This window comes from Weizmannia acidilactici (assembly GCF_008974185.1).
GTDB classification, from domain to species: Bacteria; Bacillota; Bacilli; order Bacillales; family Bacillaceae_C; genus Weizmannia; species Weizmannia acidilactici.
The window spans coordinates 1-56,798 of record NZ_BKZP01000018.1 but is presented as its reverse complement, the minus strand read 5'-3'; the positions used below and the strand labels follow the sequence as shown (position 1 = coordinate 56,798).

Here is a 56,798-nt window from a genome sequence, read left to right as displayed (position 1 = left end):
TCCGCAAATTTTTGAAATAACGGCATTTCATCCGGCCGTGGTTCATAAACAACAACTTTTTTCATTTTCCAGCTTCCTTTCATGTAATGCTTTTATTATTTTCATTGTAACAAAGAAAAATTGAGAAATTAATTTTTTTTGTTTTGCTCAATATTTTGTTCTTAATTGAATACTCAAAATTTATTGTTTATAACTTCATTATGCGTTATGTTATAATGAAATCAATGTGAAAAAAACTTTTGATGTAAAGGCTATCATTTTATGGGATGAGAAATCGAATGCTGAAGAAAAAGATTTTGACCATTTTGCAGTGCTCACATTGGCAGTGGCGGTCCTATCCCCATCCGCGTTTGAGGCAGGGAAACACTGCAAGGGCAGCCATCACGGGCATGGCAAACACCCCAAACAGTCTCTCGTTGCGCTCAGGGATTCGATCACTTTCGGTTACAATTTGGGCTTAAATAACAACCAGCCGTCCCAACATGCATTACCATATTTTATCGGAAAAGAAATGCATCTTTCTGTAACCAATTCGGTTGTTTCGGGCTGAACAACTTCGCAACTGTTGTCCGCTTTGAAAAATGAAAAAATTTTTCAACCTCTTGTCTATGGGAACCCCTTTTTTAATGCAAGGCATGTTATTGGACATTGTTAATTATTGCGATATTCGCTTCGCGGGCCCCAGCTCGGGTATGTCTGCCTGAGTGGTCTGTAAATATCGAATTCGGGTTGGTTGCCAAGCCACAACTTTCTGAAGCAGGCGAAAAAGAACCGCCTGCTTCAGAAAGAAAGCCGGAAATGGAGAAAAACCGTCGGGAAAAATTATACCGGTGGGTTTTCTTGTTTAAAAAGGGCTTTTAAGACAGCCCCTCTTTTCAGTTAAACTGTCTTTCGAGTGAAAAATTACATTCCTGTAAAACGGGGCTCCCTTTTTTCAAGAAAGGCCTGTGTTCCTTCGTTTTTATCTTTAGAACCAAATATTACAGCCTGTGCCATTTTTTCAAACAAGAGTGCTGTTTCCATATCAGCGTCAAATCCATAGTGAATAACATGTTTTGCCAATCTGACAGCTAATGGCCCTTTGGATAATATCTTTTCTGCTTTAGCCTTGACGAACTGCCACAATGCATTCATAGGCACAGCTTTGGAAACTAAGCCGATCGCTTCTGCTTCCTTCGCGGTTAAAAATTCTCCCGTCAGAATCAAATCCATCGCTCTTCCTTTTCCTATAATCCGTGCTAATCGCTGGGTCCCCCCGGCTCCGGGAATAATTGATAAATTGAGTTCCGACAGCCCGAATTTTGCATGATCAGCTGCAATGCGGATATCACAGGCAAGCGCCAGTTCACACCCGCCCCCTAACGCATAACCATTAACAGCAGCAATTGTTGCTTTTCTGCAGTTTTCAATTCTGCGGAAGACACCTGACATTCCCGGTAAAAGGGCGTCTAAAGGCGTCTTATTTCTTAGCTGCCGAATATCGGCTCCGGCAGCAAATGATTTTTCTCCCTCCCCCGTAATCACAATAACCCCGGTTTCATCATCATTTTCCAAATGGTCAAAGGCAAGGCTAATTTCATTTAAAGTTTGTGCATCAAGGGCATTTCTAACTTCAGGACGATTGATCTTAATGACTGCAATTTTTTGTTCTTGCTCTATTAATATATTTTGATAATTCATTGTAAACCATCCTTTTTCAATCTCTAAGTATAGTGAACTGGATTAATATGACAATGATATAAATAATATTAGAAAAAATATATACGTAAATTATATATATTGTTTTTTCAATTGTGCGGCAATTATATTTTTTTGAATTTCGGACGTTCCTTCATATATTTTTGTTATTCTCGCATCCCGATAAAAACGCTCGATTGGATAATCGGAAATATAACCAATGCCACCATGGATTTGCAGTGCTTTGTCTGCCACGCGGTTATAAACTTCGGAGCCGAGCAATTTTACCATTGCTGCTTCCTTAATCACCTTCATTTTTTGATCAACCATCCATGCGACACGGTATGTCATGCTTCTTAATGCTTCAATATCGAGGGCCATTTCCGCTAAATAATGCTGGATAATCTGCTGCTCAAAAATCGGTTTGCCGAACTGGATTCTCGTATTTGCGTGTTGGATGGACATCTCTAAAAGCTTTTCACAGGAACCTAAATTGCGTGCCGCAAGCCCCGCCCGGCCATTCGCAAGTATTTTTAAAGCGTTTACATATCCTTCACCTTCCCGTCCAAGTACATTTTCTGCCGGCACTTCGCAATCTTCAAAGAAAATTTCCGCGGAATGGGATCCATGAAGCCCCATTTTCTTTTCTTTTTTACCTATCACGAAGCCCGGAAAATCTTTTTCTACAATAAATGAAGTAATGCCTTTTGCCCCTTTAGACGGGTCTGTCACTGCCATCACCGTGAAAACACTTGCGATTGGCGCATTGGTGATATAATGTTTGCTGCCATTTAAAATATATTTATCCCCTTTTTTTACGGCTGTTGTTTTCAGGTTTGAAGCATGCGAGCCTGCTTCAGGTTCTGTTAAGGCAAAGGCACCGATCATTTCACCTCTCGCCATCGGAGGCAAATATTTTTTCTTTTGTGCCTCATTCCCCATCTCTACAATTCCAACCGACCCAATCCCGGTGTGGGCACCGATCACAGTAGTATAACCATTATGGGTTCTTCCCAATTCCTCATAAATGGCACACTTGCCAACCATTCCGATCCCTGCTCCGCCGTATTCTTCAGGTATACTCAGACCAAATAAACCCATTTCTTTGGACATGTCCATGATTTTTTTAGGAATTTCATCTTGCTCTTCAATTTCTGCGGTAAGGGGTTCAACTTCACAATCAACAAATTCCCGAATACTCTGCCTCAATAGTTGGATATCCTCAGGTAATTGAAAATCCACATTATCCACTTTCCTTTCTCATTTAATGTATAAGCCCTGTTATCGGAAACAGCCGCTCATCACAAAATTCGCTTTCGCGGGCGTTCCACAAGCTTTTACCGACATGATTTCTGCAAATTTATGCGTATATAAAATTTCATCAGAATAAACAGTTAATTTTTACAGAGCAAAAGCTTAGCCAAAGCAGGTCATTGCGCCTCATTACTTCCTAATTTATTGACATCGCTGTAATCGTAAAAACCTCTGCCTGATTTTCTTCCTAAACGACCGGCTTTTACATATTTTACAAGAATAGGAGAAGGCCGGTACTTTTCACCTAAATGACGATACAAATATTCCATATTTCGCAAACGGGTGTCCAGACCTACAAGATCTGCTAATTCAAGGGGACCCATCGGATGATTTAGACCGTACTTTATAGCTTTGTCGATATCTTCAATTGAAGCTACACCTTCCATGAGCATATTCATGGCTTCATTTCCAATCAGACAGTTCATCCGGCTTGTAACAAAACCTGGAAATTCATTGACCTCAACCGGCACTTTCCCCATTTTTTCAGCGGCTTGTTTTACGATTTCAATCGTCTCCCCAGATGTATCCAATCCCCGAATGATTTCAATGAGTTTCATCTGATGAACCGGGTTAAAGAAATGCATCGCTATGCACTGATCAGGCCTGGTCGTGGAAGCGGCGATTTCTGTCGGGCTCATTGTAGATGTATTCGTAGCAAGTACGGCATGCGCCGGGGCGTACTTGTCTAATTGCTTAAATACTTCGATCTTCAGCTCTATAATTTCCGGTACGGCTTCGATGACTAGGTCTGCTTTGCTTACTGCTTTTTGCAATTCCGTAGTATAATACAGATTTTTCTTAGCCCAAATTTCCTGATGCTGTTGCACATATCCATTTTCCCTGCTCTTACCAAGAAGAGCTTCAATATATTCTCTTGCAATTTCAACAGCTTCTGTTGATATATCCTGCAAAGTTACTTCAAATCCTGATATGGCAGCGGTATAGGCAATCCCCCGCCCCATTGTGCCGCCGCCAATCACAGCAATACGATTGACCATTATTATATAATCCCTCTTTTTTTATAATTTTCAATATCTTCATTACTGTATCCAAGTTGAATTAGCACTTCTTCTGTGTTTTCACCTAACAAAGGAGGTGCTTTTCGGACTGACCCCGGTGTATCTGATAATTTGATTGGAATTCCAAGCATTTTCATCATGCCGATAGTAGGATGCTCTACTTCCTGGATCATCTCCCGATATTTTATCTGTGGATGGGCCAGTACTTGAGCAAGGTTATGAATGTGGCCGCTGGGCACACCTGCCTGGTTCAGACATTCGATAATTTCCAATGAACTTTTTGTTTTCGTATATGCCGTGAGTATCTCTACAAGTTCTTCGCGATTCGCCACTCGATTTTCATTCACTGCATATTTGGGATGATTCTTTAAATTTTGAAGACCAAGGGCGTCGCACATTTTTCTCCACAGCCAATCATTTGGTACTGCAATAATTACATAGCCGTCCTTTGCCTCAAATGCTTGATAAGGAACGAGATTGGGATGGGCAGAGCCTAATCTCCCCGGGATTTTTCCTGTAGCTAAAACACTTTGTCCTAAATAACTTGAAAGCGAAACAATTGTATCCAGCAAAGAGGCTTCTACATATTGACCTTTTCCAGTCTTTTCTCTAACCAACAATGCTAAAACAACTCCAAAAGATGCATAAAGCCCTGTAGCCAAATCAACAATTGAAAAACCAACTTTAACCGGAGCGCCATCAGCCTCTCCAGTTACGCTCATTAATCCTCCGAATCCCTGCATAAGCAAATCATACGCAGGCTCATCCTTCAATGGGCCCGTTCTTCCAAATCCACTGACTGCGCAATACACTAGCCGAGGGTTTATTTCTTTCAGTACGTCATACCCTAAGCCGAATTTTTCCATCGTACCATTTCTAAAATTTTCAATGAGTACATCTGCATTCTTCACGAGCTTCTTTACAATATGTTGACCTTCTTTCGTCTTTAAGTTTAATGTCATACCTTTTTTGTTTTTATTCAAACTCATAAAGTAACAAGATTCTCCTTTAATATCAGGAGGAACATAACTGCGAGTCTCATCTCCAATCTCCGGCTGTTCAATCTTTATAACATCTGCCCCCATATCAGCCAATTGCATACTGCAAAAAGGGCCTGCCAATGTTCTCGAAAGTTCCACAACTTTTATCCCTTCTAATGGTCCAGACATTCAAAAGCCCCCTCAATTTGCATTGTTTACATAGATAATTTCTTATAAATAGAATCATTATCCGTATTTGGTGATTATTTCTATTAAATTCCAGAATTTAGCTGACCTTGCTCTGAATCTTGGGGAGCCTTTTTTTCAAAAGGTTCGTACATTTTTTCACGAATAAAAAGTGCTGGAATTATACCGCACAATGCATAAGCAATACCAAGGGATGCCAGCCCTAAGCCAATAGATTGTTGCGTCGCAATCATGCCAATGACAACAGGAGCAAACGCAGCCCCCGCTCTACCTATATTATAAGCCCCACCCACTGCCGTACCTCGTACATGCGTTGGAAAACTTTCACTCATGTATGTGGCATTCACTGCATAAGGCATGCCGTAGAGAAACCCAAATACAGTAAGCAACACAACAATATTTCCCGGGCTTTGGAAATGGATAATTAACGGAAGTGCTATCGCAGTACTTAGTCCACCAATGACAAACATGGTCCGGCGCCCAAATATGTCTGCTAATCTGCCAGTCAAAATTTTTCCTAAAATCATAGCTGTATACGTTCCAACCAAGTATCCTGTCATGTTTTTAAAATCATATCCTACTTCATTTACCAAATAAGTTGGCAACCAACTGTTAACTCCGTAATAACCAAATTGCAAGAAAAGAGCTGTTACTGTCCATAATAAAAAGTTTAGTCTTAATTTTGGCTTACTTAACACTTGAATCCATTCATTCTTCTTAACTTCTGATCTCTCTCTTACAATTTCTTTCCAGCCCTCAGGTTCTGGAATCACAAATCTTGTATAAATAGCGATTAACACTGGAACTAATGCTATGAGAAAAAGAGGTCGCCAACCAAATTCAGGTAAAATCGCACCTGATAACAGTGTAGCGACAAGATATCCTACCGACCATCCAGCTTGTACCGTTCCCAACACCGTTGTCCTCTTATTTGATGGAATATATTCTGCCATAAGCATGTTTACAACTACATATTCTGCACCTAATCCAAGAGAGGAAATAAAGCGAATTACTATAAATTGTTCATAGCTGCCAGCAAGAACAAGCAGTGCGGTACCCACCGAAAATAATATAATCGTCCAGGATATCGTACGTACACGGCCAAAACGATCCGCCATCCACCCTCCGATCATGCCGCCAATCGCCATACCGGCTAACGACGAAGTTCCCAAAGTTCCCGCTTGCACCTCAGACATATTAAACTCTTTCATTAATTGCGGAAGGCTTAATGAAAGCATTTGTAAATCCATAGCGTCTACCATTAATCCAAGAAATGATGTGATAAACACTATTATCCATAATTTCGATTTTGAGCGTTTTTCCATAAGTCAGCCTCCTTTATATCTGCATATTTTCTACAATCGTTGCAATACCTTGCCCACCTGCAATACAGAGGGTAACCAATCCGTACTTTTCACCTCTTCTTTCCATTTCATATATTAGTTTCGTCATTAAAATAGCCCCTGTTGCGCCTAAAGGATGCCCTAGTGCAATGGCCCCTCCATTGACATTGACCCGTTCCATATCCAAATTGAGTTCTTTAATCACAGATAAAGCCTGGGCTGCGAACGCTTCATTTAATTCAATCAACCCTATTTCATCTAAAGAGAGCCCTGCGGAAAATAGCGCCTTCTTAACAGCCGGAACCGGTCCAATCCCCATGATTTCCGGTGAGACTCCTGAAACAGAATGTGCTACAATCCTCGCTTTAGGTTTGAATCCCTGCTGTCGCGCTGCATCCTCCGACATTAACAAAACGGCTGACGCTCCATCATTTCTCCCGCTGCTATTTCCTGCAGTAACTGTTCCGTTTTCTTTAAATATTGGTTTTAAATTGCCCAGTTTTTCCAAATTTGTTTCTCTCGGATGTTCATCTACTTGAAAGATCTTTACTTCCTTCCGATCTTTGATTTCATAGGGGACTATTTCCTTTTGAAATCGTCCGCTGCGTATTGCCTGTAGTGCTAGTTTTTGACTGCGCAACGCAAATTCATCCTGCTCTTTTCTTGTAATCCCGTACTTTTCAGCTAAAATCTCGGCAGTGTATCCCATCGTCAGGTTTCCATAGATGTCAATTGGTTGTGACCGTGGCTGGCTTTCTGTATTAGGATCAATGATCTCACTATTTCCTGATCCCAATCCGTATCGTACGTTTCGAATATAAAATGGTGCAGTACTCATAGACTCTGCACCGCCGGCAATAATTACATCAGATAACCCGCACATAATTTGCAAAGCCGCATTATTGATAGCCTGGAGTCCTGATCCGCATTGCCTATGTACTGTATATCCTGGAACCTCCACCGGAAATCCCGCGCGCAATAGAGACAATCTTGCAAGGTTGGGCGTATCTGCACTTTGTTTCGCCTGCCCGAATATCACCTCGTCCACTTTTTTCTTTTCTAAACCTGTTCGGGATGTGACTTCTCTGATGACTTCCGCTGCAAGAAAATCTGCTTCCTCATTTTTTAAACTGCCTCCCATTCTTCCTACTGCTGTTCTCACAGCATCCACAATAACAACACTTCTCAACTTTCACCCTCCTAAAAGAAAAGGCTTTCATTTTGTAAGGTAATAATATTTCCGTCAAATACAGATTGAGTAGAATTCAAGATATTCCATATATGGAACTATGTACCTTACACGGAACGATTATACAATGAACAAATTCTATTGTCAACGAAAATTTTGTAAATTCAGCATTATAAATATTAAGGCAATATAAACTCAATAATATGAGTTGACAAATCACAAAGTGAAATTCTAAAATGAACGAAAGCTAAAGTGCCTACTGATAAAGGAGAAACGCTTAATGGAAAATTATAAGTCTGAAGTTCCTGCTCTTGAAACAGCCATTAAAATTCTGGAATATTTAAGCCGCTACACAACAAAGGAACGTACTTTGTCCCAAATCTCTAAGAATTTAGATATAAATAAAAGTACTTGCCATAGAATTTTAAAGGTACTGCATCACTTTCGTTATGTTTCGTATGATGAAGAATCCAAACAATATCATCTCGGATCGAATCTAATTGTTCTGGGTGCCAGGGCTTCAGAATTTATTAATTACCTTAGGCTTGCCAGGCCTTATCTTAAGTGGGTGAATGAACAAACCCGGCTAACGAGTGTATTGCTTGAACCTGTATCTGATAACCGTTTAATGTACATAGCCAAAGAAGAGGCTGATCTCCCTGATAATCCATTTCAGGTGACTGTTAAATTAGGACAGCAATTCCCTTTAACCAGTGCTTCTTTTGGCAAATGCTACTTAGCTTTTACTCAAAAAGAAAAAATGAAAAAAATAGTCCAAAAAGTAAGCTTTAAACAATTTACTGATCAATCTATTACAGATGTGAAAACTTTTGTAGAATCTTTAAATGAGGTAAGGAAAAAGGGGTATGCAGTAAGCTATGGGGAACACACACGTGATGTTTTTGGTGTCGCTGCACCGATATTCGGCCCTCACGGCGACGTAACAATGGTAATTGCTTGTATCGGGTTTGCTTCAATGGTCAGTGAAGAACATATTTCTTTCTGCGGGGAGAAATTAAAAGAAGCGTCAGAAAAAATAACAGAAGCAATCGGCGGGAGAAAACCCTGCCTTTGATCAATTGTAAAGTTTCTTTTCATCATGTCTATTTGCAAACTGTCTTTCATTTGCTTGATGAAGGGTTGTTCCAATTGGAAAATCAAGCTTTTTAGTCCTTCATTCAGTTTAAAGACATTTTTTCGATTTAAACATAAGGGGTTGTCCTAAAAGTCAGTAAACTGACCTAGGGGCACCCCCTTTTTTAAATGCAAGGTTGTGTTATTGAACATTGTTGATAATCGCGAAATGCGTGTTGCTCAGCATACGTCGCGGACCTCCCTGCTCAGGTGCGTCTGCTTTCGGGGGCCGGGCCAAGGTAAGCATCGCATTCGGGCTGGTTACCAAGCCCATCACTTTCTGAAGCAAGCGGAAAAGAACCGCCTGCTTCAGAAAGAAAATCCGGAAATGGCGAAAACCCGTTGGGAAAAATATTTTATTTCGGCGGGTTTTCTTGTTTAAAAAAGGCTTTTACAACAGCCCCCACCCCTTTTTATACCAATTCCGGCATTTTTTCCAAATACGGGCAGAATGAAGGGCAAGTTTCACAATATTTAGAAGCAATATGTCATTCATACGCTTGCTATGAAAGGTAATTCAAAACAATTTATGAATTCATTACTTCATCCGTCAGTCGGATAAATTCTTCAGCGTCTTTTGCCATGATTTCAATCCCGGCTGCCCAAAAGTCCGGTTTTGTCAGGTCTACGCCAAGGTGCTTCATGGCTAAATCTTCTACTTTCATCCGTCCGGTATCGCGGAGCAAGGCGATGTATTTGTCTTCAAAGCCGTCCGGGTTCTTTAAGTATTCGGCGTAAATACCAAGGCTGAACAAATAACCGAACGTGTAAGGGAAGTTGTAGAACGGCACGTCGTCAATAAAGAAGTGGAGTTTGCTGCACCAGAAATGCGGATGGTAGCCGGACAAAGAGTCGCAGTACGCTTCTTTTTGCGCGTTCACCATCAGTTCATTCAGCCTTTGCTTAGATACAACGCCTTTCGTACGCTCTTCATAGAAGCTTTTTTCGAACAGGAAGCGCGCATGGATGTTTAAAAACATCGCGGTGGCATTTTCCAGTTTCGCATTTAATAGCGAAATTTTTTCTTCCTTCGATTTTGCGTTCGCGACCGTTGCATTGCCGATGATCGTTTCCGCAAAAGTGCTCGCCGTTTCAGCAACATTCATGGCATACTCGCGGTTTAATTGCGGCAAATCGCGCATCACATGGCTGTGGAAAGCATGGCCGAGCTCATGCGCCAAAGTGCTCGCATCGTTTATGGAGCCGGTGAAAGTCATAAAAATCCGCGATTCCTCAAACTCCGGCAAATTCGTGCAGTAGCCGCCCGGGCGCTTATTCGGCCGGTCTTCCGCCTCCACCCAGCGGTTTTCCAGCGCATGTTTGGCAAACGATGCTAATTTCGGGCCGAAAGAAGCGAAATTTTCAATGACAAAATCGCACGCTTCGTCATATGTAAAGCGGGTCGGTTTCATATCCCCGAGTGCAACCGGTGCATCAACATCCTGCCAGCCCAATTTTTCCATACCGAAAATTTTGGCTTTTTGGTTTAAAAAATTGATAAACGGCTGCTTGTTTTCGGCAACTGCTTTCCACATCGCATCAAGCGTTTCTTTCGACATGCGGTTATATTCCAACGGTTCATCCAGGAAGCTTTCCCGGTTGTGGGTTTTTTGCAGCGTAATCCGGTAGCCGTCCAAGTGGTTGATCGTATCAGCAAAAATCGGGGCATATTTTTCCCAGGCCGCTTCCCAGTTTTCAAACAGCTGTTTGCGCACTTTTGGATCCGGGTCGGAATACATCCGGTTCATCGCCTGGCCGACCGATAATTCCGTCGTTTTTCCTTCTTTATCCGTAAACGGGATCGTCATGGTGGAAACGGTTGTATCGTACAGTCGGCTCCACCCTGCCAAGCCGTCCTGGTTCAAATCTGCAATAAGTTTTTCCTCTTCTTCCGACAACAGGCGTTTCCCTTCGTCGCGTGTTTCATTGAGGGCAAAGGAAACTTCACTTAATTCCTTGTCCTGCAAAAACTTTTTCCAATCTTCATCCTGGATGGAAACAAGTTTTTTCTGAAATGTCGTGGACAGCTTTTGCATTTCGCTGAACAAATCCATGACCTGCCCCATAACAACATTCGCGTATGCATCATCCATGTAGGCATCGTGCCACATTTGCACGAACGTCGCGGACTGCCCGAGCCCCTTTCCGATCTCTTCCTTTTTTTTCAAGATTGCCTTAAACGGCTCCGGAGAAGGGTCTTTTGAAAAATCCCATGCATTCAGCAAGGTTTCGTATTCTCCAATTTCATCTTTAATTCCCTGCAATTTTTTCTGCAGTTCCGGGGATTTCGTGCCGCCGGGAATAACAGCATCCAAATCCCATGTATCGATATATTTCATCGGATGACAGCTCCTTTCTTGATTCCATTTTACAAGGTTATGAAAAAAATACCAATATGGATTCATCCAAAAAAGGTACGGCCTTTGGAAGACCGCACCTGTAGATTAATTTCTCATTTCATCCAAGCCAATGAACCCATCGGATCCCATGGTTTTAGGACAATCGGTTCCTGTTCCCAGGCTTTTTGCAATTCATCCGGAAGATATTTTTTATCGACGACAATTTGATACGTATATTCGTCCATCCATGCATCGCTCATGACAAAGTAGCCGTTTTTGCCGACTTTTTCGCCCCAGCTGTTTTCAACTTTCCAGCGGTTCGGCCTGCCGTCCACGAGATTCACGCCTGTTAACACCATCGCATGCGTCATGACGCTGTCTTTGTAGTCGAGGCGTTCCGCTTTTGACATCCCGAATGGAAATCCAAACGCTATTTCAACATCATAAAGGGCTGTGTCCATGATCCCTTCATTCCGGTCTGAAGACTCCGCTACATCGCAGCCGAACCAGACGCTGCGGTTGTCCTTGAGTTGCCGGATCGCGAGATTTTTAAAAGTTTCCATATCCACATTTAAATACTTGATTGGTTTTCCGCCGATGACATTGCCAAGATACTGCACCGTATATGTTTTCCCGAACGGTTTGTCTTTTGTCGGCGCATTGATGATGCTGACGTAATCATCGAGTGCAAACCCGACATATTTTTGGAAAAATTGTTGCGGTGTGATGCCTTGTTCCCGGTGGAAAACTTTGTCGGTATCCCGGAATTCAAAATCAAATGTTTTTGGCGGTTCACCAAGTGTAAAGACGAGCAGCTTGTAAATTTCAGCAAGCATACCTGTTTTTGCCTGCCGCAAATCTTCTTCCGATCTGCCTTCCGCATACATTTTGCGGAGAACCATCGCATCTTCGCGCAGCTTGGCGTTTAAAAGCGGGTTGAGTTCGCGTGAGTTACTGCTGTTGTATGTTTCCGGCATGACCTGCTTCGGTACGGCGCCGTACTTTTGAATCAACGAAACGAGCATATCCCACTGTCCGCCATCCTGCTGCGGGGTTGCAAGCAGCCAGGAAACGAGCCTACCTTCCAAAGGCTCATCTGCCGTTTCAATAATGCTTTCCAAAAAGTAATTGGCTTTTTCGAATTTGTCCCAGAAAAATGTATAGTTTTGCGAAAGCTCGAAGTCTTTTAATTTGAACTGTGCGTTTAATTTGTGGGTAAACGTGTTTAAGGCCGCAAACATCCAACAGCGGCCACTTTGCTTCTGGTTCGTTACTTTTCCGGTTTCAATTTCGTGCGAGAATACGTGATTCATGGACACGAACGAATCATTGTTGATCGTTGCGGCCTTGATCCCGTTTTTCATGACCGCATCCCGGATCACTTTGCTTTGCGGTACTTCACGGATTTGTCTGGAAAAGCTTTCCGCCATCCCCGGCGTAATTTCCCTTGCCATATAAACGCTCCCTTTCATTTGTGTTCCTTTCCATTATACGCCCAATTCTGTAAGAAAGACTATTTTGCAGTTTGGAAAGGAAAGGAGTATCCTTTAAATTCCTTTGATGTGAGTATCTTCCTCCAAAGGCGCGGTTCAGCGGATGGCCATTACCTTCGTACCCGATCATAATGCCGATCAAAATCCGCTGATGGACCGTGCGTTGCTGCAGCCAGCATCATATTTCCTGCATAAATACCGGCATTAAGCATTGACCATTCTGTTAAATCCCGATCGATGCAGATAAAGGCCGCAACCGGTGCATTGAAAAATTTGAAATTATTTCTCCGCCGTTCTTCCGGCGGGATGCCCGCTTTCCCTTTGATTTTTTCATAAGTACGGTTCATCTGTTCCTAGACCGATTCCGGCCAGCCGGTCGGTTTCGGCATATCTGAATCATCCTGCGGTTCACTTGCATCATAAGCTTTTAGATAAGCATCACGCAGCTTTTCCATCACTTCTCCGGCCGCGACATACACTTCCCACGGCTGCGAATTAGCCCATGACGGAGATTTTTCGCATCATCCAACACTTCCCAGTAAAAGTTCTTTCAGCACTTCCTGATCTGTAAACATCCGAACCGATTTCCGTTTATCAAATAATCCGTTATTTCCGCCAGCACTCCATCTTTTGAGAGTTAAAATTGAACTTTTTCACATATTTTTATTTTAGCCGATGGAAAGAAAAAAGTAATAGAATGTGCATAGAATCAATATATAATATTGTCTCATCAACTTTTCAGTTTCAAAATCTTATCTTTTCTTATTATGCTGATCACGATGGATTGTTTTAAGCGGATCCTAATTAAGAGTACTTTGAAGTAACTGGGATGACAACGACAGTATCCCCATCCCTTTACGTAGAATCAGCAGAAACTATAGAATAATCGGCGGACCTCTCTTAAAAATCAATGGTAACTTCAAAAATATCAGCGGTAAGGTACGGGAAATCAGCGAAAGGCAGAAAAAACAGGGAACAGAGGGCCTCACTTTTTGCATCGGGACAAAGAAAAACCCGTAGAAGAAGCAATCCTCCCGACGGGTTTTCTTTTTTTGGAATAACACCAACCAATTCTTTATTTTTCTAACCTTTTGTACATCTCAATCATTTCTTTTACCAGTTCCGAAATGGTTTCGGCGCTCATGAGCTGGTCTTCGGCATGCATGAAGAGCATCGAGAATTCTACTTTATTACCGCTTGCTTCCTGCTGGATCAAGGAAGAGTGGACTTTGTGCCCTTCGACGAAATATTGCCAGGATTCCTGCAATTTTTGTTCCGCCAATTCAAAGCCCCCGTCTTTTGCCGCATAGAGCGCTTCCATCACCAAGCTTTTGGCCATGCCGACATTACTGATAATCTGAAATCCAATTATATTCATATCTGTCATTTGTTCTTGTTCCAATATGAGTGTCACACCCTTCGTTCGTCATTTTATTAATCTTGCAATTCCGGCTGGCCGCTGAAACCTACTTCTTTTGCTTTTTCTTGAGCTTGGGCTTCAGCTTCTTCCTGTTCGTTTTTATATGCCAAGCGGTCTGCCGTTTTAAAGAAAGGATAGTAAATCGCCATTGAGATAAAGATTTGGACAACATTCAACACTGCGCCTCTCCAGCCGCTGACAAGGAATCATGCGATGACCGGCGGGGTTGTCCATGGAATGTTTGTGCCGTTTGTGTACGGAACCAAACCAGATGCCATTGCAAAATATGCAACGACGCACAATACAAGCGGTGTAAGGATAAACGGAATGATCATGATCGGGTTTAATACGATCGGCATCCCGAAGATAATTGGTTCGTTGATTCCAAAGAACCCAGGTACGATGGCTAGTTTTCCTAATGCTCTATATTGGCTCGATTTCGACGCGAACAAAAGCAGCAAGGCCAAGCCGAACGTGCCGCCGAAGCCGCCGATTTTCATAAAGTTTGAATAAAATTGATAGTTTACAATGTGCGGCAGTGCTTTTCCTGCTGCGAATGCTGCTGCGTTGTCGGCTGTTAATGCCAACCAGATCGGCTGCATGATACCGCCGACAACGTTCGAACCGTGGATCCCGAAGCTCCAGAGTAAAGCTTCAAAGACGGTAATGATCAATGTTGCCGGCAATGTTGCGCCAAACATCGACTCGAAGTTTCGGATATTTCCCTGCGTAATCTGGCCGCCCATATTACGATCGCATGCAAAAGGATTAAAGAAGGTTTTGTCATCGAAACGCTTGAGCACGGATTATCTGGAAAATATCCGTTTGAAAAAATGGTCGCCGAAGAAATTGTTTACGAAGTGGAAAAGTTGACAGGCCTGGAATTTCCGGAATCGGAAATAGATTACATCATCATCCATCTGCTTGGAACGAAATTAATTCATAAAGATAATTTGGACCATTACTACAAAGGAAAAGGTATTGCCAATTGTACATTTTTTCCCGGTATCCGAAAAATGTGGTATCCTTATGTATAGAAATTCTGTACCGGGGTGAGTATCGATGAGCGAAGAAAAAGATTATGAAACAAAGGGCTATGATACGAGCATTGTATATGATTACAAGGAAATGCCCGATATCCATCCGGGACGCTGCGATAACTGCGGCTACAGCCATTTTAAATCTTCGGTCAAACATGGTGTGTTCCTGCGTGAATGCCGCCGGTGCGGAATGAAAAAAAGCATCTAGGAGCATATCCATGAAAATATTAGAGGTATTTTTAGAGGGAAAAACGGCGGACCCGCTGCTTTGCGAGGATGCATGGATTGTCACGGAACATTTTGCCGCAGTGATTGACGGCGCTACGGCGAAAAGTGCACTTGTTATTGACGGCATGGCAACGGGAAAATTCATTGCCGAACAAATCAAAGCGGCAGTGGAATCCGTAGAGAATCCGGATTTGGATTCTGAAGCGTTTGTCCGGCTGATTGAATCGCATTTATACGAGCAGTATAAAGCACGCGGACTGCTTGGAGAAATGCAAAAAGATCCGAACAAAATTCCGGCGGCAAGCATGGCCGCGTACAGCAGATACCGCCGTCAAATCTGGCTGTTCGGCGACTGCCAGGCATTTGCCGGAAAACGGTATACGAACTTTAAACCGGTCGACCGGCTGATCAGTATGGTCAGGAAATATTATATTGAATATGCGCTGTTGAATGGAAAAACGGAAGCAGAGTTTCTGGACGAAGACGGCGGCCGGAGCGCGATCCAGCCGCTTTTGCACATGCAGCAGGCATTCCTCAATTCCGAAATGGATTCACCTTTTTCGTATTCAACGATCAGCGGATTCGGGTATAAAATGGAAGATGCTAAAGTAATACCCGTTCCGGCCGGTGTCCAAGAAGTCGTGCTTGCCAGCGACGGATATCCTGAACTATTCCCTGATTTAGCGGCAACAGAACGTTATTTAAAGGAGGCACTGGCGGAAGACCCGCTTTGCTACAAAAAAATCATTTCGACAAAGGGCATTGAAAACGGCAGGATTTCTTTTGATGACCGATGTTATTTAAAGATTGGGATAGACTAGGTGTCGGGTTGCACGCATATGAAAACCACTTTTTTACAGTTTCTGGATATCAGGGCGGACAACCGTTGCACAATGAAAGATTTTTTTACAAATGGTCTCCAGGTTTTCGTAAAGCCCATTTGTAAAATTTTTTCTCCTTTTGGTCGTATGGCTTCATATGGATCATTCGCTGTAAATCATCACCCCATTTCATCTTTACATGCTCCATAAATGACAGCTTTGCTAAAATTCTTGCCGCAACATGCCTTTAAGCAAATTACGCATATCCCTTTGCCTGTAAAAAGAGCTTGATGAGACTGCCAAAACCGAACTCAGCAGCCCCACTGCCCCTTTCCATGAAATATTTTTGCCATTATACCCTTAAAAAACTGTTTCAGAAAGATTTATTTTACTAAGCATTCAAAATACATGATATACTAATACAAAGAACAATGGTGCAGTAAGGGGGCAACCGCATGCTTGAACGATTGTTAAAAGGGGCTTTTTCCTATTGGGCCACATTTGCCGCAGCATTGGTGCTCGCTGGGATCTGCCGGCATTTTTTGTTCAGCCCAGTTACCGTTTACGGGGAATCGATGTCGCCGACCTTGGCCAATCATGAAAAAGTCATTGTCAGCAAAGTGGGGGAAATTCACCGGTTTGATATTATCGTTTTTCATGCACCGGATGAAGACGCTTATTATGTCAAAAGGGTGATCGGCCTTCCCGGCGACAGCCTCGAGATAAAAAATGATACCCTGTATATTAACGGCAATCCGTATGCAGAGCCGTATTTAAAACAAAACAAAGCAAATATAGAAGAAGGGAGCAAATTAACCGGGGATTTCACACTGAAAGAAATTACCGGAAAATCCACTGTGCCGAAAGATTCGTTCTTCGTCATGGGCGACAACCGGCGGATCAGCAAAGACAGCCGGATGTTTAAATTTATATCGGCCAAATCGGTGGTCGGAAAAGTTGAGCTGTCGTATTACCCGTTGAAAGATCTCGGGATGCCGAAATAAAGCGTAATGAAGGGGTTGCCCAAAAAGCCGGGAAAACCGGCCAAGGGGAGCCCTTTTTAAGCTATTTCGACAATTATTTTCTCCGCTGGATTCTGCTGATCCTGTCCAGCCATGAAAAAATCCGGGAAAGCCTCCCGGATTGTAGGTGAAACTCAGCATCACTTGTTGAACCAAATAAAGTAACTCAAAACGATGACCAGGACTAAAAAACCGATAATCGAGCTGAAGACGATTTTTTTCGATCTGGTGAAATTTCCCAAGGTAAGACTCTCCCCTCTGCGAGAACTGTATTGTTATGCTCATTTTACCCTTAAAAGGGAAAATTCAAACAAAGGGGCGATTTAGTCCACCTTCGACATTTGCAACGCCTTCTTAATGTTTTTCAATGAATTGCTTTTTCCATACAACAGAACCCCGCCGCGGTATATACGCGCACCCTCCGCCGCCATCAGAATAATCATTACTACCAGCACCGCCGCTCCTGAGATGCCCACCCAAACCGGCAAATCAAGCATTCCGACACGCAAAAACATCAGCATCGGAGTAAAAAACGGCACATAAGAAAGCACAGTGATGTAGCCTGCTGAAGGATTGCCAAGGCCTGCCATCGCAAGGAAAAAGCCGATCATCACTAGAAACGTCATCGGCATCATCATTTGCTGCGCGTCTTCAATCCGGCTGACGAGCGAACCGAGCAGTGCCGCAAGAGTCGCGTACAGCAGATACCCGAGTACAAAAAACACAACAGCATACGCAATTGTTGATGCCTTTATATCGGAAAAACCAAATACATCAAAAAAGCCCCCGGTTAAATTGTCGAGATTTTGTTTGATTGAAAAATAGGCTGATGCAAGCAGAACGGCCATCTGTGTCAACCCGAGCAAAGCGCCGCCGAGAATTTTCGCAAACATTTGCTGCACAGGAGATACGCTTGAAATTAAAATTTCCATGACACGCGATGCTTTTTCCGTCGCCACTTCCATTCCGACTGCGCTCGCATAAAAAATCACAGCAAAATAAATGGCAAACAGTAAAATATAAACAAGTCCCCTTGCCTGCGCCAATTCTTCCTCGGATTTTGCTTCGCTTTTGAGATTCACGCTTTTAAAAGATACCGGGCTGTTTAACTGAGCGAGCTGGCTTGGGGAAAGCTTCAATTCGGCAGCCACCATACTCCCTTTTACAGCCTGCAAAGCCTGCTCCAAACTGTCCGTGATGCCGGTATCAGCCAAGTCGGGGGCTTTATATGTCGCTTTTGGCATACGGGACGCATCAAGCGACAGAACAAGATATCCTTTATATTTTCCGCTTAAGACCTCTTGACGCAATATGCTTTCGCTTTTTTCCGTTTGAACAAGCTGTATATCTTTGTCAATAGCTTTCAGTTGCTGTTTCAACAGCCCGTAGTGCATGTTCGTTTGATCGAGCACAGCAATTTTTTCCTGCTTGCCGCCACCCGCAAAAAAATCGATAATCCGGCTCATGTTGCCCATGATGATGACAGCGGCTAGCAAAATAACAGTCGTGATGATAAAGGATCTCGATTTTAATTTGGACGAGTAAGTATGCCCGAGCAAAATGCCGAACTTATTCATAGGAAGCCCCTACCTTTTCTATGAAAATATCATTTAAAGACGGTTCTTCAAGCGCAAACTTGCGGATAAAACCTTTCCCGTTGATTTCATTTAAAATTTCCTGCGCGGCTTCTTCCCGGTCAATTTGCAGTTCCGCCCCCAAAGCCGTTTGCTTAAATTTTGCAACGCCGGAGAAAGTACGTAAAAATTCGAGGTCAAAGTCAGCATGGATGATGACATTTTTCTTGCCGAATGCGCGCTTAATCTCCTTTAACCCGCCGTGAACAACCGGACTTCCATGATGCATAATGCACAAGTGCTGGCAAAGTTCTTCGACATGCTCCATCCGGTGGCTTGAAAAAACAATCGTTACCCCGCTATCCTGCAGTTCACAAACGGCTGCTTTTAAGGTCTCGACATTAACCGGGTCAAGCCCGCTGAAAGGCTCATCCAGTATGAGCAGTTTCGGCTTGTGTATAACTGCGGCGATAAACTGGATCTTCTGCTGATTGCCTTTTGAAAGTTCCTCCACGCGTTTATCGAAGTATTCTTCGACATGAAACCGTCCGAGCCAATATTTTAATTCTTTCAGTGCATCCTGCTTGCGCATCCCCCGTAATCTCGCAAGGTAAACAAGTTGATCCTTTACTTTTAATTTTGGATACAATCCCCTTTCTTCCGGCAAATACCCGATATGCGGGCTGACATTGTAATCGATCTTTTTCCCGTTCCAGGTGATTGTGCCTTCATTTGGTTTTAACAAGCCCAAGATCATCCGGAAAGTGGTCGTTTTCCCGGCTCCGTTCGCTCCTAAAAAGCCAAAAATTTCTTTATCGGGAATGGTTAAAGATAAGTCTTTTACGGCTGTAAAATCACCGAATCTTTTGGTCACGTGCTCCAGCTTCAAGGACATAATCCTTCGCCTCCTTTACCTTCTCTCTACATACGTAAACCGGCAGAAAAAGTTCCATAAAAAAGGCCGCATAGCAAACAGACCATTGAAAAAAAGAAAAGCGGCGGGCTTGCTCCATTGAAATGGTCCCACCGCTTTATATTTGTGCGTGTTATCCTTTTTCAGCTGCCTTTGATATGCGGCATTTACACATGGTTCATTAATATGCTGTCCATCCGGCATCTGCCGTGATAACGGTGCCGTTAACGAACGAGGAATCATCGGAAGCGAGGAAAAGCGCAATCTTTGCAATTTCTTCCGGCTTTCCGGTTCTCGGGTTGAGCCCGATGCCGGCCATTGCCCGCTCCATCCCGAACGCGTTCGGCTCGCTCATCGTCGTTCCAATGTTTGTTTCCACCCCGCCCGGCGCAATGGCATTGCAGCGGATGCCTTTTGGTGCATATTGGAAGCCAACACTTTTTGTCAATCCGACCACAGCATGTTTTGAAGCAGTATACGCAGTACCGGCCCGGGATCCGAACAAGCCGCCGACCGAAGCAACATTCACAATGACACCGCCCCTTTTTTCAAGGAAAATCGGAAGCGCTTTTCTTATTGTCCGCATCGGCCCGGTTGTGTTGACGGCGAAAACTTTTTCCCATAAGGCGTCCGTGAGATCCGCCGCCGGTACCATGTTGTCCATAATGCCGGCATTGTTTACGAGGATATCAAGCGTACCATATGTTTTCACTGCCGTATCGATCATGGTTTGCACATCTTCTTCTTTTACGACATTGGCCTGAACGGCAACAGCCGCACCTCCGGCTGATTCAATTTCGGAAACAGTCTGCTGCACACCTTCTAAATTAAGATCGGAAGCGACGACTTTTGCACCTTCATTTGCATATAAAATCGCAATCGCTTTCCCCATACCTGATGCAGCGCCAGTCACTACAGCAACTTTTCCATCCAGTTTTCCCATGATCCCTCACCCTTTATTGAATGCGTTTACAAAATTTAGTACAAGTGCATAATTTTATTATATTACATTTGCACGCTATTACCAATCATTTTTTTCGGTTTTATAGGACTCCGGTCACAATTAGACCGCGAACTGGGCAGTAATATAATGATTTTTTGATTCATACGGCAACAATTCATTCCGAAATAACAACTTTACTTTCCAGAACGATCCAAAACGCGAGATTTGCATTCCATTCCGCTTTTTTTCCTTCCAAAACCTATTCCATCCTGGCACAAAAAAGGGACTGTCCCAAAAGCCCTTTTTACATAGAAAATGCGGCGATATTTTAAAAGACCATTTTAATCAATTTTTTCTCCTCGAAATGGACCTTAGAAGCATTGTAAAGAGTACTTTACTGTAATTTTTCCTCTGAAATAGGTTTGTCCCAAAAGTATGTTTACCGACTTTTGGGACAAATCTTTTATTGCTATTTCTGTGTATTTTCATACGCCTGTTTTCCGAGCAAAATCGCACCCGTGATGCCGGCATCGTTTCCAAGGCCGGGTGCGGTGATATATTCGGACAGCGGTTCCGGCAGCTTGGCATAGCCGTTAATCAGTTCGCCAAGCCTTTGATGAATGAGCGGAAATAATTGCTTTTGGTGCATCACGCCCCCGCCCAGAATAATTTTTTTCGGCGACACGATTAAAATATACTGCATGAGCGCCTGTGCAAGGTAATCGGCTTCAATTTTCCACACTTCAGGGTGCCCGGCGAGATCTTTCCCTTTTTTCCCCCAGCGCGCCTCAATCGCCGGACCTGCGGCCAAGCCTTCAAGGCAGTCATGATGGAACGGGCAGGTGCCTTCGTAATGGTCATCCGGGTGGCGGCGCACTAAAATATGCCCCATTTCCGGGTGTGACCATCCTTCAAGCAGTTGGCCTTTTACAATGGCACCGGCGCCGATGCCGGTACCGACCGTAATATACAGGCAGCTGTCAAGACCCTTTGCCGCGCCGAGCATCAATTCCCCAAGCGCGGCACCGTTCACGTCCGTCGTGAAACCGGCCGGGACGCCCAAAGCTTTTTCCATTGTTTGTTTTATCGGATAGTGCTGCCATGCCGTTTTCGGCGTTGTGGTGATGTACCCGTACGTTTCACTCGCCGGATTGACATCAATCGGCCCGAATGATGCGATGCCAAGTGCTTTCACTTCAAAGCGGGAAAAAAATTCAGTCACATCTTTCATTGTATCTCCCGGATCGCGCGTTAGAAACTCGACCCGTTCCTGGATGTTTCCATTTTCATCCCCGACCGCACAAACAAATTTCGTGCCACCGGCTTCAATTCCGCCAAATAACATTGTGATTCCTCCCCTTTATGTTTTTTGTATGTTGACTGCGGTAAACACAAATTTATCATAGCGGTGCCTTGAGAAAGAATATTCAAAAGGCACGCCGGTATTTAAATAGCCAATTTGTTCCACTTCCAGCACCGGATCATCCGGAGCACATTTTAAATATTTTTGGTCAAGTTCATTCGGCTTGTCCGCCCGGATTTTGCGGTGGCATCCACCAATCGTCAAATGCAATTGGTTTTTAATATAGCTGTAAATCGATGATTGCAGTACTTCATCGGTAATGCCGCTGATCAACTCGGCAGGCATATATGTTTCCTCCAGCACATAGGGCTCCCCCTCCACGATCCTGAGTCGGATAATATGGTAAACCGGTGTCTGTACTGTGATCGATAAATGAGATGCGATATGTTCATCCGGAAACATCACTTCAAATGTAATCGTTTTACTTTTAATATCCTTATCTTTCAGCAAATTGGTCAGGCCAAGTGACTCATTTGTCGATACATTAACAAGTTGGTTATCCACAGCAGACTTTACGATAAACGTGCCATGCCCCCGCTTCCGATACAGCAGTCCATCCATCACAAGCATGTCAAGCGCCTTTTTCATTGTCATTCTACTGCAGCCGAATTCTTTCGCCAAGGTAATTTCATCGGGAATGGGCGCATCATATGGGTATTCTTTTTCTAAAATCCTTCTTTTGATTTCATGAGAAATGCTCTCGTATTTTGTTGCTTTCGGCGCCTGTTTCATTCATCATTCCCCTTTGCCTTACTAATATCTGGCTATACGGTTATTACTAGTATACACGTTTTTTCAAACGTTTTCCTCATAAATTGTTTAAAACTTCACATTGCTCCGAAAGCAATAAGGGGCGGACACTGCAGGCACCCGCACCCTGTTCCTTAAAACCCGTTCTGCTCCGCCACTTGTTTAAACCAGTATCCGCTTTTCTTAATGGTTCGTTCGCAGTCTTTATCAAGATTGACAGAAACAAAGCCGTACCGGTTTTTATAAGCATTTGTCCATGACCAGTTGTCCATAAACGTCCACATATGATAACCTTTTACATTCACCCCTTCCCGGATCGCTTTGTGCAGCCATTTCAAATGTTCACGGATAAACTCGATACGATAATCGTCTTCAATCATCCCCTCCTCATTTCGGAATTTTTCTTCGCCTTCCACGCCAATCCCGTTTTCGGAAATATAGCACTCAATATTGCCGTAATTTTCTTTCAAATTGATCAGCAAATCGTAAATTCCTTTTTCATAAATTTCCCAACCGCGGTGGCGATTCATTTTTCTACCCGGCATCTCATAATCATCGAAAAACCTTTCCGGCATAAACGGTGCATACGGATTCGGCAAATTTTCTTTTGCTTTTACGCGGCGTGGTTGGTAGTAATTGACGCCAAGAAGATCAACCGTATTCTCACGGATCAGTTTCAGATCGCCTTCTTCTGTTTTTGGCAAAAAGCTGTATGTTTTCAACAGTTCAACCAGTTCGGCCGGATATACACCTTTTACTGCCGGATCCAGAAAACTGCGATTAAAAAATAAATCTGCGATATTCGCGGCTTTCACATCAGCCGGATGCTGGCTTCTTGGATACGAAGGAGTCAAATTCAAAATGATGCCGATTTTGCCATCCTTTATATTGGTTTTTCTGAAAACTTGTACCGCTTTTGCATGCGCCAAAACGGTATGGTAAGCAACCTGAACCGCCCTTTGGAAATCGACGACATTTGGATAATGAAAATCATATAAATAGCCGCCTTCAACCGGAACAATCGGTTCATTAAACGTAAACCATTTTTTTACACGATCCCCGAATGTTTCAAAACATATTTTGGCGTACGACGCATAGGAATCAATGACTTTCCGGTTTTCCCAGCCGCCGATTTTTTGCAATTCCATTGGCATGTCGAAATGGAATAAATTCACAAACGGTTCAATGCCGTTTTGAATAAGTTCATCAATGACACGGTTGTAAAAGTCGACAGCTTTCTCATTCACTTTTCCGGTGCCTCCCGGAATGAGCCTTGACCAGGAGATGGAAAAGCGGAAAGAATTGTGCCCAGTTTCTTTCATTAATTGAATATCTTCTTTATAACGGTGGTAAAAATCAGAGGTTTTTTCCGGTCCGATACCGTCAAAAAACCGGTTTGGCTCTTGTTCATACCAATAATCCCAAATATTTATCCCTTTTCCATCTTCGCGGGAAGCTCCTTCAATTTGTGTTGCAGATGTGGCACTTCCCCACCAAAATCCTTCCGGAAATTTATACTTGATTGCCATATTGAACACCTCTTATGCTTTTCATGCTGATACGTGTTTATTTTTGTACAATTCAATAATTTCTATTGCAAGGTCCTTAACTGTTAACGCGGTCATCAAATGATCCTGAGAGTGGATCAAAATGACGTTAATATCGTTTTTATTCCCGTTTGCTTCGTCCTGAAGAAGTTTCGTTTGAAAATTGTGCGCTTTGCCTAACTCCGTTTTTGCCTCTTCCATCAACCTGTCTGCTTCATCGAAATCTCCATTTTTTGCCGCCTGGATCGCTTCCATTGCACAAGATCTGCCATTTCCGGCATATAAAATGATTTGAAATGCGATTTCTGTCATGTTTTCCACTTATGATCCACTCCTAAAAGTAAACACCGGCCTCTATTCAAAAGAGGCCGAATAATTTTATTCATTTGATGCTTTCTTCTCGCTTTCATAGTAGTTTTTATCCAAGATCTTCAAGAACGGCCACCAGATTGCCATAACGACAAGCAGATTCACAAGCTGTAAAACGCCGCCCTGCCAATGATTTCCAGTTGCTAAAAAGCCGTTAATGACAATCGGGGTGGTCCAAGGAACAATAACGCCTGCTGGTTTTGGCACGAGACCTGTCGCCATTGAAAAATAGGTGATAATCGTAACAACAACCGGCGCCAGAATCCATGGAATAAGGACCAGTGGATTCATCACGATCGGAAGGCCGAAAATAATCGGTTCGTTTACGTTGAAGATGCCTGCCGGGCCGCCCAGTTTGCCGAGTTCTTTAATTTGCCGGCTTCTGCCGATGATAAAGATTAGAACCACTACGGCAAGCGTCATGCCTGTTCCGCCCATTCCAACAAGGAAGGAATCGATAAACTGTTTTGTAATGATGTTCGGCAGTTCATGGCCTGACTGGAACGCTTTCAAATTTTGGTCATTTAATGTATACCAGATCGGGTCAAACACAGAGTTGATAATGATTTGGCCATGGAGCCCGAAAAACCAGAACAGCTGGATTAACAGCACTGCAACAATTGTTGCCGGCAGTCCGCTTCCTAATGCGGTCAACGGTTTTTGGATGATGGTATATATAAAGTTCTGAACCGTTTCAAACGGCGTATAGCTGAAAATAATTCTGATTGCCAAAAAGATTGTAAGCGTTAAAGCAATTGGAATAAGCGCGCTGAATGATTTTGACACAGCTTCCGGAACACCCGGCGGCATTTTGATCGTCCAATTTTTATTGACAAAATAACGATATAATTCCGCTGAGATAAAAGCAGTAAAAATCCCCAGAAACATCCCTTGCGCGCTCAAGGCCGAAGTCGGGATCACACCCGTTGTTTTGCCCAGAACCTGCGGCGTTAAAATCAGGAATGAAGCAAGCGCAACAACACCGCCGTACAAAGCTTCACCACCATAATGCTGGGTCAATTTGTATCCGATTCCAATGATAACAAATAAGCCCATAATACTTAATGTTGCGGCGGATGCAGGGCCTAAAGCATTTTGATAAGCGGTATAGGCATCTTTGCTGATGATATGGTCCAAAAACGGAAAGTTTGCAATAACGACAAAGATAGAACCGAAAATGATCAGCGGTAACGCAACCATGAAACCGTCGCGGAGCGCAGTCAGATATCGATTATTGTTCAATTTATCCGCTATTGGCAAAAGGATTTTTTCCAAAAAGTCCATGAATTTGTTGCTGTTCATTTTTCTCTCCCCCGCATGATTATTTGCCTATCAATTCAAGCGCTTTCTTGTAAACTGCTTCGCCATCAACACGCCCGTAAGCAACCGGATCAATGACGTCGATCGGAATTCCGGCTTCTTCGGCGTATTTTTCCAATTTCTTTTTCATAAAACGCATCTGAGGCCCAATCAGAAGAACATCTGCATTTGCCATTTCATCTTGCGCCTGATCCTGGCCAACCGCCCAAATTTCGGCTTCATCGCCGATAGACTCGGCATATTGGCGCATCTTGGAAACTAATAAACTCGTAGACATACCCGAACTGCAGGCAAGCAATATTTTTTTCATGTTAAAAACCTCCTAAGTTATATTGATATCGTTTACATTTATTATTATAATCTTTTATTTTTAAATGTCTATATATTTATATAAAAAACATTGAACATTTTTTGAAGACCTGACTCTGAGAGAGGCGCAGCGGGAGTTGTGACAACTTTTTGTCTCATTTTCTTTTCATTTTTCCTTCATTTGTTTTTAATATGCGAGGGCTACATTATAGTTGTAGCAAGGAAAAAGCAACAAACCCTTAAGTTTCTAGATACCCCCCTTAATGTCTAGAAAAAACTCCCCTTACCAAACCGGCCTGGCGCCGGTTTTTTTGCAAATCAAAGCCAGCACTTGTTATCTCGCGCTGGCTTTGCTATGTGCGAAACATATCCGTTTGTTTTTCACCGGCACAAATTAACCTAAATTCCCAGTTAAATGCAAGATAGTACGAATAGCCTCTTAATGGCACAATTGCGGTGAAAATCCGGTTTTTTGCGGCACGATTCATGCATGCGGCATAAATTGAATGCAGAGCACAATCCCGCATATTTATGCACCCTATATTTCCTCTTCCTCTTCATCCCATTCTTCTTCCCAGCTTTCATCGTCCCAATCCCAGTCGTCCCAGTCTTCTTCTGTATCCAATTTGAACAAGCTTAACAGCCGTTTGATCATGCCCAATGTTCTCCTTTCTTTTTTCTATAGGATTCTCCATTCCACCAAGCAATATTCAGACCGTCTGCTGCATCCATAAAACAGTGCCTAATGGGGAACAATAAAAGTACCTATTTCCGGAGGTGAAAAACATGGATACGTGGTTTTATCTTCATCTTATCAATACGTTTTATTTTGTTCTCTTCATGTTTTGTGTGCCGCCGGTGGTCGCTGCATTGCTTTGCTGGCAGGAAATCAAAGAATACCTTAACACCAGGAAAGGGGCACAAAATGAAAAACAGGGATGAGCAAATTTTCGACTGGTTTAATCAATTGTTTAAAATTATTAATTCAAAGGGGGATATTGGGGAAATCAAACAGATCGGTCAAAAATATAAATGGAAACAGCCGCCGAAAAAATGAAGCGGCAAGAGGATGAATAATCATTTTCCCCAAAAAACGACATTTCTCATCAAAAGTTCATTTTTCTTTCATGATTTTTTAGGAAATAACGGCTATTATGAAAAATGTAGCAACGACAAGTTACAAAACCCTATACCAACTAGACACCCCCCTTTTTTTGTTGTCTAGCAATACCCCCTAAAAAACCGGCTTTTGCCGGTTTTTATTTCTTGCCTTCGCAAAGGGGCAGGTTTGCGGCCGGCCGTTATCATCACGCAGAAAATACTGGCGCCATTCAAAATTGTCTTTTTCGCCGTACTGCTTCAATTCCGGATGGATCGGCACGGAATCGTAAGCTGCAAGCCTTTGATGGATGGACGCCCTCGTTCGTTCCGCTTTCCGCTTATCTTTGGAAAATTGCTCGAGCACCGCGCGTGGTGTCAAGGCAAACATCAAATACGGAAAATGCCGGCTCCGGCGTTTTTGATGGGCTGGTGATGCCCCGTAAACAAAATACTTTTCTCCATGGAAACAAAACTGCCAAAGTGGATGTTCCGGATCTTCCGGGATATCAGCGGGCCAGTCCTCCTCATCAAGGCTTCCCGCTTCGGATAAAATCTGCCAAAACAGTTGTTCATAATCCTCTATGCCGCCTTCAAAATGCGGCAGGTTGCTAAAAACGATCAGCGACGTATACGGCCCGTATTGGCGCCAGTTTCCCGAATAGTTTTTTAAAATAGAAGCAAATGAGCTACCAGCAGCCTCCCCGCCCTCGATAAAAGCATATTGTATCTGATCCAGCGCAAACCCGGCCACAGCCGGCACACACGGAAACGGCTTGTTTTTATCGGAAAGCCTGGCGGCAAATGAGGTAAATGCATCAACCATCCAGCCGTCCAATGCATGGGCATTTTTTTCAATCCACGTCCGGGCAGCGGTCTTTTCTTTGATCTCCATTTCTTTTCCTCCATTTGATGTTCCGGAAAAAACCGGCTTTTATGCATACTGTATGAGGAAAAAGAAATTTGGGTGAAAAAAGGCCGGGACACAGCTATTCTGCATCCCGGACAAGCACATAACGATCCTCGATCGTCTTCGGCGACACCATATTACCGGTGCCGAGGATGGCGCTTTCATTTTGGACCGCCACGACCATGGCGAGGGTGTTATGCTGTTTTTCTTTGTATACCTGACCGACTTTGATGTCCATGTGAACCCACCTTTATAAATGTGTGCGGCGTTTTTGCTGTTCCTGGATCGCTTTATTTCTTTCGCCGCCGTCGGATAGTTCTTCATACGCAAATTCGGTTTCTTCGCTTTCAGCCGCTATCAGGTCAGTAGAAGCCTGATGATTGTTCGGCGCGGCCTGTTCATTCCATTTCAACTGGACTCCCCCTTTCCGTCTTTAATATGCTACTCGCGCCACGAAAACATGCATGCCGGACGTATCGCTTTTTCCGGATCGAATTGGGCCATTACATTTTGCTGGCCACGAAACAGGAAATATCCCAGCAAAGCAGAAGTCAATCGGCCGCCATCCATGGACCTAAGATCCGGATCCCGCCACAATCGTTTAATCCCCTTCCGAATGGGTAAACTATGCTAAAACGATAAGGGGGCGGTTGGACATGGATCAATCTTCGCATGAGAAAATCCAACTGCACGGCTTTAACAACTTGACGAAGTCGCTCAGCTTTAATATGTATGACATTTCTATACGGCAACGAAAAAAGAAAGGGAAGCCTACATAGAATATATTGACGAACAGTACAACGCGGAGCGGCTCACGGATATTTTAACAAATGTATCCGATTTGATTGGCGCGCATGTGCTCAACATTGCTAAGCAGGATTACGTGCCGCAGGGTGCAAGCGTGACCGTGCTGATTTCGGAAGGGCCGGTTGTCGAAGTACCAAAGGAACAGCTGAAAGAATTGCCCGGCACGCTGCCGGAATCGGTCGTGATGCAACTTGACAAAAGCCATATAACTGTCCATACTTATCCGGAGTACCACCCGAGCGAAGGCATTTCCACATTCCGTGCGGATATTGACGTTTCGACCTGCGGAGAGATTTCGCCGCTAAAAGCTTTGCATTATCTCATTCATTCTTTCGATACCGATATTATGACGATCGATTACCGGGTGCGCGGCTTTACCCACGACATCAACGAAAAAAAACTATTTATCGACCATGATATCAGCTCAATCCAAAACTACATTCCGGAATCCACCAAGGCCCTTTACGATATGATTGACGTGAATGTATACGAGGAGCATATTTTCCATACAAAATGCCGGCTGAAAGCATTTGATCTTGATAATTATTTATCCGGCCATACAAAAGTTGAACTGTCGCCGGATCAGATCAGAGGCATTACCTCAAGATTGAAAACGGAGATGGATGAAATTTTTTATGGGAAAAATATGGCTTAAGGCGGATGCCGCCGGTGTCGGGAAAATTCTACGCGCACATTACCGGAATGTCCCGGAATCACTGCTGGTGGATTCCGCGGCTTTAATACGGGATAACCGATACCTGCAAATCAAATGATGCGATTGATCCCCGAAAAAGCGGCTTCAGCCTGCCGCTTTTTTGCATGCCGGGAACCTCAATCTGGATGTTTTTGAAGGGAATTGGTAAACTGGGGTTACAGGTAGAGGAGGTTTTGGAGATGGAAACAGAAAGAGGCAACATTAGAGATCTTCCGTTTGAAAGCTGGGAGCTCGGGGAAACGCTCAATCTTTGGGTGTATTTTCCGGCACGGTTTTCCCCGCTTTATAAATATTCGCTGTGCATCTGCCAGGACGGGAAAGATTTTTTCCAGCTCGGCCGTATTGCGCGCACCGCGGACGAACTGCTCGCGAATTCCAAAATTGAGGACGTGATCATTGTCGGGATTCCGTATGCCAATATTCAGGACCGGCGCCGGAAATACCATCCGGATGGCGAACAAAATCCCGCTTACATCCGCTTTTTGGCGCATGAACTCGTACCATACCTTGACCGCGAGTTTCCGACTTACCAAATGGGGGCAAGCCGCACCTTAATGGGCGATTCACTTGCGGCAACCGTATCGTTAATGGCGGCGCTAAAGTACCCGCACACGTTCGGAAAAGCCGCGCTGATGTCGCCGCTCGTCAATGAAAAAGTGTTGGCAGCCGTAAAGCAATGCCCTGATCCGCAGCTCGTGAACATTTATCATATCGTCGGGAAAGGCGAGACGGAAGTCAAAACTACCGACGGGAAAATCCAGAATTTTGTTACACCGAACAGAAAACTGCATGACGCGCTTACCAAAAAAGGGTTCCCCGGTTTTTATGAAGAATTTGACGGCAACCACTCTTGGAGGTATTGGCAAAAAGAATTACGGCGGGCGCTGCTTTACCATTTTAAAAAGTATTAATTTTTCATAAACTTTTATGATAAAATTGTATCATAGCGGAATCCAAATCCAAAAAAAGGAGGCTAGACCATTGAAGTACGCACTGGTTGTTTTTCCGTCCAAAAAACTTCAGGACCTTGTCAATTCCTACCGGAAGCGTTATGACCCGCATTACGCGCTTATTCCCCCGCATATTACATTAAAAGCGGCGTTTGAGGCGTCCGAGAATCAGGCAGAAACATTTACCGCGCAACTTAAAGAGATCGCGAAAAAATACAACCCGTTTTTATTGAAAGTGACAAAAGTAAAGTCGTTCGAACCTGTCAGCAACACGATTTATTTCAAAGTCGAACCGACACCCGAACTTGAAGGACTTTTTGCCGATTTCAGGGACCATTTGCCGGGCGATCCCCCTCCTTATCCGTTTGTGCCGCATATTACCATTGGGCAGAAACTATCGAAAGAAGAACACGCCGATATTTACCGCCAGCTGGAAATGGTAGGCATTGAACATAAGGAAATGGTAAACCGTTTCCACTTATTGTACCAGCTTGAAAACGAAACTTGGACCGTTTATGAAACATTTCATCTTGGAAAGGATTAACAAACGTGGATGTAAAAATTGTAGAAAACGATAAAGAACAAGAAGAAGCTTTCCAGATTCGGAAAACCGTTTTTGTAAAAGAACAACATGTGCCGGTTGAAGAAGAAATCGATAAATTTGAGAAAGACTGTACGCATTTTCTCCTGTATGACAGGGGAAAACCGGCAGGCGCCGGCCGTTTTCGCATCATGGACGGGTACGGAAAAGTGGAGCGCATCTGCATCCTGCCTGAAGTGCGCGGCAAAGGGGCAGGCAGGCGGCTAATACTTGCCATTGAAGATTTCGCCGGGAAACAAGGTGTTTCGAAACTAAAATTAAACGCACAAACGCATGCGATTCCGTTTTACGAAAAACTCGGGTACCGCGTCACATCTGATGAATTCCTTGATGCCGGCATTCCCCATAAAGCGATGGAAAAAACATTAAAATAGCACTTGCGAAAAGGCAAGTGCTATTTTATATTCAGCGGTTTGCTATATTAATACTATGAAAATAAATTTTATTTAAAAAATACATATACTTATACTAAGAGGGGTGAGGAAATGTTTTCGAATCTTTATTTAGCAGCGTTAATTTTAGGTTCAACTGTCGGCATCTATGGATTAATCTGTGTTGTGTATTACGATGACAAGTTGAGAAAAAAACCAGATGATAACACGATTAAGATTTACTATTCAACCCGTTTAAAAACCAGTATGTGGGTTTTAGTAGCAGATATCGTTTTTATAGGTTTTCTGATGTTTATCAGTTTCAAATTTCTATAGTGTCCATAAATATCATGCCTGAATATCTCCTGAACGATTTTTTTCAAACTTTGTAAAGTTCAATAAAGAAACATCCTTATATTTTGATATCAATTTTTTTCCCTAAACCGGTCATATTAGCTATAAAGCGCGGCGTCCGCATGTTGGTTTTAACCGGAAGGGCAGATTTCCAGCCGGAAATGGAATCGCCGGAAGCGCCGAATTGCCGACGAATGGGCAAAATTTTTGATATAGCGCCTGCCTTTGCAATTTCCGTACGGCAGGAAGCCAGCTGGTCATAAATCTGGTATTGTTGGGACTGGTAATTGGAGATTGGAGCGATGAAACCCATAGCAGCCACTCCTTTTTCGTTCTTTAAAACCTATACCCTTTCTACTGTCATCTTAAACACATCAAAGCGGACTTGCATCTGTTTTGCAAGCCCGCTTTGTTTACTTTCCGTTGTTCATCATGTTATTGATCGTGTTTAAATCCAGTTTTTTCCCGTCCTGGATAATCGATTCCACGATTTTATCTTCCAGCTCTTTCGGCACACGTTTGTTTGCGATTTGCGATACGCGCCGGATGATGCCGCGAACGGTTTTTTCGTCCTTAAAGTTTGCATTTTGCAGGGAATTGGCCAGCTGGAAAATATCGTTCATATTGACACCTGTTTTTTTCTCAATATTTTTAAAAAACTGATTATCCACGTTTTGATCGCCCCTTTCTTTCAGCTGTTTTATCGTATGAAAGGAGGCGCCAGAATGACAGTGAAAAAAACGGATTTTCCCAAAAAAAGGCGAGGAAGCGCATTCCCCGCTCTTTTTTCATCTAATTAGCAGAAACTTGCTCCAACAATAATCAGTAGGATGAATAGCACGACAATCAACACAAACGTGCTGCCGTAGCCGTAGCCGTAACCATAACCGCAGCCGTAACCATATCCGTACATGTTCTTCACCTCACTTCGTGGATTACACTATACAGTATGTAAGGTGTAGGCATTCGGTATGGGCGTATGTTTGGCTGGTACAATTATCCTTTTGGCTTAAAAATAAGCGAACCGATAAAACCGAAAATGATTGCAGCCGAAATCCCGGAAGATGTCACTTCAAACATGCCGGTCAATACGCCGACAATGCCGTGCCTTTGGACTTCCTGCATCGCACCGGTCGCCAGTGCATTGCCAAAGCTTGTAATCGGAATGGTTGCGCCTGCTCCAGCAAAATTCACCAACGGTTCGTAAAGGCCCAATCCTGAAAGAATGGCGCCGGCAGTAACGAGGACACTCATCGTATGGCCCGGAGATAATTTTGCGACATCAAAGAGCAGCTGCCCGATAACACAGATGAGACCGCCGATGACAAATGCCCAGAAAAACATCGCTAACATATTCCAACTCCCTTTCTTACAAATATTCAATGGCACAAGCATGCGCAATGCACGGGATTGTCTCCCCCTGCTGGAAAGACAGCGGCGATAAAAGCGCGCCGGTTGCCACAAGCAAAATCCTTTTATAGCGACCTTTTTTCATTTCATTTAGCAGATGGCCGTATAATACGACAGCCGAACATCCCGGCCCGCTCGCCCCCGCTTGGACGGGCTGGCTTTCATCATAAATGAGCAGGCCGCAATCCTGAAACTGTTCTTCGGTAACGGCTAGCTGTTTATTTCTAAACAGATCAAGTGCGATGGAACGGCCGATTTTCGCCAAATCCCCAGTGATAATCAGATCATAGTATGAAGGATCCCGGCCCATATCCTGCAGATGCCGTTCAATCGTGTCGACTGCGGCAGGCGCCATAGCACCGCCCATATTAAACGGATCGGAAATGCCCAAGTCAAGCACTTTGCCGATCGTGGCCGAAGTAATGCGCGGCACCGGCCCATTCTCTTCTGCCGGACCGATGACTGCAAATCCAGCGCCCGTTACGGTCCATTGTGCGGACGGAGGTTTCTGCCCGCCGTATTCGGTCGGGTAGCGGAACTGCTTTTCGGCCGATGCATTGTGGCTGGAGGCACCAACCACTACTTTTTGTGCGCCGCCGTGGTTGATAATAAAGGCAGCAAGCGCCAGACTTTCCATCGAAGTGGCACACGCACTGAACAAGCCGAAATACGGGATTGCGTTCGTCCTTGCTGCAAAGCTTGTCGGCGTGATTTGGTTAATTAGATCGCCCGCCAGGAAAAACTGGATGTCGGTTTCCTGGAGATTTTGTTTTTTCAACGCGATTTGGACAGCTTCTTCGATTAATTTCTGCTGTGCTTTTTCATAAGTATCCTGGCCAAGCCACAAATCTTCAAAAAACCTGTCGAAATCATCCACAAGCCTTCCATTTTTCTCGAACGGTCCTCCGACAACGCCGGTCGATAAAATTGCAGGTTGATTGTCAAACACCCATGTTTGCGATTTTCCAGGCATCAGAATCCCCCCCACATCATGATGACGGTGCGAATGAGCACGACAACAAATGCGGAAAATACGCCAAACACAATTACCGTTCCGGCAAGTTTAAAAATGTTTCCGCCGACACCGAGCACATAGCCTTCCGTACGGTGTTCAATCGCGGCAGAAACAACGGAGTTCCCGAAACCGGTCACCGGCACCGCACTGCCTGCACCCGCGTACTGCCCGAGGCGGTCGTAAATGCCGAAGCCGGTCAACAGCATCGATAAAAAAACCATTGTCGCTGTTGTCGGGTTTCCGGCTGTTTTTTCCGTAAAATTAAACATATAAATATAGAAATAAGTAAATGCCTGTCCGACAAGGCAAATACAGCCGCCCACCCAGAAAGCGCGAATGCAGTTTTTCAAGACTGGCCTTTTCAGCTCATGCTTTTTTTCCAGCTGGCCGTATGCAATTTGTTCCGGTGTTTTGTTTTTATTTTTGTTTGCCATTGCCTCATCCCTCTTCTTATGTTAATTCCTGCTTCAGTTTGATAATTTCTTTGAAACGTTTTTTTGCCTGTTCGGTTGTTATTTTGTGCTTGTCCATATCTTCCTGTAGGCGGACGGTTTCCAGGAAAATTTTATAGTCGCTGGAAACGATGAAAGACCGCCTCGGATAACGTTTTTTCAAAAATGCGGTTAATTGTTTCTCGATTTTTTTCATTTTGAAGCGGTGTAGATGCCTGACTTTGTAAGCAATTAACGTTTGTTTCGGTCCTTCAATGATGGCCACATCGTAAATGCTGTCAAAACCAAGGACATCTTTTCTCAATTGCCCTGAAATCGATTCGGATTCAGGGTGGCTGCTCAACCGGATCGGCGCCGGTTGCGTTTTTTTGACGAGTGCAAACTTGCTGTCCCGGTGTTCCGGCCCGTTAAAGTTGCAGCCGGAAACAAGAAATGTAAAAGCCAGCACCATTAAAAATATTTTTTCCATACTCATCCCTCTGCGATCTCAACTTTTACCTTCATATTTTTTTCCACAGTTCGGATTTTATAAATAGAAAATCTTGCCGAACGTTTCCAGTATGATCCCGCGCAGGAGTTGCAAATCCCATGTTGACAGCAATAGCCAGGCCATTTTAAAAAGCGGAAGGTACAAGTTGCCTTCCGCTTTCTGTTCACCGCGTTTTTTTGGCGCCGCAGCCACATCCGCTTTTTTTTATTTTTTTGCCTTTCATTTTATTTGCGGGTTGGACGGATGAGGGGAGTACCGGTATTTTCATGAGCGGCCTGCTGTTCATGTATTTACCACCCTTTCCTGCAGGATTGCACTTTCTTTTTTATCCTATGCCGCTAAGTGAAAGTTGTTTATTTCATTCGTCCATGATGCGAGCTAGCACTGACTCGATCAATCCGGCAAGGCCGGCAATCGCCAGGACCGTAATCAAGGGCTCCCCCACCTGCGGGAAAAACAGCCAGAGCACATAAATCAGGACAGCACACCATATCCCCGTGCACCAATAACAGCTTAAAAGCTCCCCGATCCACCGCCTCAAACCTTTTCCTTTTAAAATAATATAAGTTGCCTTGGAGCCGTCCGGTTCGGTTTCTTCCACTTCCTCATGAAAAGGCTTCCGCAAAAACGCCGTTATTTTATCATAAACGATTAGTCTTGCCAGCCTGAAACTGGCAAACGCCATCAGCATAAAAACGCACCAATCCGACATATACATGCACATCCCCCCTTTGTATGTATTGCTGCCTCCGGGGGACAAGCGGTTCTCCCCCCGCCCTGCGTTCCATTGCCTAAAAACCCTTTAACGGCGCGGCCTGTGTACTTTGCCTATTTTTGCAAAAGCGCGAGAACATTTTCATTCGGATCGGTACAATCTCTTCCGAATTGATTTCAGCTGTCCCGAGCTGATCGGCATAACTGACCAGTACTTTACCGTTCGTTACTTTATTCACCATGCCAACCACAGCACCTTCTGAAGTCGAAATTTCAACAATAATGTTCGGAATGTAAAACGGTTTAATTGTTAAATAATCGAGCTTTCCTTCAATCGACATGTCTTTAAAAGCTTTCCGGTTATAAGCCGGTTTCTCTTTTTCCGACTGCGTTGCCGTTTCCAGTTCTGTTTCTTCCATTTCTGCCACAGGGACGATATCCTGAGCCGCAGCCTAATCCCCGGTTTCCTCCGCAATGCCATGGGACACATGTTCTTCAGTAATGGTGTCCGGACTGCCGCTTTCAACTGCATCTATGGCATGTACGGCTTCTTCCTGCCGGTTTTCCGTTCCGGCTGCATGCTGATGGGCTTGCTCCAATACTTCTTCCGGATTTTCCGCTTTCCGTTCCGGCAGGGCTTCCCGCGTTTTAATAATAAACGTTTTCTGCATATTGACAAGAACCGGTTCGCTTGTCGGCTGGGCAATATACAAAAGCGGCTTGTTTTTTTCAAATTGGCTCTGCTTGCTGATCAAAGCTTTATCCTCCAATCCCCGTAAATTGAATACGTATTATTTATATGCATTGGAATTGATAAAGGTGCCCAGACGCAAAGAGCCGGCCACGCACGATTCGTTTCCGCGTTTTTCTCCCATTATTTGTATCAATTCTACAAGATGGAGAATGGTAATTACTCAAATTGATGAGAGGTTGACCGTCTACTCTGACTTGCATTTCATCTGCCATCATCAAGCAACACAATAACCGGACATTTAATATTGGGGCTTGCAGCAGATTTCAACGGATAGATGAAAAACGTGATCTTATCGATTTAACCAGGCAGGAGATCATTTCGCCGACTGCCTCTCCAAAGTCCATTTTTACATGCAGCATGAAAAAGAAAGGCAGAGCACGGCACAAAGGCTGTACGTAAAAGTAAATGCCCGCCATACTTTTTATGCAGCATATGATTGATATCATGCAAAAAGCCTGACATTTTCCCAAGAAAATGCCAGGCTTTTTTATGGATTGAGGATTTTACTTGTGACTCTGACGAAATGGGAGAATTTACTATCCCATAATATGATAGCCCGCATCGACATGGATATTTTCGCCTGTGATGGCGCGCGACAAATCGCTGAACAAAAAGAGCGCGGTATCGCCGACTTCTCGCGTATCCACACCGCGGTGGAGCGGGGCCCTTTCCTCCATCACTTTTAAAATGCTGTTAAAATCGCCCACGCCTTTTGCAGACAAAGTGCGGATCGGCCCTGCTGAAATCGAGTTGACGCGGATATTCAGTTTCCCGAGGTCATAGGCCAAATATCTCACACTTGCTTCCAAGGAAGCTTTGGCAACCCCCATGATATTGTAATTTTCCATGACGCGTTCACCGCCAAGATAAGTCAGGGTGACAATGCTGCCGCCATTCGGCATCAATTCCAGATCCTTCACGGCTTTGGCAACAGCCGAAAGCGAATACGAACTAATGTTGTGGGCAAGCAGAAAGCCTTCGCGCGTCACGTTCGTGTAATCGCCCCTCAATTCTTCTTTTCGGGCAAAAGCGATGCAGTGGGCAATCCCGTCAATCGTCCCTACTTCATTTTTGATCGTTTGGAAACAAGTCTGGATCTGCTCGTCGCTTTCCACATCGCATTGCAGGATGAGATAGTCTTTCCGGTTCAAAGTTTCGGCAAGTTCAAGGACGCTTTTTTCATTCCGTTCAAGCGCATATGTAAAAATAATCCTTGCACCCGCCGCATCGAGTGCCTGGGCAATCCCCCAGGCAATGCTGCGCTTATTCGCAACGCCCATGACAACAAAAGTTTTGTCTTCTAAAGATAAATGCATATTTTTAACTCCTTTTTCCACGTTTTATACATGTTATTAGCACCTAGTACCAATTCTACATGAACTTTCCGGTTTTGAAAAGCACAGCTGCGTTTTCTTTGTATATGTTTTCCGGGTAAAAGTAAAATAATATAGTGTGTTGTTAAATAAGGAGAGAGTTTTATGAAGATTGATATTATCGGTGATATTCACGGATGCATGCCGGAGTTTAAGGAACTGACGGAAAAATTAGGGTACAGCTGGAAAAACGGCATTCCTGTCCATCCAGATGGGCGGATCGTCGGGTTTGTCGGTGATTTAACCGACCGCGGCCCGGCATCTTTGAAAGTGGCTGACACTGTATGGCGGCTGTGGAAAAAAAGGCTCGGCATTTACGTTCCCGGCAACCACTGCAATAAGCTTTACCGTTATTTTTTGGGCAGAAATGTCCAGCAGACGCACGGGCTTGAAACGACCGTCGCAGAGTATAACGCGCTCCCGGCCAAAGAACAGGCGCGGCACCGGAGGCAATTTATAGACCTATATGAAAAGTCCCCGCTTTACCGGGTTTTGGACGACAAAAACTTGATTATCGCCCATGCCGGCATCCGGCGCCGGGACATCGGCCGCATGAACAAAGCGGTTCAAACTTTTGTCCTTTACGGCGACATTACCGGGGAAAAACATCCGGACGGGACACCGGTGCGCCGTGACTGGGCAAAAGAAGACAGGGGGAAAAGCTGGATTGTGTACGGCCACACACCTGTAAAAGAACCGCGGTTTATCGGCCATACCGTCAATATTGACACCGGCTGTGTATTCGGCGGAAAACTGACAGCACTGCGGTACCCTGAAATGGAAACGGTATCCGTCCCCTCCTCCATGCCGTATGTGGAAGAAAAATTCAGGGCGTATGATTAACCGGGCATGATTTTGAAAAACATGAAACGGCCGGGAATACATCCGGACCATCGGGAATCTACCATTCTTTTCTTCCAGGTTTATAATATACCTAAAAATGGCGGCTCCAAATGAAAACTCATTTCCCGCCCTGAAACCGGGTGCTCGAACCGGAGCGCGCTGCAGTGAAGCGCCTGCCGGGGATATAGAGCTGTACTGCCGCCATACAGCTCATCACCCACAAGCGGATGGCCGATATAGGATAAATGCACGCGGATTTGATGCGTCCGTCCGGTGTCAAGCCTTAGCTTCACATGTGCAAACGCCGGATACTGGCGGACTACCTCGAAATGGGTCCGGGCAAATTGGCCGTCCTCCCTCACTTCGCGTTCAATGATGCTTGTATCTTTCCTGCCGATCGGCGCTTCAACGGTGCCGCTTTTTTCCGTAAAAATGCCTTCCGCCAGTGCTTCGTATGTGCGGCGGATACGGCGGTTCTGTTGCATCAGGCTGAACAAATAATGCACATAGCGGTTTTTTGCAATGAGCACAAGCCCGGACGTATTCCGGTCCAGCCGCGTTACAATGTGGATGGCGGATTCGATCCCGTTTTCCCGGTAATACCCCATCACGGCATTCGCAAGGCTTCCGGACGGATGCTCACGCGACGGGATTGTATTCATGGATGCCGGTTTGTTGGCGACAAGCACACTCTCATCTTCGTACACGCGCTCAAATGGGATGTTTTCCGGCTGGAGCGAACGGCTCGGGGTTTCTTTCGGAAAAATAACAGACACCTCATCGCCTGTCCGCAGCACGTAACGGACCGTTTTTTCCCGTCCGTTCACCAAAATCGTGCCGCCGCGGAATTTTATATCCGCAAGCGCCCTCTTTGAGATATGGTGCATTTTCAAAAACTGTTTTAATTCCTGGCACGCCTCATGTTCTGCAATTTGCCACGTCAAACTCAATCGGGACATCTTTTCACCTAATCTGATATAAAAGAATCGTGCACCCTTTTCCAAAAAGGAAGCGGCCTAAAGCGGGCAAAGCGGATTTTTTCCTTTGCCACACGGTATTGGATTGCCCGCACTTCTTTATGGAGCAGCGTCAAATGGTCGATCGTCACAAGAAAATCTTTCTGCCGAACCGGTTTTAACACACATGTATGATGGGCCGGCAAAATGAGCGGGGAACCGATCGTCCGGAACACTTTATTGTTGATTGAAGCCATTTCCGTTAATTGGATGGACTGCAGAGACGGATGGACAATTGCTCCGCCAAGCGCCTTGTTGTAAGCTGTACTCCCGGACGGCGTGGCGAGGCACAGGCCGTCGCCGCGGAAACGTTCAAAATGCTGCCCGTTGATTTCAACGTCAATCACAAAAGTACCGTCCACGCATTTCACCGTCGATTCGTTTAAAGCGAGATACCTCGTCTCCAGACCGCCGTGCTCATATGAGATTTTTGCTTCAAGAAGGGGGTATTCAACCGTGTTATACGTTTTATGCGCGATCGCGTCCACCAGCTCCTCAATTTCATCCGGCACCCAGTCGGCATAAAAGCCGAGGTGGCCGGTGTGCACCCCGACAAAAGCGGTCCGGTCGAGCCGCGAACTGTACCTGTGAAAAGCATACAAAAGCGTACCGTCCCCGCCGACCGAAACGACGATATCCGGCTGTGCCTCATTATACACAAGCCCGGAATCCTGCAAGTATGTTCGAATTTGTTGCATCCAAATATTGGATTCCGTATCCCCTTTTGAAGTGATTGCAAATTTCATTTCGTTCAACTTCCCCCCATCCTCCAAGTTACTTCTGCAACAGTATAGCAGTTTTATTGCGACTTTTGGTCAGCTTGTTCTTTGTTTTTCGTAAAATACATTTGCGCTTCCTGGATTTCTTCTCGAATTTCCGACATTTCTTCATCAAGGCGGAAAGCGGCTTCGGCGGCCCGTTTCAGCCGCATGTTGATCTCTTCCGGAAACCTGCCCTTATATTTGTAATTTAAAGAATGCTCGATCGTTGCCCAAAAATTCATTGCCAATGTACGGATTTGGATTTCCGCCAGAATTTTCTTTTCCCCGCGGATCGTCTGCACCGGGTATTCTATGATGACATGGTACGAACGATAGCCGCTCGGTTTTTTATTGGAAATGTAGTCTTTTTCTTCGACGATCCGGAAATCGTTCCGCCGCCGCAGCAGTCCGACGACAATTTTAATATCATCGACAAATTGGCACATCATCCTGAGCCCGGCAATATCCTGCATTTCTTCCTCAAGCCGGTCAAGCGGGATGCCTTTCATGGCCGCTTTTTCGATAATGCTTGCGACCGGCTTCACACGCCCTGTGACAAATTCGATTGGGGAATGGGTGTGCTCTTTTTCGAATTGGGCGCGCATGCCTTTTAACTTCACTTTCAATTCATCAACAGCCTGTTTATACGGGGTTAAAAATTCATCCCAGTCTGCCATTGCCATATCCCCTTCACCTCTTTGGATCTCATTCCACGCTGAAAATGGCCTCCACATTTTCCAGCATCTTATTGCCGTAATTGCTATTGCCCCGGATGTTTTCCAGCAAATACCGGAATTCATCTTCCAGCTGTACAAGTTCCAATTTTGCATCTTTTGAAACAGCAACAACCCTTTTATGTTCTAATACAGCTGACCGGAGCCCATGCCAAACAGGAACGGGCAAAAATAAATATGTATAATCATCTTCTCCATCAACTTCAGCCAAATAGATGAATGCACAGGCATCCGAGTCGACAATCATCTGCCCGCATGGCCTAAGATGCTCCAGTGAAACGGACGGATCACTGCAATGCAGCACAAGTGTATCCCCTTCCCATTCAGGTCGTCCTAGTTCAATGATTTTGCGCAACACTCTCTCCTCCTGTACTTTACCCTCCTTAGGCTGCCGGAAAAACCGGGCAGCAGCCGGAATCAATATGCAGCCACCTTTTATTTTACCATAACTCATCCGGGATAGACACTTTCACACCGATGATCCCTTTAGTATAATGAAGTTTGGACGGGAGGCCAGGAAATGGGCAAAGAAATTGAAATTGAACTGAAAAATTTAGTTTCCAAAAAAGATTTTTACCACATTGCCGGAGCATTTGGCATGCAGGAGGAAGATTTTACTTTGCAGGAAAATTTTTATTTTGATACCCCTGATTTTGCTTTAAGAAGCTTAAAATCTGCGCTGCGGGTGCGGAAGAAGGCGGGCGGCTTCCAACTTACGCTAAAAACGCCGGAACATGTCGGGCTTTTGGAAACAAACCAATTGATCGGGGAAGAAGATTTTCAGCACATGATCACGGGCAGCACATTTCCGGAAGGTGAAGTATACGAAAAATTGGCGGTGCTCGGAGTGCCGGCCGAAAATCTGGAATATTTCGGCACGCTTGCCACAAAGCGCGCCGAAACGGGATTTAAAGGCGGCATCCTCGTGTTCGACCATAATTTCTATTTGAACAAAGAAGATTTTGAGTTAGAATATGAAGTAAGTTCACTGGAAACAGGCACAAAACATTTTATAACATTGCTGGATCAGTACGGCATCCCGTACCATCCGGCAAAAAGTAAAGTTCTCCGTTTTTATGAAACAAAATTAAAGGAGCAGTAAGTCATGACGACCATCAGCCAGTTAGCATCATTCATGGAAATGCAAGCGTTGCAGTCGCTTTCTTTAGGCAACACTTCTTCCATTGGAACGGGAAGCACCTCCTCCCTCTTTCAGGAAATGCTGTCGCTTTTGATTGAGGAAACTTTGGAAAACGAATCAGGAAGCAGCCAGGGGGATTCTTCGTCCGGAAATGCAAGTTCCGGGACGGACTCTTCGGCCGCAGCTCTATATGCTTTAATGGGGTTGAATGCTTTGAGCAGCCCGCTGCTTCCGTATTCAGCCGGGGATATGGGTTCCGGTTCAGATTCATCCGCTACAGCTTTATACGCTTTAGCCGGAAGTCCGCTACTTTCAAATTTGGCCGGATATACAACTGCGGCGGATTCTTCAGATCAATCCGGCATCAGTTCAAAGGATGCTTCCAATACAAACACGGATGCAACAGATGGCGGCAGCATTCCAAAAGATCTCAGCTCGATTATTTCGCGGGCATCCGAAAAATACGGCGTGCCGGAAAATCTTATCAAAGCGGTGATCCAACAAGAATCCGATTTTAAAACGGATGCTGTCAGTTCGGCAGGCGCAGCCGGCCTAATGCAGCTCATGCCCGGTACTGCCGCCAGCCTTGGCGTTACAGATGTAATGGATCCCGGACAAAATGTGGATGCCGGCACAAAGTATCTAAAGACCCTATTAGACAAATACAATGACAATGTACAACTGGCCCTCGCCGCCTATAATGCGGGACCGGCAAACGTCGACCGGTATGGGGGTATCCCGCCATTTAAAGAAACACAAAATTACGTTGCTTCAATCATGGACAATTTAACATAACCTGACCGAAAAAACGCCGCCTGTGCGGCATTTTTCATGAAATAACGGTTATTCCACGCACCAGTAAGCTGGGGGCGGGCTGTCTATATCAGGAAAAACCGGGAAAAGCGGGCCGGTATCGCCTGAGGTAATTGATGTAAAAAAGCGGATTGTTTGAGTTAGTCCCGTCCCCTTTGATAAAATAAACGTACAAATGGAAGAACATTCGACAAAAATTTTGAAATAAAATCCTGTCCTGCGTATTAAGCATATAAGCAAGATGAAAACAAGAAAAAGGAGCAGTTATTCTATGATGGGAAAGAAAACTGTGCCGTATGATGTCATCGGGGGAGAAAAACTCGGCCAACTTGTCGATGCATTTTACAAGCGGGTAGCAAAACATCCGGATTTAATTCAGATTTTTCCTGAAGATTTAACGGAAGTTGCCAGGAAACAAAAACAGTTTCTGACACAGTTTTTAGGTGGGCCGCCCCTCTATACCGAAGAACACGGCCACCCGATGCTGCGGGCGCGGCACTTGCCGCACGAAATTACGCCGAAGCGTGCAAAAGCATGGCTGTCCTGCATGAGCGGCGCAATGGATGAAGTGGGTTTGGAAGGAGAAGTCCGCGATTTCTTTTTTTCAAGGCTTGTATTGACCGCACAGCATATGGTGAATACTCCGGATCAAGTACCGGGTGACGGAAATTGAAAAACATGCTTGATTTTATGAAACATACCGGCTGTTTGCCAAAACCACTGGAAATTTATGTATTTGTTGATCCGCTTTGCCCGGAATGCTGGGCGCTTGAGCCGATTTTAAAAAAACTGCGACTGGAATATGGCATCTATTTCCGGTTCAGGCACGTGCTGATCGGTAAGCTGGCTAATTTAAATGACAATCCGAAAAAGCATGAAGCAATGGTGGATTATTGGGAAAAAACGGCCAGCCGGACAGGAATGTCCTGTGATGGAAGTTTGTGGATCGAGAATCCGATTACTTCGCCATATATTGTTTCAATCGCCATTAAGGCAGCCGAACTCCAGGGGAAGAAACAGGGATTACGGTTTTTGCGGAAAGTGCAGGAACTCGTTTTCCTTGAAAAGCAAAATATATCGGATATTGATATTTTATTGGAATGTGCGAAAGAAGCCTCATTGGATGTGGATGAATTTTTGCAAGATATCCATTCCGAAAGCGCGGCAAAGGCATTTCAGTGCGATTTAAAAATTACTTCGGAAATGGAAGTGACCGAAAGCCCGTCTCTCGTTTTCTTTAATGAGAATATTGAAGATGAAGGATTAAAAATTTCCGGCCTTTATTCCTATGATGTTTATGTCCAGGTCCTTCAGGAAATGCTGGGCAAACGCCCTGCCCCGATGCCGCTGCCACCATTGGAAGATTTTTTGAAGTTTTTTGGGATCGTGGCATCAAAAGAAATTTCGGTCGTTTATGATATGCCTATCCATGAGGCGGAAAAAGAACTGAAGAAACTCGTTTTACAGCAAAAAGTACAAAAAATAAACGGCAAGCACGGCTCGTTTTGGAAATATATCAGCTAACCCCCTCCCATTTATTCACAACGGGGGTTTTTTAATTGATGAAGATTTTTAAGACAGGCTTTTATGTTGCATCGGCTGTATTTGGGGTGAAGGACATTCGGGAGCGGATTTCCTTGATTTTGTCCTTCATCCCGTCTCTAACGGACATTTCGGCATTGTTTTCCCGCTGAGATGGTTTTTAACGCAGGATCTTTGAAATGGACTTTGTGACCTCTTAAAAAAAGTTCCTTAACCGCTCTCCAAAAGTTATAATGAAAGAGGCCTTGCATTTGCAAGGCCTCTTTCAACACGAACAAAGGGGATGGGAGAAATTTTTCACGGTCAAACAAAGGGGTATGTTTGCTTGTGATCAACTTCACATCTATATAATATCATTGAACGATGTCGAATGCAAGTACTTGTTAAAGTGTTCACATATTCGTCATATTTTCGTTCATCACGCCTTTGCTGCCATATTCTTTTGAGCATGAACATAAAATGGCAATGAAACACTTTGCAAAGGAGCCAACAAATGAAGAAATTAAAACTGTCAACGCTGGCTGCCGGCTTCTCCATTTTATTTTGTCTGAATTTGTTCGGGTTGATGAAACTGCTGCCCCTTTTCATCACTTCCCCGCTTTTGTTTATGGCAATTTTCGTTTTGCTCTTGTATTTAAACCGCCGCAACACGTTTAAAGGCTTCCACCGGCCATCCGCCCGGCGTCGCATGTAAAAGCGGCGGCGGAAGCCGGTCATCCGCCGCCGCAATTCCATCAGCCAAGCAAGCTTTCCATTTCATTTAATTTTTCTTCAAACACTTTTAAAGCATCTTCAATCGGCTGGGAGGACGTCATATCGACGCCTGCTTTCCTCAGCACTTCGATCGGGTAATCCGAGCTGCCGGCGCTTAAATAGCCGATATAGCGTTTGACGGCCGGTCCGCCTTCTTCCAAAATTTGCTTGCTCAAAGCGGTTGCCGCGCTGAAGCCCGTCGCATACTGGTAAACATAATAATTGTAATAAAAATGCGGGATGCGCGCCCATTCAAGCCCGATTTCTTTATCGATCACAATATCCTTTTCGCCGAAATATTTTTGGTTCAGCTTATAATATTCGTTTGTTAAAAGTTCCGCCGTCAGCGCTTCACCGTGCTGCGCTTTTTGGTGGATCAAATGTTCAAACTCGGCAAACATTGTCTGGCGGAAAACGGTGCCTCGGAAGCCTTCCAGATAATGGTTCAGCAAATAAATGCGCTGTTTCTCGTCTTTGATCGTTTTTAACAAATAATCGTTCAAAAGCGCTTCGTTGCATGTCGAAGCCACTTCCGCCACGAAAATGGAATAATCCCCGTAAGGATACGGCTGGTTTTTCCTTGTATAGTAGCTGTGAACGCTGTGGCCGAGTTCGTGTGCAAGTGTGAAAACATTGTCAATATTATCCTGCCAATTCAGCAAAATATACGGATTTGTGCCGTATGCGCCCGATGAATAGGCGCCGCTCCGTTTCCCTTTGTTTTCCACAACATCGATCCAACGGTTTTCAAACGCCTGTTTTAAAATGTCCTGGTATTCTTTGCCGAGCGGATGCAGGCCTTCAAGCACGATTTCTTTCGCCTTTTCGTAGGTGACTTCCATATCGACATCCTGGACAAGCGGTGTGTAAAGATCATACATATGCAGCTCATCAAGTTTCAGTACTTTTTTCCGCAAAGCAACATACCGCTGCAACAGGCCCAAATGCTGATTGACCGTTTCCACCAGCTGGTCATAGACTTTTTCCGGAATATGGTTAGCCGACAATGCTGCTTGGCGCGCCGAATCATAATGGCGGATTTGGGCGACGACGTTGTTCTTTTTCACCTGGCCGCCGAGGGTGCTTGCGAATGTGTTCGTGAACTGCCCGTATATGGCATATAATTTTTGGAACGCCTCTTTGCGGACACGCCGGTCTTTGCTTTCCAATAACCGCGTATAGCGGCCGTGCGTAATTTGCACTTCGTTGCCGTTTTCATCTATAACTGTCGGAAACTGCAGATCGGCATTGTTCAGCATGCCGAAAGTTGTACTTGACGTATTTAATACTTCCGACATCTGGGCAAGCAGCGCCTCTTCTTCTTTGGATAATATATACGGGCGCATTTCATTGATTTCTTCCAAAGCATGTTTATATAACTTCAGCGGTTCGTATGTTTCCAGGAAGTTGTTCAATTTTGCTACGTCGATTGACAGGATTTCCGGCACGATAAACGCAAAAGCACTGCCAACCTGGGCAGCAAGGCTTTTCGCTTTGCTGTCCATCCCTTGGTAAAAGGCATTGGTTGTGTCCTGGTCATAGCGCATATGCGCATATGTATACAGTTTTCCGAACCTTTCCGTCACTTCATCCTGGAATTTTAAGGCGGCATAAAGCTGCTCGGCGCTTTCCCCGAGTTTTCCCTGGAACGAAGAGGCCCCTTCCAGCTTTTCTTTTACTGCTTCGTATTCTTTATTCCAATCTTCATCCGTAGGGAAAATATCTTCCAGCTTCCAAGTCAGTTTTTCCGGGACTTCATTCCGGCTTGGCAAGGTATGCACTTTATTCCCGTTTACCATCAATTTTCCTCCATTCTTCTCAAAAAATTCCTTCTTTTTTCATTCTAACGTACAGCGCACAATCCCGCTACTGATCTGTCTTCATAAAATGGGCGGGAGCCGTAAAGTTATATTATGCTCCATCCCGTCCAGTTCTTCCATATTTTTTGGAAAGCAGATGTTTTTATTCATCATATATTTCGTTTTTCCGGCTTCTTCCCAATATCCCAGCCGGGTCAGCGTCTGCGCATATTCAAACAGCATCACTTTAACGACATTTTTCTCGTGTACAAACGGGGTTTTTCGCAGTTCAATTTCTTTTTTTCCGACCCGCCTGAAAAATAACGAAACCATTTCATCCAGCGAAACACATGCTTTTTGCATTATGGCACTGGAAAAATCTTTCCAAACATAAAACTGCCATACAACCGGATGCTGTTTGCAAATGGCCATCTGTTTCAGCGGCAGTCCGATAAAGGACGGCAAAAATAGCGGGTGCAGCCCGGATTCATACACCTGGCGTAAAAAAGGATCTAGAAATGCTTTTCCGAACTGGACCTTCATCCGTATCCAGTTCCGCCTCTCCGAAAACCAGTCAACCAAAGAAAGCGGAAACGTTTTGGTGTGAAATTGCACATCAGTAAAAGGAAATGCAAAGGAAGACAGTGGTTTTTCATCATAAAGGGCATGAAATCTTCTGGAAGAGGCCGGGACCATGCGGAATAACATACAGAGGGCTTGCTTTTTAGGAAAGTAACTGAATAAATAGAAATAATGTTTACGAATGTATCTTAAAAAATATAATTGGAAGTCCGTGCAAGTAAAAACATCCGGCCCTTTTCCAGCTTCTTTCCGGCAAGGGTAGCCGCCCAATATCCATACGGGCAGGATGTTCAGGCTTTTGTACCCTTCCGTCCGTTTCATGATCTGCCTGAACGGGATCGGGGAGCATTGGTATTCGACGGCAAACAGCTGCCCGTTTTTTCGGACAAGCAGATCGGCCCTTTGCTGAATGGACGGGATATATTGTTCAAGGGTAACCTCCAGGTCCTGCCCCTTCAGCCATAAATATAAATCTTTCTTGCCCTGTAAATGCATTGGGCTCTCAGGTTCGGAAGAATTAACACAATCGGAATGGCGGTAGTGGGAAAAATGGGGGGTGATTTGGTTACCGATCTTTAAAATAAGGGGTTCGCGGCAGTCCCGGCAATAAAAGGTGTTAGAGGCTCTCAAATTTTGAAGTTCATTCCTTGTAAAGCGTTTTGTCAGCATAACCAGCTCCCCCCGCTGATTCAGCGCAGAAAGCAACGGCATCATCTCCTTTTTAATTCAAATTCTCCGTCAAGGCTGAAAATCCTTCTTTTTATTTTTCGGGGCAAACTGGCTGCACAAAAAAATCGATGCTTTGCCTGCATCGATCGTGTATCCATTAAAAATACGAGTTTAATTTCGCGAATACATCTCTGTCAATAATTAAATTGCCGTACTCCTGCAACCGGTGGCTCGTGATGGATGCAATGTCGCAATATTCAAGCAGCTGGCTCAACATAAAATCATTCTCCTCTTCGCTTGCATCTTCCGGGAAAATAACATGGAGATAGTATTTCCCTTCAAAGGAATACAGTTTTGTTTTGACACCTTCCATCCGGTAATTCTTCGACAAAGCAATCAAATCTTCAATGTCTTTGAAATACAGCACCTGCTCCAAAAGATCACTATCCGCAAACCCATGATGCAAGGAAGTATGGAAATTCTCGTCAAAAAATTCTTCAAGCTGTTCATTTACAGTAAAATCCTTCAATTTATCTTCCGGAATTGGCAGTTCAAAACGCTGCCCGTCTTTCGACAATTGGGCTTTCGTTACCAGCACTTCCAAGCCTTTTTCCAGCGCCTGCACTTGTATCCAAAGCGGGCCTTCAGGGTCGAACACCTCGTCTTCCGTATGGATCTCATCCATCATTTCCCAAAAAAGCTCCTCGCTTCTTTCCCGGTCATACCAGATTTCTTCACGATTAAACCCGCGTTTTTCTATATCAACATACGAAATATAAAACTTCACCGTGTTCTCATTGATTCTTTCAATTTCCATACAACAACTCTCCCTTCTATTAAGTGTTGTGAAGGGACTCGTTCCCCCATTCAGGCACATTTAGGTTACCTTGTACTTTTATTTTATGATAAAAGACAGACGAATGGAAATAAAAAAACTTGTTTTTTTTAAATTCCACGCAGGCCTACCACTTAACATTTCACCGCTATTGTGCCCTGCATCTTTTTTGTATTGTAGCCGATTCCCCGGGGGAATTCAAGACAAAATTTTCTAAATATATATCCGCTTATTTACGAAATGATGACATAATTTCCCGTATTTTCCGCCCATAGAAAAAAACCTTCCAAGCCGTACTTGGAAGGGGCAGCAGGCGTACAGACACCCGGTTAATTGACAAGCTTTTGCGCTTCCCTGAGCTGGAAGGTGCGCACTTTCCGCGGGAGGAAACGCCGGATTTCATCTTCATTGTAACCCACTTGCAGGCGTTTTTCATCCACAATAATCGGCCTTCTCAGCAATCCCGGATTTTGCTGGATCAGTTTATACAACTCTTGAAGCGGAAGGGCATCCAAATCAACGTTCAGTTTTTGGAAAGTTTTCGAACGTGTGGAAATAATTTCGTCCGTCCCGTCTTCCGTCATGCGCAAGATTCCTTTAATTTCATCGAATGTAAGCGGTTCGGAAAAAATATTGCGTTCTGTATACTCAATGTGGTTTTCTTCAAGCCAGTTCCGAGCTTTTCTACAAGATGTGCAACTAGGTGAAGTGTACAATGTTACCATCTATCATTCACACTCCTAAAAAATTATATTTTACATTTACAGCAAGATTATTAGATTAAAATTACTTTAATAAAACAATCTATATTATGTATTATACACGATTTCCGGGATATTGAATATATTTTTTTGAAAAATATATTTCGCAATTTTTCGGAGCGCATTAATCATTTTACATTACCCCTTTTAACCGTATTTAAACATTTTTTTCTTAAATTTCTATGAAAAATAGAAGGGAATTAAAAAAGAACGCACTTTCAAATAGCGTGCGTTCTTTTGGCTTAATTGAGAATGGTCAGCCATTGTATGCTTTTTTGTACTGCTCCAATTCCCTTTCGGAGCAGTAAACAAAATGGTTTGGGGCGACTTCCCGCATTTTTACTTCTTCACCTGCACGATATTGGTGGACGGACGGGTCATAAATTTTCCGCTTCCGGGTACGCTCATAATCAGGATCAGGAAGCGGAATGGCGGATAGCAGCGATTGTGTATACGGGTGGAGCGGATGGTTGTACAAATCGTCGGCATCGGCCAGTTCCACCAATTTGCCGAAATACATGACGCCGATCCGGTCGCTGATGTATTTGACCATCGATAAATCGTGGGCAATAAACAAATACGTCAGATTATGCTCTTTTTGCAATTTCTTCAATAGGTTGACCACCTGGGCTTGGATCGACACGTCAAGCGCGGAAATCGGCTCATCGGCGATAATAAATTCCGGATTGACCGCAAGCGCTCTTGCAATACCGATCCGCTGCCGCTGCCCGCCGGAAAATTCGTGTGGATAACGGTTTGCATGTTCTTTGTTGAGGCCGACCGTTTCCAGAAGTTCATATACACGGTTCATCCGCTCTTCTTTCGATTTTGCAAGCCCGTGGATATCGATCCCTTCCGCAATGATATCCGCCACTTTCAGGCGCGGGTTGAGCGATGCGTACGGATCCTGGAAAATCATCTGCATTTTTTGGCGGAGCTGTTTCAACTCATTTTTGGACATTTTGCCGTGGACATTTTTCCCTTCGTACAATACTTCCCCGGCCGTTGCATTATACAGGCGGATGATTGTCCGTCCTGTTGTCGACTTGCCACATCCGGATTCCCCGACAAGCCCGAGCGTTTCTCCTTTGTAGATGTCGAAAGTGATGTCATCCACGGCCCGTACTTCATTTGCCTTTCCTACATTAAAATATTGTTTTAAATGTTTCACTTCAATCAGTTTTTCTTTTGTTGCCATCTTACTTTTCCTCCTCAACCGGAGCCGGGCGCACAACACCCTTAAACTTATTCATCCTCTTTTTCACGGCTTCCGGCGGTTCCACTTTCGGGGCGTCCGGATGCAAAAGCCATGTCGCCGCATAATGCGTATCGGAAACCTTAAACATCGGCGGTTCTTTTTCAAAATCAATCTTCATCGCAAACTTGTTCCTTGGCGCAAATGGATCTCCTTTAGGCGGGCGGAGCAAATCAGGGGGCGTGCCCGGGATAGCATATAGTTCCTCGTCTTTCACATCCAGGCTTGGCATGGAGCTGATTAACCCCCATGTATAAGGATGCTTCGGATTATAAAAAATTTCATCAACGGTGCCGATTTCAACAATTTTCCCGGCATACATGACCGCCACGCGATCGGCAACATTCGCCACAACGCCCAAATCATGGGTAATGAAAATGATAGATGTTTCAATTTTCGACTGCAGGTCTTTCATTAGATCAAGAATTTGAGCCTGAATCGTAACGTCCAGCGCAGTTGTAGGTTCGTCCGCAATTAAAATTTTCGGATTACATGCAAGCGCAATCGCAATGACAACGCGCTGCCGCATTCCGCCGGAGAATTGGTGCGGATATTGTTTGAACCGTACCTCCGCTTTCGGAATGCCGACCAGTTTTAAAAGCTCAATAGCGCGTTTTTTTGCCTCGCTTTTATGTAATTTCTGATGTTTTAACAACGGTTCCATGATTTGCTTGCCGATCGTCATCGTCGGATTTAACGAAGTCATCGGATCCTGGAAAATCATTGAAATGTCTTTGCCGCGGATCGTCTGCATTTTTCGTTCGGATGCTTTTACAATATCTATGCCGTTAAACAGGATTTCTCCCGATTTAATTTCAGAGTTATTCGGGGGCAGCAGCCGCATGATAGCTTTCGTTGTAACCGATTTTCCCGAACCGGATTCCCCCACGATTGCCAATGTTTCACCTTTTTTTAAAGTAAAATTCACACCGCGGATCGCCTGTACTTCACCGGCAAAAGTGTGGAAAGAAATATTTAAATCTTTTACTTCCAATATATTTTCCATAAAAGGCTCACCTCGCTTCACCATTAATCTCGCATTTTCGGATCAAATGCATCCCGTAAACCATCACCCAATAGATTAAAGGCAATCAAAAGAATACAAATGACAGCCGCCGGAATCCACAATTGGAATGGCAAAAATTGGAACGTTTGATAACCGTCCTGGATCAATGTACCAAGGGATGCTTTCGGTGCCTGCAATCCAATCCCGATAAAACTTAAAAATGCTTCAAAGAAAATGGCAGTCGGAATCGTAAACATTGTATTGATGATGATAACGCCGGCCAAATTTGGCAGCAAATGTTTGAATAAAATCCTTGTATTCGATGCGCCCAAAGTTTTTGCAGCCAATACATATTCCATATTTTTCAATTTCAGCACCTGCCCGCGTACAACCCGAGACATGCCAAGCCAGCCGGTAGTAACCATTGCCACCGTGATCGACAAAATCCCCGGTGCAAAAATGAGCAGCATGAGGATAACAACAATGAGGTTCGGTACCCCGTAAAGAATTTCAACAATCCGCTGCATCACATTATCGACCTGCCCGCCTTTATAGCCTGAAATTAAGCCGTAAGTTACCCCGATCACCATATCAATTAATGCGGCAAGAAAAGCGATATAAAGGGATACCCTTGTCCCTTGCCAAACCCTTGAAAACAGATCACGGCCGAGCGAATCAGTGCCAAACCAGTAATAATCTTTAATATGCTTTTGTTCATAAACATTGACTTTTTTCCCTGCGATCTCCTGTGTTCCGTCAAAAATGCCAAGCTTTTCAATTCCTGGAATTCTTGGCGGCAGGTTGATCCGCGAAGAATCTTGGGTATAAGGATCATACTTAGAAAGTGACGGGCCGATTGCCGCCATGATAATGAGCAAAATCAGGATAATTAAACTCGCAATCGCCGCTTTATTTTTCCTTAGGCGCAGCCAAGCATCCTGCATAAAAGACAGCTGCGGCTTTTCAATCACATCCGCGTCTTCATGATTTACTTCAACAAGTTCAAACATATCTTTTGAAATCGTTTCATTGGTGCTTGTGCTCATGAATTATTCCCCCCGGCTAAACGAATTCTCGGGTCGATAATGCCATACAATATATCAACAATTAAAGTACATACGACCAAGACAAATGAGTAGAAAATTGTTGTACCCATAATAATTGGGTAATCGTTCATTTGAATTGATTTTACAAATTGCTCCCCGATTCCCGGAATCGAAAAAATTTGCTCAATCACCATTGATCCCGTCAAAATGGCTGCGGTCGTAGGACCCAAAACAGTAATTAACGGAATTAAAGCATTTCGAAGCGCATGTTTAAAGGCAATATCACGATATGAATTTCCTTTCGCTTTTGCCAAAACAATATAATCCGAACTTAAAACATCAACCAGCTCTGTCCGGATAAACCGGGCAGCTGTAGCAACGGGACCAATAGCGAGAGCAATGGTAGGCAATATAGTTGAAGAAAAACCATCCCAGGATGCAACCGGCAACCATTGTAGTTTTACGCCTACAAAGTATTGCAAAGCTGCAGCAAATACAAACGAGGGAATTGAGACTCCGAGGATCGCAATCAATGTACTGCCGTAGTCAATCCAGCTGTTTTGGAACATTGCCGCCAACATGCCCAATATAATTCCGATAAGCGTACCCAGGATCATTGCCTGAATTCCCAGCTGTAAGGACGGACCCATCCGATTCAGAATGAGGTGCGTAACGGATTGGTTATCGAATTGGAATGAAATCCCGAGGTCACCTTGTGCCAGTTTTCCCATGTATTTTACATATTGGACAGGAACCGGATCATTGAGGCCATATTTTTCATTTAATATATGAATTTGTTCAGGAGAAAGTTTTTGCTGGTTTCGGAATGGCGTTCCCGGCAAAAATTTCATTAAAAAAAATGTAAAAGATGAAATCAAAAATAATGTGATCAAAAGGTAGATAATCCTTTGCGAGAGATACTTAACCACACCGGCACCTCCTAATAAAATGATTTACAATTTTCTTACAAAACTTCTCTTAACGGTCAAAAGAGAGTATCCCTAAAAGGAAATACTCTCCTTCGCCAATCAAACCTGATTTAAAATTATTTTTGAACATAAGCATCCCTGAAGGTTGTATCCGGACCGAACAAGTGGTCTTCTACGCCTTTAACATAAGGTTTTTGCAGGCGGAGATATGCACGTTGGTACAACGGCCCGATTGCGGCATCATTCATCAAGATTTTTTCTGCCTTCAGCATAACTTGCCAACGTTTTTCAGGGTTGTTCGCATAAGTTGTTTTTGCTTCATTGATTAGCTTGTCATATTGTTTATTGGAATAACCGGATTTATTGTTATCCCCGTTTGTGACAAACAGATCGAGGAATGTCATAGGGTCCTGATAGTCCGGTCCCCAACCGGCAAGCTGAATATCGTAGTCTTGGTTTGTATCCAATTGCAAGCGGTTTTTAAATGGTACGTTTTTCAGTTTGAGCGTTAAACCAGGTAAATTCTTTTCCAATTGGTTTTGGATAAATTCGCTTGATTTCTTGGCGTCGTCGGTGTCATCACCAAGCAGTTCAAACGTAAGACTCTTCACGCCAAGTTCTTTCAAGCCTTTTTCCCAGTATTTCTTAGCTTCCGAAGCATTATATTTTAGGAAATCTCCGTTTTCAGCACGGAAATCCTGCCCTGTTTTCGGATCTTTTACAAAGTCTTTCGGAACCAATCCGTTTGCAGGGATAGAACCGTTGCCTAATGTAGTATCAACATACGATTGTTTATCCACTGCCATTGCCAAAGCTTTGCGGATATTGATATTCGCTAAAGCAGTCTTCTTGCCGTTGCGCACTTCATTATATTTGAAGTAGAAGACGGAAGAAGTCGGATACGTATGGGCTTCTTTGCTGTTTTTATACTGCTGCGCATATTCGTTGCTCAAGCCGACACGGTCAACTTTGCCGGTGTTGTACAGGTTCACGCCGGTGTTAACCGCTTTGACAACTTGGAAATTGATTTGCTGCAATTTAACTTTATCTTTGTCATAATAATTCGGGTTTTTCACATATTTCCAGGTCAGACCTGTGCCGTTCCAATTTTTTAAGATAAATGGCCCGTTAAATAACATATTGTCGCTATTTGTCCCATATTTTTTCCCTTTCGATTCCACGAATTTTTGGTTTTGCGGGAAGTAGGTCGGGAATGCAAGCAATGATTTTAAGTATGGTGTCGGGCGTTCCAATTGGACTTGAAGCGTATAATCATCGATTGCCTTAACACCCAGTTCGCTCGGTTGCTTTTTGCCGGCCAAAATATCAGATGCATTTTTGATGACCCCGGCAAAAATATAGGAATATTGGGAGCCGACTTTCGGATTTACAGCCCTTTGCCATGAAAAGACATAGTCTTTCGCTGTTACAGGATCGCCATTCGACCATTTCGCATCTTTACGGAGTTTAAATGTATATGTCTTACCGTCTTTGCTTACAGTCGGTTCTTCGGCTGCATCAGCCAAATAGAGATTGTCATCTTTACCGATGCGGTAAAGGCCTTCCATCGTGTTTCCAAATAAGATGAAGCTTTCCTGGTCTGTTGCGAGCGTCGGATCGCCTGAAGGAATTTCAGCGCTAGCAATCCAGTTTAAGACTTGCTTTGTTGAGCTGTTGCCGCTTTTGCTGCCTGAACTGCTGCTGTTATTGCTGCCGCAGGCACCAAGCACAAGGGACAGCACAAAAGCCAAAGTCATGAAAACATAAAATTTTGACTTTTTCATCAGCTAACCACCCTTTTTTTATTTTTCTGAAAAGCAAGTGACTTTTCGAAATCAATTATACTAACATTTGTTTTACTTGTACATATTTTTTTATTGTTTTTTAATTACATTAAAAATAAGGAAAAAGTGAAAAAAATACCGCCACGCCAATATTGTAATCCCTTTCAAATCAATCAAAAATTTTAAAAAAACTATTATATT

Annotated in this window: 65 protein-coding genes and 2 pseudogenes (1 of these 67 running past the window's edge); 18 read left to right on the top strand and 49 right to left on the bottom strand. The window is 44.1% G+C overall.

Going from position 1 to position 56,798, the window contains the following annotated elements:
- Positions 1-65, bottom strand: partial view of a D-isomer specific 2-hydroxyacid dehydrogenase family protein gene (locus BpJC4_RS09450; protein WP_151679681.1) — the 5' end (the start) only. Its footprint begins 925 nt before the window's first position; 65 of the gene's 990 nt are visible here — the first part of the coding sequence; its start codon is at positions 63-65; the stop codon falls past the left edge of the window.
- A 161-nt stretch (positions 66-226) separates the two neighbouring features.
- On the opposite strand from BpJC4_RS09450, the gene BpJC4_RS16330 reads away from it, so the two are divergent.
- On the top strand, positions 227-550 hold the full coding sequence (locus tag BpJC4_RS16330) for a hypothetical protein (RefSeq protein ID WP_216643718.1): 324 nt from the start codon (positions 227-229) through the stop codon (positions 548-550).
- Between the two features lie 353 nt (positions 551-903).
- Here BpJC4_RS16330 and BpJC4_RS09440 read toward each other — a convergent pair whose 3' ends face one another.
- The 6 genes from BpJC4_RS09440 to BpJC4_RS09415 form a co-directional block, all read right to left on the bottom strand.
- Positions 904-1,680: an enoyl-CoA hydratase/isomerase family protein gene (locus BpJC4_RS09440; RefSeq protein WP_151697806.1), complete on the bottom strand. Its 777-nt coding sequence runs from the start codon at positions 1,678-1,680 to the stop codon at positions 904-906.
- A gap of 90 nt (positions 1,681-1,770) precedes the next feature.
- On the bottom strand, positions 1,771-2,919 hold the full coding sequence (locus BpJC4_RS09435) for an acyl-CoA dehydrogenase family protein (protein ID WP_151697805.1): 1,149 nt from the start codon (positions 2,917-2,919) through the stop codon (positions 1,771-1,773).
- Positions 2,920-3,107: 188 nt separating this feature from the next.
- Positions 3,108-3,989 carry a 3-hydroxyacyl-CoA dehydrogenase family protein gene (locus BpJC4_RS09430; RefSeq protein ID WP_151679684.1) on the bottom strand — a complete coding sequence of 294 codons (882 nt, stop codon included), beginning with the start codon at positions 3,987-3,989 and terminating at the stop codon, positions 3,108-3,110.
- Between the two features lie 2 nt (positions 3,990-3,991).
- On the bottom strand, positions 3,992-5,179 hold the full coding sequence (locus BpJC4_RS09425) for a CaiB/BaiF CoA transferase family protein (RefSeq protein WP_151679685.1): 1,188 nt from the start codon (positions 5,177-5,179) through the stop codon (positions 3,992-3,994).
- 83 nt (positions 5,180-5,262) lie between these two features.
- On the bottom strand, positions 5,263-6,522 hold the full coding sequence (locus BpJC4_RS09420) for an MFS transporter (protein WP_151679686.1): 1,260 nt from the start codon (positions 6,520-6,522) through the stop codon (positions 5,263-5,265).
- A 13-nt stretch (positions 6,523-6,535) separates the two neighbouring features.
- Positions 6,536-7,729, bottom strand: coding sequence for a thiolase family protein (locus BpJC4_RS09415; RefSeq protein ID WP_151679687.1), 1,194 nt, complete (start codon positions 7,727-7,729; stop codon positions 6,536-6,538).
- A gap of 280 nt (positions 7,730-8,009) precedes the next feature.
- On the opposite strand from BpJC4_RS09415, the gene BpJC4_RS09410 reads away from it, so the two are divergent.
- Together BpJC4_RS09410 and BpJC4_RS09405 are read left to right on the top strand one after the other, a co-directional pair.
- Positions 8,010-8,804: an IclR family transcriptional regulator gene (locus tag BpJC4_RS09410; RefSeq protein ID WP_151679688.1), complete on the top strand. Its 795-nt coding sequence runs from the start codon at positions 8,010-8,012 to the stop codon at positions 8,802-8,804.
- A 204-nt stretch (positions 8,805-9,008) separates the two neighbouring features.
- The gene (locus BpJC4_RS09405; protein ID WP_151679689.1) at positions 9,009-9,245 is read left to right on the top strand and encodes a hypothetical protein; all 237 of its coding nucleotides are present in this window, start codon (positions 9,009-9,011) and stop codon (positions 9,243-9,245) included.
- Positions 9,246-9,390: 145 nt separating this feature from the next.
- On the opposite strand, the gene BpJC4_RS09400 is transcribed toward BpJC4_RS09405, so the two are convergent.
- From BpJC4_RS09400 to BpJC4_RS09375, 6 genes and pseudogenes are all read right to left on the bottom strand, one after another.
- Positions 9,391-11,202 (bottom strand): M3 family oligoendopeptidase, encoded by a 1,812-nt coding sequence (locus tag BpJC4_RS09400; RefSeq protein WP_151697804.1) that lies wholly within the window; start codon positions 11,200-11,202, stop codon positions 9,391-9,393.
- A 113-nt stretch (positions 11,203-11,315) separates the two neighbouring features.
- Positions 11,316-12,656, bottom strand: coding sequence for a C1 family peptidase (locus BpJC4_RS09395; RefSeq protein WP_151679691.1), 1,341 nt, complete (start codon positions 12,654-12,656; stop codon positions 11,316-11,318).
- A gap of 149 nt (positions 12,657-12,805) precedes the next feature.
- A pseudogene (locus BpJC4_RS09390) lies at positions 12,806-13,198 on the bottom strand (nitroreductase family protein); the annotation flags it as partial.
- Positions 13,199-13,770: 572 nt separating this feature from the next.
- Entirely contained in the window at positions 13,771-14,097 is a 327-nt protein-coding gene (locus BpJC4_RS09380; protein WP_253718619.1) for a PTS sugar transporter subunit IIA, read from the bottom strand.
- Between the two features lie 32 nt (positions 14,098-14,129).
- Positions 14,130-14,291 carry a hypothetical protein gene (locus BpJC4_RS16325; protein WP_216643717.1) on the bottom strand — a complete coding sequence of 54 codons (162 nt, stop codon included), beginning with the start codon at positions 14,289-14,291 and terminating at the stop codon, positions 14,130-14,132.
- Between the two features lie 30 nt (positions 14,292-14,321).
- Positions 14,322-14,861, bottom strand: coding sequence for a PTS transporter subunit EIIC (locus BpJC4_RS09375; RefSeq protein WP_216643716.1), 540 nt, complete (start codon positions 14,859-14,861; stop codon positions 14,322-14,324).
- Here BpJC4_RS09375 and BpJC4_RS09370 point away from each other — a divergent pair.
- The 4 genes from BpJC4_RS09370 to lepB all read left to right on the top strand — a co-directional run bounded on the left by BpJC4_RS09370 (position 14,835) and on the right by lepB (position 17,208).
- Entirely contained in the window at positions 14,835-15,152 is a 318-nt protein-coding gene (locus tag BpJC4_RS09370) for a PRD domain-containing protein (protein ID WP_151679694.1), read from the top strand. The genes BpJC4_RS09375 and BpJC4_RS09370 overlap by 27 nt on opposite strands.
- Positions 15,153-15,177: 25 nt before the next feature.
- A complete protein-coding gene (locus tag BpJC4_RS09365; RefSeq protein WP_151679695.1) occupies positions 15,178-15,363 on the top strand; it encodes a DUF8096 family protein in 186 nt (61 codons plus the stop codon).
- A gap of 10 nt (positions 15,364-15,373) precedes the next feature.
- Positions 15,374-16,204: a hypothetical protein gene (locus tag BpJC4_RS09360; RefSeq protein WP_151697803.1), complete on the top strand. Its 831-nt coding sequence runs from the start codon at positions 15,374-15,376 to the stop codon at positions 16,202-16,204.
- Positions 16,205-16,659: 455 nt separating this feature from the next.
- On the top strand, positions 16,660-17,208 hold the full coding sequence (gene lepB, locus BpJC4_RS09355; RefSeq protein WP_151697802.1) for a signal peptidase I: 549 nt from the start codon (positions 16,660-16,662) through the stop codon (positions 17,206-17,208).
- Positions 17,209-17,549: 341 nt separating this feature from the next.
- Here lepB and BpJC4_RS09350 read toward each other — a convergent pair whose 3' ends face one another.
- The 9 genes from BpJC4_RS09350 to BpJC4_RS09310 form a co-directional block, all read right to left on the bottom strand.
- On the bottom strand, positions 17,550-18,803 hold the full coding sequence (locus BpJC4_RS09350; protein WP_151697801.1) for an ABC transporter permease: 1,254 nt from the start codon (positions 18,801-18,803) through the stop codon (positions 17,550-17,552).
- Entirely contained in the window at positions 18,796-19,695 is a 900-nt protein-coding gene (locus BpJC4_RS09345; RefSeq protein WP_151679699.1) for an ABC transporter ATP-binding protein, read from the bottom strand. The genes BpJC4_RS09350 and BpJC4_RS09345 overlap by 8 nt, the downstream gene beginning before the upstream one ends.
- 199 nt (positions 19,696-19,894) lie before the next feature.
- Complete coding sequence (locus tag BpJC4_RS09340) at positions 19,895-20,656, bottom strand: SDR family oxidoreductase (RefSeq protein ID WP_151679700.1); 762 nt, start codon at positions 20,654-20,656, stop codon at positions 19,895-19,897.
- A gap of 469 nt (positions 20,657-21,125) precedes the next feature.
- Complete coding sequence (locus BpJC4_RS09335) at positions 21,126-22,001, bottom strand: ROK family protein (RefSeq protein WP_151679701.1); 876 nt, start codon at positions 21,999-22,001, stop codon at positions 21,126-21,128.
- 15 nt (positions 22,002-22,016) lie between these two features.
- The gene (locus BpJC4_RS09330) at positions 22,017-22,751 is read right to left on the bottom strand and encodes a GntR family transcriptional regulator (RefSeq protein WP_151679702.1); all 735 of its coding nucleotides are present in this window, start codon (positions 22,749-22,751) and stop codon (positions 22,017-22,019) included.
- Positions 22,752-22,903: 152 nt separating this feature from the next.
- Positions 22,904-24,298: a 6-phospho-beta-glucosidase GmuD gene (gene gmuD, locus BpJC4_RS09325; protein WP_151697800.1), complete on the bottom strand. Its 1,395-nt coding sequence runs from the start codon at positions 24,296-24,298 to the stop codon at positions 22,904-22,906.
- A gap of 21 nt (positions 24,299-24,319) precedes the next feature.
- The gene (locus BpJC4_RS09320; protein ID WP_080612106.1) at positions 24,320-24,628 is read right to left on the bottom strand and encodes a PTS sugar transporter subunit IIA; all 309 of its coding nucleotides are present in this window, start codon (positions 24,626-24,628) and stop codon (positions 24,320-24,322) included.
- 66 nt (positions 24,629-24,694) lie between these two features.
- Complete coding sequence (gene celB / locus BpJC4_RS09315; protein ID WP_151679704.1) at positions 24,695-25,987, bottom strand: PTS cellobiose transporter subunit IIC; 1,293 nt, start codon at positions 25,985-25,987, stop codon at positions 24,695-24,697.
- 19 nt (positions 25,988-26,006) lie between these two features.
- Positions 26,007-26,315, bottom strand: a complete 309-nt coding sequence (locus tag BpJC4_RS09310; RefSeq protein WP_151679705.1) for a PTS sugar transporter subunit IIB — start codon at positions 26,313-26,315, stop codon at positions 26,007-26,009.
- A 924-nt stretch (positions 26,316-27,239) separates the two neighbouring features.
- On the opposite strand from BpJC4_RS09310, the gene BpJC4_RS16835 reads away from it, so the two are divergent.
- Positions 27,240-27,371, top strand: a complete 132-nt coding sequence (locus BpJC4_RS16835; RefSeq protein WP_259370053.1) for a hypothetical protein — start codon at positions 27,240-27,242, stop codon at positions 27,369-27,371.
- A 177-nt stretch (positions 27,372-27,548) separates the two neighbouring features.
- Here BpJC4_RS16835 and BpJC4_RS09305 read toward each other — a convergent pair whose 3' ends face one another.
- From BpJC4_RS09305 to BpJC4_RS16140, 3 genes are all read right to left on the bottom strand, one after another.
- The gene (locus tag BpJC4_RS09305) at positions 27,549-28,307 is read right to left on the bottom strand and encodes a YqcI/YcgG family protein (protein ID WP_151679706.1); all 759 of its coding nucleotides are present in this window, start codon (positions 28,305-28,307) and stop codon (positions 27,549-27,551) included.
- 94 nt (positions 28,308-28,401) lie between these two features.
- Positions 28,402-28,560: a hypothetical protein gene (locus BpJC4_RS16145; protein ID WP_172968270.1), complete on the bottom strand. Its 159-nt coding sequence runs from the start codon at positions 28,558-28,560 to the stop codon at positions 28,402-28,404.
- Positions 28,561-28,572: 12 nt separating this feature from the next.
- Positions 28,573-28,734, bottom strand: coding sequence for a hypothetical protein (locus tag BpJC4_RS16140; RefSeq protein ID WP_172967508.1), 162 nt, complete (start codon positions 28,732-28,734; stop codon positions 28,573-28,575).
- A 244-nt stretch (positions 28,735-28,978) separates the two neighbouring features.
- Here BpJC4_RS16140 and speD point away from each other — a divergent pair.
- The 4 genes and pseudogenes from speD (at position 28,979) to BpJC4_RS09285 (ending at position 31,769) form a co-directional block, all read left to right on the top strand.
- A pseudogene (speD, locus tag BpJC4_RS09300) lies at positions 28,979-29,784 on the top strand (adenosylmethionine decarboxylase).
- Between the two features lie 239 nt (positions 29,785-30,023).
- Entirely contained in the window at positions 30,024-30,755 is a 732-nt protein-coding gene (locus tag BpJC4_RS09295) for an alpha/beta hydrolase (RefSeq protein ID WP_151679707.1), read from the top strand.
- Between the two features lie 70 nt (positions 30,756-30,825).
- Positions 30,826-31,338: a YjcG family protein gene (locus BpJC4_RS09290; protein ID WP_151679708.1), complete on the top strand. Its 513-nt coding sequence runs from the start codon at positions 30,826-30,828 to the stop codon at positions 31,336-31,338.
- Positions 31,339-31,343: 5 nt separating this feature from the next.
- Positions 31,344-31,769 carry a GNAT family N-acetyltransferase gene (locus tag BpJC4_RS09285; protein WP_151697799.1) on the top strand — a complete coding sequence of 142 codons (426 nt, stop codon included), beginning with the start codon at positions 31,344-31,346 and terminating at the stop codon, positions 31,767-31,769.
- Positions 31,770-32,178: 409 nt separating this feature from the next.
- On the opposite strand, the gene BpJC4_RS09280 is transcribed toward BpJC4_RS09285, so the two are convergent.
- The 11 genes from BpJC4_RS09280 to fabI form a co-directional block, all read right to left on the bottom strand.
- Positions 32,179-32,433 carry a hypothetical protein gene (locus BpJC4_RS09280; protein WP_151679710.1) on the bottom strand — a complete coding sequence of 85 codons (255 nt, stop codon included), beginning with the start codon at positions 32,431-32,433 and terminating at the stop codon, positions 32,179-32,181.
- Between the two features lie 100 nt (positions 32,434-32,533).
- Positions 32,534-32,791 carry a sporulation-specific transcription regulator SpoVIF gene (spoVIF, locus tag BpJC4_RS09275; protein ID WP_151697798.1) on the bottom strand — a complete coding sequence of 86 codons (258 nt, stop codon included), beginning with the start codon at positions 32,789-32,791 and terminating at the stop codon, positions 32,534-32,536.
- Between the two features lie 125 nt (positions 32,792-32,916).
- On the bottom strand, positions 32,917-33,033 hold the full coding sequence (locus BpJC4_RS09270) for a YjcZ family sporulation protein (RefSeq protein ID WP_151679712.1): 117 nt from the start codon (positions 33,031-33,033) through the stop codon (positions 32,917-32,919).
- 83 nt (positions 33,034-33,116) lie between these two features.
- Positions 33,117-33,473 carry a stage V sporulation protein AE gene (gene spoVAE, locus BpJC4_RS09265; RefSeq protein WP_151679713.1) on the bottom strand — a complete coding sequence of 119 codons (357 nt, stop codon included), beginning with the start codon at positions 33,471-33,473 and terminating at the stop codon, positions 33,117-33,119.
- 16 nt (positions 33,474-33,489) lie between these two features.
- A complete protein-coding gene (gene spoVAD / locus BpJC4_RS09260; protein ID WP_151679714.1) occupies positions 33,490-34,503 on the bottom strand; it encodes a stage V sporulation protein AD in 1,014 nt (337 codons plus the stop codon).
- A complete protein-coding gene (gene spoVAC, locus BpJC4_RS09255) occupies positions 34,503-34,979 on the bottom strand; it encodes a stage V sporulation protein AC (RefSeq protein WP_151679715.1) in 477 nt (158 codons plus the stop codon). Before spoVAC ends, spoVAD begins: the two co-directional genes overlap by 1 nt.
- 16 nt (positions 34,980-34,995) lie before the next feature.
- Positions 34,996-35,466 (bottom strand): sporulation protein, encoded by a 471-nt coding sequence (locus BpJC4_RS09250; RefSeq protein ID WP_151679716.1) that lies wholly within the window; start codon positions 35,464-35,466, stop codon positions 34,996-34,998.
- A 379-nt stretch (positions 35,467-35,845) separates the two neighbouring features.
- Complete coding sequence (locus tag BpJC4_RS09245; protein ID WP_151679717.1) at positions 35,846-36,205, bottom strand: DUF1360 domain-containing protein; 360 nt, start codon at positions 36,203-36,205, stop codon at positions 35,846-35,848.
- Positions 36,206-36,278: 73 nt separating this feature from the next.
- The gene (locus BpJC4_RS09240) at positions 36,279-36,620 is read right to left on the bottom strand and encodes a CotO family spore coat protein (protein WP_253693429.1); all 342 of its coding nucleotides are present in this window, start codon (positions 36,618-36,620) and stop codon (positions 36,279-36,281) included.
- A 33-nt stretch (positions 36,621-36,653) separates the two neighbouring features.
- Positions 36,654-36,956 (bottom strand): hypothetical protein, encoded by a 303-nt coding sequence (locus tag BpJC4_RS09235; RefSeq protein WP_151679719.1) that lies wholly within the window; start codon positions 36,954-36,956, stop codon positions 36,654-36,656.
- 535 nt (positions 36,957-37,491) lie between these two features.
- A complete protein-coding gene (gene fabI, locus BpJC4_RS09225) occupies positions 37,492-38,271 on the bottom strand; it encodes an enoyl-ACP reductase FabI (protein ID WP_151679721.1) in 780 nt (259 codons plus the stop codon).
- A gap of 162 nt (positions 38,272-38,433) precedes the next feature.
- On the opposite strand from fabI, the gene prpE reads away from it, so the two are divergent.
- Positions 38,434-39,171, top strand: a complete 738-nt coding sequence (gene prpE, locus BpJC4_RS09220; protein ID WP_151679722.1) for a bis(5'-nucleosyl)-tetraphosphatase PrpE — start codon at positions 38,434-38,436, stop codon at positions 39,169-39,171.
- 80 nt (positions 39,172-39,251) lie between these two features.
- Here the strand turns inward: prpE and BpJC4_RS09215 are convergent, their stop codons facing one another.
- The 4 genes from BpJC4_RS09215 to BpJC4_RS09200 are packed head-to-tail and all read right to left on the bottom strand — an operon-like array spanning position 39,252 to position 42,040.
- Complete coding sequence (locus BpJC4_RS09215) at positions 39,252-40,130, bottom strand: RluA family pseudouridine synthase (RefSeq protein WP_151679723.1); 879 nt, start codon at positions 40,128-40,130, stop codon at positions 39,252-39,254.
- 8 nt (positions 40,131-40,138) lie between these two features.
- On the bottom strand, positions 40,139-40,933 hold the full coding sequence (locus BpJC4_RS09210) for an NAD kinase (RefSeq protein ID WP_151679781.1): 795 nt from the start codon (positions 40,931-40,933) through the stop codon (positions 40,139-40,141).
- A gap of 53 nt (positions 40,934-40,986) precedes the next feature.
- Complete coding sequence (gene yjbM, locus BpJC4_RS09205; protein ID WP_151679724.1) at positions 40,987-41,625, bottom strand: GTP diphosphokinase; 639 nt, start codon at positions 41,623-41,625, stop codon at positions 40,987-40,989.
- Positions 41,626-41,653: 28 nt separating this feature from the next.
- Complete coding sequence (locus BpJC4_RS09200; protein WP_253693418.1) at positions 41,654-42,040, bottom strand: UPF0738 family protein; 387 nt, start codon at positions 42,038-42,040, stop codon at positions 41,654-41,656.
- Positions 42,041-42,202: 162 nt separating this feature from the next.
- Here BpJC4_RS09200 and BpJC4_RS09195 point away from each other — a divergent pair, with 162 nt between their 5' ends.
- The 5 genes from BpJC4_RS09195 (at position 42,203) to BpJC4_RS09175 (ending at position 45,872) form a co-directional block, all read left to right on the top strand.
- Complete coding sequence (locus BpJC4_RS09195) at positions 42,203-42,784, top strand: CYTH domain-containing protein (protein WP_151679726.1); 582 nt, start codon at positions 42,203-42,205, stop codon at positions 42,782-42,784.
- A gap of 3 nt (positions 42,785-42,787) precedes the next feature.
- Positions 42,788-43,618, top strand: coding sequence for a lytic transglycosylase domain-containing protein (locus BpJC4_RS09190; protein WP_151679727.1), 831 nt, complete (start codon positions 42,788-42,790; stop codon positions 43,616-43,618).
- A 289-nt stretch (positions 43,619-43,907) separates the two neighbouring features.
- Positions 43,908-44,309 carry a globin domain-containing protein gene (locus BpJC4_RS09185; RefSeq protein ID WP_151679728.1) on the top strand — a complete coding sequence of 134 codons (402 nt, stop codon included), beginning with the start codon at positions 43,908-43,910 and terminating at the stop codon, positions 44,307-44,309.
- The gene (locus BpJC4_RS09180; protein ID WP_151697797.1) at positions 44,306-45,160 is read left to right on the top strand and encodes a ClpXP adapter SpxH family protein; all 855 of its coding nucleotides are present in this window, start codon (positions 44,306-44,308) and stop codon (positions 45,158-45,160) included. Before BpJC4_RS09185 ends, BpJC4_RS09180 begins: the two co-directional genes overlap by 4 nt.
- A gap of 511 nt (positions 45,161-45,671) precedes the next feature.
- Positions 45,672-45,872, top strand: a complete 201-nt coding sequence (locus tag BpJC4_RS09175) for a hypothetical protein (protein WP_151679730.1) — start codon at positions 45,672-45,674, stop codon at positions 45,870-45,872.
- 40 nt (positions 45,873-45,912) lie between these two features.
- On the opposite strand, the gene pepF is transcribed toward BpJC4_RS09175, so the two are convergent.
- From pepF to BpJC4_RS09130, 9 genes are all read right to left on the bottom strand, one after another.
- The gene (gene pepF, locus BpJC4_RS09170) at positions 45,913-47,730 is read right to left on the bottom strand and encodes an oligoendopeptidase F (RefSeq protein WP_151697796.1); all 1,818 of its coding nucleotides are present in this window, start codon (positions 47,728-47,730) and stop codon (positions 45,913-45,915) included.
- Between the two features lie 81 nt (positions 47,731-47,811).
- On the bottom strand, positions 47,812-48,981 hold the full coding sequence (locus BpJC4_RS09165; RefSeq protein WP_253693421.1) for a competence protein CoiA: 1,170 nt from the start codon (positions 48,979-48,981) through the stop codon (positions 47,812-47,814).
- 157 nt (positions 48,982-49,138) lie between these two features.
- Positions 49,139-49,798 (bottom strand): adaptor protein MecA, encoded by a 660-nt coding sequence (gene mecA / locus BpJC4_RS09160; protein WP_151679733.1) that lies wholly within the window; start codon positions 49,796-49,798, stop codon positions 49,139-49,141.
- Between the two features lie 347 nt (positions 49,799-50,145).
- Positions 50,146-50,541: a transcriptional regulator SpxA gene (gene spxA, locus BpJC4_RS09155; protein ID WP_151697795.1), complete on the bottom strand. Its 396-nt coding sequence runs from the start codon at positions 50,539-50,541 to the stop codon at positions 50,146-50,148.
- Positions 50,542-50,833: 292 nt separating this feature from the next.
- A complete protein-coding gene (locus BpJC4_RS09150; RefSeq protein ID WP_151679735.1) occupies positions 50,834-51,775 on the bottom strand; it encodes an ABC transporter ATP-binding protein in 942 nt (313 codons plus the stop codon).
- Position 51,776: 1 nt separating this feature from the next.
- On the bottom strand, positions 51,777-52,838 hold the full coding sequence (locus BpJC4_RS09145) for an ABC transporter ATP-binding protein (RefSeq protein ID WP_151679736.1): 1,062 nt from the start codon (positions 52,836-52,838) through the stop codon (positions 51,777-51,779).
- 23 nt (positions 52,839-52,861) lie between these two features.
- Positions 52,862-53,848: an oligopeptide ABC transporter permease gene (gene opp3C, locus BpJC4_RS09140; protein ID WP_371862173.1), complete on the bottom strand. Its 987-nt coding sequence runs from the start codon at positions 53,846-53,848 to the stop codon at positions 52,862-52,864.
- Between the two features lie 32 nt (positions 53,849-53,880).
- A complete protein-coding gene (gene opp3b / locus BpJC4_RS09135; RefSeq protein WP_151679738.1) occupies positions 53,881-54,813 on the bottom strand; it encodes an oligopeptide ABC transporter permease in 933 nt (310 codons plus the stop codon).
- A gap of 116 nt (positions 54,814-54,929) precedes the next feature.
- Positions 54,930-56,597 (bottom strand): peptide ABC transporter substrate-binding protein, encoded by a 1,668-nt coding sequence (locus BpJC4_RS09130; RefSeq protein ID WP_151679739.1) that lies wholly within the window; start codon positions 56,595-56,597, stop codon positions 54,930-54,932.
- Positions 56,598-56,798 lie beyond the last annotated feature (201 nt).

Bases quoted from the DNA above. Each gene is read 5' to 3' on its own strand.
- BpJC4_RS09165 (WP_253693421.1), bottom strand. From the start codon at position 48,981: ATGCTGACAAAACGCTTTACAAGGAATGAACTTCAAAATTTGAGAGCC.
- BpJC4_RS09440 (WP_151697806.1), bottom strand. From the start codon at position 1,680: ATGAATTATCAAAATATATTAATAGAGCAAGAACAAAAAATTGCAGTC.
- BpJC4_RS09335 (WP_151679701.1), bottom strand. From the start codon at position 22,001: ATGTTATTTGGCGGAATTGAAGCCGGTGGCACGAAATTTGTTTGTGCG.
- BpJC4_RS09350 (WP_151697801.1), bottom strand. From the start codon at position 18,803: ATGAATAAGTTCGGCATTTTGCTCGGGCATACTTACTCGTCCAAATTA.
- fabI (WP_151679721.1), bottom strand. From the start codon at position 38,271: ATGCATTTATCTTTAGAAGACAAAACTTTTGTTGTCATGGGCGTTGCG.
- spxA (WP_151697795.1), bottom strand. From the start codon at position 50,541: ATGGTAACATTGTACACTTCACCTAGTTGCACATCTTGTAGAAAAGCT.
- BpJC4_RS09245 (WP_151679717.1), bottom strand. From the start codon at position 36,205: ATGTATATGTCGGATTGGTGCGTTTTTATGCTGATGGCGTTTGCCAGT.
- BpJC4_RS09130 (WP_151679739.1), bottom strand. From the start codon at position 56,597: ATGAAAAAGTCAAAATTTTATGTTTTCATGACTTTGGCTTTTGTGCTG.
- BpJC4_RS16145 (WP_172968270.1), bottom strand. From the start codon at position 28,560: ATGGACATCAAAGTCGGTCAGGTATACAAAGAAAAACAGCATAACACC.
- BpJC4_RS09375 (WP_216643716.1), bottom strand. From the start codon at position 14,861: ATGGGCGGCCAGATTACGCAGGGAAATATCCGAAACTTCGAGTCGATG.
- BpJC4_RS09320 (WP_080612106.1), bottom strand. From the start codon at position 24,628: ATGACAGAAATCGCATTTCAAATCATTTTATATGCCGGAAATGGCAGA.
- BpJC4_RS16835 (WP_259370053.1), top strand. From the start codon at position 27,240: ATGAAAAACAGGGATGAGCAAATTTTCGACTGGTTTAATCAATTGTTT.
- BpJC4_RS09395 (WP_151679691.1), bottom strand. From the start codon at position 12,656: ATGGCAAGGGAAATTACGCCGGGGATGGCGGAAAGCTTTTCCAGACAA.
- BpJC4_RS09280 (WP_151679710.1), bottom strand. From the start codon at position 32,433: ATGGGTTTCATCGCTCCAATCTCCAATTACCAGTCCCAACAATACCAG.
- BpJC4_RS09425 (WP_151679685.1), bottom strand. From the start codon at position 5,179: ATGTCTGGACCATTAGAAGGGATAAAAGTTGTGGAACTTTCGAGAACA.
- BpJC4_RS09400 (WP_151697804.1), bottom strand. From the start codon at position 11,202: ATGAAATATATCGATACATGGGATTTGGATGCTGTTATTCCCGGCGGC.
- opp3C (WP_371862173.1), bottom strand. From the start codon at position 53,848: ATGTTTGAACTTGTTGAAGTAAATCATGAAGACGCGGATGTGATTGAA.
- BpJC4_RS09295 (WP_151679707.1), top strand. From the start codon at position 30,024: ATGGAAACAGAAAGAGGCAACATTAGAGATCTTCCGTTTGAAAGCTGG.
- BpJC4_RS09250 (WP_151679716.1), bottom strand. From the start codon at position 35,466: ATGGAAAAAATATTTTTAATGGTGCTGGCTTTTACATTTCTTGTTTCC.
- BpJC4_RS09360 (WP_151697803.1), top strand. From the start codon at position 15,374: ATGAAAATATTAGAGGTATTTTTAGAGGGAAAAACGGCGGACCCGCTG.
- BpJC4_RS09340 (WP_151679700.1), bottom strand. From the start codon at position 20,656: ATGGGAAAACTGGATGGAAAAGTTGCTGTAGTGACTGGCGCTGCATCA.
- BpJC4_RS09195 (WP_151679726.1), top strand. From the start codon at position 42,203: ATGGGCAAAGAAATTGAAATTGAACTGAAAAATTTAGTTTCCAAAAAA.
- BpJC4_RS09305 (WP_151679706.1), bottom strand. From the start codon at position 28,307: ATGGAGATCAAAGAAAAGACCGCTGCCCGGACGTGGATTGAAAAAAAT.
- spoVAC (WP_151679715.1), bottom strand. From the start codon at position 34,979: ATGGCAAACAAAAATAAAAACAAAACACCGGAACAAATTGCATACGGC.
- celB (WP_151679704.1), bottom strand. From the start codon at position 25,987: ATGAACAGCAACAAATTCATGGACTTTTTGGAAAAAATCCTTTTGCCA.
- BpJC4_RS09365 (WP_151679695.1), top strand. From the start codon at position 15,178: ATGAGCGAAGAAAAAGATTATGAAACAAAGGGCTATGATACGAGCATT.
- BpJC4_RS09185 (WP_151679728.1), top strand. From the start codon at position 43,908: ATGATGGGAAAGAAAACTGTGCCGTATGATGTCATCGGGGGAGAAAAA.
- BpJC4_RS09430 (WP_151679684.1), bottom strand. From the start codon at position 3,989: ATGGTCAATCGTATTGCTGTGATTGGCGGCGGCACAATGGGGCGGGGG.
- gmuD (WP_151697800.1), bottom strand. From the start codon at position 24,298: ATGGCAATCAAGTATAAATTTCCGGAAGGATTTTGGTGGGGAAGTGCC.
- BpJC4_RS09215 (WP_151679723.1), bottom strand. From the start codon at position 40,130: ATGTCCCGATTGAGTTTGACGTGGCAAATTGCAGAACATGAGGCGTGC.
- yjbM (WP_151679724.1), bottom strand. From the start codon at position 41,625: ATGGCAGACTGGGATGAATTTTTAACCCCGTATAAACAGGCTGTTGAT.
- prpE (WP_151679722.1), top strand. From the start codon at position 38,434: ATGAAGATTGATATTATCGGTGATATTCACGGATGCATGCCGGAGTTT.
- mecA (WP_151679733.1), bottom strand. From the start codon at position 49,798: ATGGAAATTGAAAGAATCAATGAGAACACGGTGAAGTTTTATATTTCG.
- spoVAE (WP_151679713.1), bottom strand. From the start codon at position 33,473: ATGTTAGCGATGTTTTTCTGGGCATTTGTCATCGGCGGTCTCATCTGT.
- BpJC4_RS09240 (WP_253693429.1), bottom strand. From the start codon at position 36,620: ATGGAAGAAACAGAACTGGAAACGGCAACGCAGTCGGAAAAAGAGAAA.
- BpJC4_RS09310 (WP_151679705.1), bottom strand. From the start codon at position 26,315: ATGAAAAAAATATTGCTTGCCTGCAGTTCGGGTATGTCTACGAGTTTA.
- BpJC4_RS09210 (WP_151679781.1), bottom strand. From the start codon at position 40,933: ATGAAATTTGCAATCACTTCAAAAGGGGATACGGAATCCAATATTTGG.
- BpJC4_RS09175 (WP_151679730.1), top strand. From the start codon at position 45,672: ATGAAGAAATTAAAACTGTCAACGCTGGCTGCCGGCTTCTCCATTTTA.
- BpJC4_RS09150 (WP_151679735.1), bottom strand. From the start codon at position 51,775: ATGGCAACAAAAGAAAAACTGATTGAAGTGAAACATTTAAAACAATAT.
- BpJC4_RS09330 (WP_151679702.1), bottom strand. From the start codon at position 22,751: ATGAAACAGGCGCCGAAAGCAACAAAATACGAGAGCATTTCTCATGAA.
- lepB (WP_151697802.1), top strand. From the start codon at position 16,660: ATGCTTGAACGATTGTTAAAAGGGGCTTTTTCCTATTGGGCCACATTT.
- BpJC4_RS09345 (WP_151679699.1), bottom strand. From the start codon at position 19,695: ATGTCCTTGAAGCTGGAGCACGTGACCAAAAGATTCGGTGATTTTACA.
- BpJC4_RS09420 (WP_151679686.1), bottom strand. From the start codon at position 6,522: ATGGAAAAACGCTCAAAATCGAAATTATGGATAATAGTGTTTATCACA.
- BpJC4_RS09270 (WP_151679712.1), bottom strand. From the start codon at position 33,033: ATGTACGGATATGGTTACGGCTGCGGTTATGGTTACGGCTACGGCTAC.
- BpJC4_RS09145 (WP_151679736.1), bottom strand. From the start codon at position 52,838: ATGGAAAATATATTGGAAGTAAAAGATTTAAATATTTCTTTCCACACT.
- spoVAD (WP_151679714.1), bottom strand. From the start codon at position 34,503: ATGCCTGGAAAATCGCAAACATGGGTGTTTGACAATCAACCTGCAATT.
- BpJC4_RS09410 (WP_151679688.1), top strand. From the start codon at position 8,010: ATGGAAAATTATAAGTCTGAAGTTCCTGCTCTTGAAACAGCCATTAAA.
- pepF (WP_151697796.1), bottom strand. From the start codon at position 47,730: ATGGTAAACGGGAATAAAGTGCATACCTTGCCAAGCCGGAATGAAGTC.
- BpJC4_RS09190 (WP_151679727.1), top strand. From the start codon at position 42,788: ATGACGACCATCAGCCAGTTAGCATCATTCATGGAAATGCAAGCGTTG.